This is a genomic window from Arthrobacter glacialis (assembly GCF_002909415.1).
GTDB lineage: Bacteria > Actinomycetota > Actinomycetes > Actinomycetales > Micrococcaceae > Specibacter > Specibacter glacialis.
Genome location: NZ_PPXB01000006.1, coordinates 169,651 through 227,321 on the forward strand (window position 1 = coordinate 169,651; position 57,671 = coordinate 227,321).

Consider the following 57,671-nt stretch of genomic DNA (forward strand, 5'->3'; position numbering starts at 1 on the left):
TTCTGGAGTATCCCGAATTGATCCGGCCGCTGATGGAGGAACTGGAAAGCGCCTTCGATGGAACAGCCAAGGAATTGATCCGCAGCGTCAACCGAACTAACGGCGGCGAAAGGATTGATTTCGACGCCGGCGGCTCTATCCGATTCCGACTCCCTCACCGAATCAATCGCAGCGATCGATTCGACCAAGTCTTTGTGCCGATTGGAACGCATGCCAATCTCATCGTTGAGCTTGCGCTAAGCCTCGACGGCAGCAGGGTTGGCCTGATCACCGGCTATTGATGTGGGAGGTGCTGCCGATGTATGACCGCCCAGCGCTCCGCTTGCTCCATGGTGAGGGTGAATCCATCCGGGGTATCGCTAGGGAGAAGAGCGCTTCTCGAAATGCTGTCCGCCGCGCGCTGCGCCCCGGCGCCCGGGACCACTACTACCGGCCGTCAGTGTCGGAGTCTGCCGAGCCAGCCGTTCGCGACGTCCTGGCCGACTACCCAGACATGGTGGTTGCTGATGTCGCCCTGCTGATTGATTGGCGGCACTCCCGCCGAACACTCTCCGACCTTGTGGCGCGCCTGCGGCCCATCTACCGGGATTCATCCCCCGGCCTTGACGCACGCCCTGACGTGACCATCCGAGCGGGCACGCTGGCCGTGTCCAGCATCGAATGCGGCACGCTGAAAGTTCAGGAGGTGCAGTGGTGAAGAAGAGCCCCACGAATACCAATGCTAGGAACACTGAGCCGCCTCCGGAGATGCCCGAAGCTGCCTCCACCGTATGGCGCGAGATCATGGCCAGCAACGATTTAGCCGGCACTGTGGACCGCTCCGCCCTCGAGGCGTTCTGCACCCTCATGGCCAGACTCCGCGAAGCCCGCCAAAGGGTCGAGGACGAAGGCATGGTGGTCAAAGACCCCCGCGGCCGCGTCATCCCCCACCCAGCGCTCGCCGTCGAACGTCAGACCGCCGAACAGATCCGCGCGTGGGGTGATCGCTTCGCCCCGCTGGTCAAGCCAGTCAGGAAACGCGGATACATGGCCGACGCCACGGCGACGTCCATTGCCAACGCCACACACCTCTCCGCAGCAAAATACGCCGGCCCCATTGCGGCCCTCAAAACTCTCGCCTGGATGATCGACGAAGCCCAGCGCGAAAGCATGGACGCCCTGCAGAAGGCCATGACTACCACCGTCCCCAACTACCTCAAGGCCTGCACTGAACTACAGATCACCCCCGCATCAATCCCCACGCTCGTTGGAGCCGAAACCCCCAAGGAAAAAAAGGGCTCAACGGTGACAAGCATGCGCGAGGCTGCAGAGAAGCGTCGTGCAAGCTAAGCGGGCCAAGCGTCCGGAACTCTTCGGGGTCGAAAAGCCCCGAATCTTCACTCCCCCACTCCAGCCACTCGAACCGCGCTCGCCGGAGACGGAAGCTCGGACGCTTGGTTATGACGTCATTGACTTCGCGGAGAACGCGCTTCACCTGAAGCTGTTCCCCTGGCAGAAGTGGTTACTGATTCACATGCTCGAGCTATTGCCCGAGGGTGGGCTACGGTTCCGCACCGTGGTGGTGCTGATTGCCCGTCAGAACGGCAAGAGCACGCTCTCACAGGTGCTGGCGCTGTGGTTCATGATGGTCTGGGGCTGGCCCCTGGTCATGGGCACGGCTCAGGACTTGGAGACCGCCGAGGAAGTCTGGCAGGGCGCTGTTGACCTCGTGGAGGAAGACGACGAGCTGGCCACGCTCCTCAAGCGTGTGGTCAAGGTCAACGGAAAGAAAGCACTCGAGCTTCATTCCGGCGCCCGGTACAAGGTCAAGGCGGCAAACCGTCGCGCTGGCCGTGGCTTCACTGGCAACCTGATCATGCTCGATGAGCTTCGCGAACATCAGAATTGGGAAGCCTGGGGCGCGATCACCAAGACCACCATGGCCCAGCTCGAAGCCTTGGTGTTGGCGCTTTCAAACGCTGGCGACCTCACATCAGTGGTTCTCTCCTACTTGCGGAAGATGGCCCATGAGGCGCTTGGTGACCCTGACGGGATCTGCGACGAGCTAGCCACGTCCGGACCTACCTTGCTTGACATTGAAGCTCTGGAAGAGGAAGACGGTGATGAGTTTGACGAAGACGACTTGGCCGACTTCGAGCAGGATGAAGACACGCTGGGCTTGTTTGAGTGGTCGGCTCCCCCGGGCTGTAGCAAGTGGGACCGGGCCGGTTGGGCGCAGGCTAACCCTTCGGTGGGCTGGAACCCCGGCTTCACGCAGCGCACCATTGCCGCGGCGTGTAAGACAGATCCCGAATGGGTGTTCCGTACCGAGGTTCTCTGTCAGTGGTCCGCTGGTACGCTCACGGGCCCGTTCCCTCCTGGTTCTTGGGACAAGGGCAAGAACGTTCCTGAATCGGGCCCAGACGGGAAGCCGCGGGTTGCTGAGGCAGACCGTCTTGTAGGCCCCGTCTACGCCGGCGTTGACCAATCCCCTGACCGTTCCATGACCTATGTGGCTGTGGCCGGCTTCAGGGCCGACGGCGTGGCCCAGGTTGAAATTTGGGCTGGCCGTTACGGCTCGGACTGGGTCAAGGGCTACCTGATGGACTACAAACGCCGTGACCGGATCATTTCCGTGGCTGGCCAGTCCAAGGGTGCACCAATTTCACCACTGATGGAGTCCCTGGCGGCGGATCCCGAGTTCACGATCCCGGTGGTCGAGTGGTCCGGTAGTGATCTGACCGCTGGTTGGGCCGATGTCTTTGACTCGGTCCGCGATGAGACAGTTCGACACAACCCTCAGCCGGTGCTGGACGTTGCCGCGGCTACCGCCGTGATCAAAACGTTCGGTGGTGGAGCGTCCATTCCAGACCACGGCAAATCTCCGGCTGATATTGCCCCGCTCATGGCGTTCACAGCTGCCAAATGGCTGCTGGGACGCCGAAAAGTAGCACCTCCTCCCCCGCCGCCTCCTCCGGAAGCGGTGCGCGTCTCGGAAGAGCGCACCACCGATGCAGACAATGTGGCCTTTATGGGCTTCTGATGAAAGGAGCCATGAATGACTGTTCCGACGTCAGAAAAGGGCTATGCGGATACGTCCGGGGGCTGGTGGGCATCACTGGACGACGAAGAGACACCGGAGCTGCAGTGGCCTAAGAGCATCGGGGTCTACGACAAGATGCGTCGTCAAGAGTCCCAGGTTATTTCTGTTCTGCGTGCGGTTACCTTGCCGATCCGGCGCACGGCATGGCGCATTGACCCGAACGGGGCCCGGCCCGAGGTCGCCCAGCAGGTGGCTGATGATCTTGGGCTGGCGCTGGTGGGCGATGATCCGACCCGCAAGATAATCCGAACACGGGACAGGTTCTCATGGGACGAGCACTTGCGCCTCTCCCTGCTGATGCTCCCCTTTGGACATTCTGTATTCGAGCAGGTGTACCGGATCGATGATTCTGGGTGGGCTCGACTTCGGAAGCTCGCCTGGCGCCCACCCAAGACCATAGCCCGCATTGACGTTGCTGGTGACGGCGGGCTGAAGGCGATACACCAACACGGTTCCCTAGGCAAGGGTTCGCCGCGTATGGGTGTGGAACAGCTCGTGGTCTACGTCAACGAACGTGAGGGAGGGAACTGGCTTGGCCAGTCTCTCCTGCGAACCTCGTACAAGTACTGGCTACTCAAAGATCGCTTGCTGCGTGTCCAGGCGCAGACGGTGGACCGTAATGGTCTGGGCATTCCTGTGTATGAGGGCTCCTCAGTCCCGGAATCCGTCACCGGTGAGGATCGGGTCACTCGGGAGAAGTCGGAGATCGATGCAGGCCTAAAGCTCGCACGCGGCCTCAGATCCGGCGACAATGCCGGCGCGGCGATTCCCAACTCAGCCAAACTCACCATGAAGGGCGTCGAGGGTGACCTGCCTGACGCCGACGTCCCGATCCGCTACTACGACGAGCAAATCGCCCGCTCTGTCCTTGCTCACTTCCTGAACCTAGGGACCGAGACAGGTTCCTGGGCGCTGGGCTCAACATTCGCGGACTTCTTCACGATGTCGCTGCAGACGGTGGCGATGCAGATCGCTGACACTGTCACACAGCACGTCATCGAAGACCTGGTGGACCTGAACTGGGGTCAGGACGAGCCAGCCCCGAAGCTGGTCTTTGACGAGATCGGCTCCAGACACCCCGCCACAGCCGAAGCCATCAAGGCATTGATTGATTGCGGGGCGCTGACGCCAGACCCGGCGCTTGAAACCCACCTCCGCACCATCTACGGGCTGCCAGCCCTCGACGAGCAGGACCGGGCCACGATCCGCGCCAAGGAACCGGTCAGAACCACACAAGCAGCCGCAGCCATGCTCATGAAAGGACAAGCAACATGACAACACCCCAAACTGTCCGGCCCGCAGCGGCCGAACTGGTGCAGTGGTACCGGATGGAAACCGCGACGACAGGCAGTTCCGCTGAGGTGTTCATCTACGGCGGCATCGGCAGCTGGTACGGCGTCGACGCAACCCAATTCGTTGCCGACCTCGCCGACCTCGACGTTCAAGAGATTCAGCTTCGAGTCAACTCACCTGGTGGCTCCGTGTACGACGGCGTGGCCATCATGAACGCGCTCAAGCGACACAAGGCCAAGGTCGTAGCCTCTGTTGACGGGCTTGCCGCTTCCGCGGCATCCTTCATCATCATGGCCGCCGATGAAATCCAAATGGGCCCGGGCGCCGAAGTCATGATCCATGACGCATGGTCATACGCTGGCGGCAACGCCGAGCAGCTCATCGATGAGGCCGCCCACCTTGACCGGATATCCAACTCCATCGCGGGCCTCTACGCCAGCAGGGCAGGAGGTACCTCCGAAGAGTGGCGCGACGCCATGAAAGCCGAGTCCTGGTATTCCGCCGAAGAAGCCGTCACTGCAGGCCTAGCCGATAGCATCACCGGCAGCAAATCCGAGGGAACCGTGGACGCCTTCACCGAAGTCGCCAGATTTCAGCATGCGGGCCGCACCAAAGCCCCGGCGCCGTGGATGCCACCGGGACCGCACCCGGCCAACAGGGCCGCACCCAGTCCCGTCAGCGCCGTCGTCCAAGAAGCCGCCGACTGGCTCAACACCACCAAATCTCGGGCAGGGCTACCGCCCGGCACGGAAAAGCTCGCCGCGACCCTCGCGAACGAGCCCCACACCCCGGATGCACCGCAGCCGGCATCAAACACCACCGAAGAGAAAGGACCTGACGACATGTCAGCAACAGTAATCAAGGGGCTCCGCGAGCAAATCGGCATCCCCGCCGAAGCGTCCCTCACCGATAGCGAAATTCTCGCCGCTCTGGCCGAGGCGCTCGCAGAGCAGGCAGAGCCCGTAGCTCCGGTTGTGGCAGCGCCGGCCGCTGGGACGGTTGTTCTGGACGAGGCCGCCTACCAGGATCTGCAGGCCAAGGCTGCTGAAGGCAGTGCAGCACGCAAGGAACAGCTCGCAGCTGCTCGCACCAACCTGGTTGAGGATGCCGTGAATGATGGCCGTATCCCACCGGCTCGGCGCGAACACTGGGTGAACGCGCTCGAATCTGACCCGGGCATGGAAGCAACCCTTGCCGGGATGGCTAAGGGCCTTGTTCCTCTCGCCCCTGCCGGTTACACCGGTGGCGTCGATGAGTCCTCCGCTGAGGACACCACATACAGCAAGATCTTCAATACCCCGAAGGAGTCCTAATCATGGGTCAGTACCTGCCCGCTTTCCGTCCCGGCGACACCGTCACGTTCGATGTCACCACCGCCGTAACCGGCGGCCACCCCGTCCAAGTCGGCACCGCTGACCGATCCGTCGCACCCGCTGCCGCAGCGTCCGTCACCTACGTGGGTGTTGCTGGCCACGACGCCGCCATCGGCGACAAAGTCACGGTCGAGGTCGGCAAGTCCATTCACCTGCTGGTTGCGCTCGGGGCCGTGGCCCGGGGCGCGAAGGTCGAAGCCGCTGGCGCCGGCAAGATCCGCACTGCAACGACCGGCACGGCCATTGGCCTTGCACTCACCTCGGCCGCCGACGGCGTTCCCGTCCAGGTCCTCGGGTTCTAAGAAGGGAACCATCATGAAGACTTACCCCTACACCCCGAGCCAGCTGGCGGCGGCAAGCGCCACCGACCTCCTGGCGTTCCTCAAGTCCCCCACCTTGCTGGCACGCCGCCTGGGAGAAATCCTTTCGGCTCAGCAGTTCATCGGCAACTCACTCCTGCAGGGCCGCTTTGCTCTGCAGGGCGGAGCGATCGCCATTCCCTCGAATGAGAAGATCCGCACCGACCGCAAGGCACAGTCGGTGGCACCCGGTGCAGAGTACCCGCTCACTCCCCTCAGTGCTGAGCAGTACGAAATCTACACCGGGTCCAAGGAAGGCCTCGCCACCGAGGTCGCAGACGAGGAGATCGGACGCAGCCTGCGCCAGCCCGTCGACGAAGCAATGCTGTTCCTGCAGACGGAGATGGTGTTCAACGCCAATGAACTGGCCTTGGGCGTCATCACGTCCTCGGTCACCCAGACACTGGCCGGCGGTGCCTGGACAAACGGCAAGCAGATCCTCAAGGACGCTCTTCGCGCCCAGGCAACGGTTCGCCGACTCAAGTTGGGATACTCCGTCGACACTGTAGTGCTCAATAGCATTCAGTACGCCGAAGTACTTCCGGAACTGACTGACCTTCTGCCCAGCTCGGATACCTCGGCTATCACTGGCAACTGGCCCACGATCAACGGTCTGACGTGGATCGCCAGCGATGACGACGAGATCAACGATCCGCTGTTCGTAGACAGCCGCCGTCTCGGTGGTATTGCCCGCGAGGCCATCCCCTCTCCGGAGTACCGCCCTGTGGGTGGAGACACCGGTGTGGAGATCGCGTCGTTCCGCGAGACAGCGGACAAGACCCGCCTCCAGGCCCGCAACCCGCATGTTCCGGTGGTCACCAACCCGCTCTCCGGAATCTTCCTCACTGGAACAGGAGCATAACCATGGGTGATATCTACGTCGCTAAGGCGAACGTCGTCAAGGTCGCTGTCGGCGCCGCCGACGGCAACCGCGTTGCCCGCATCATCCGTAAGGGAGGGACCATCCCCGAAGGCGTCGAACAGGAAGCCCTCGAAGCCCTCGCTGAGCGTGGCCTGATCGAGCTCGTCACACCAGCGGCCGCTCCGGAGGTCGCTGAGGCCGAGCAGGCCGCTGCCGTCACTGCTGCCAAGGCCGCTGCTGAGCAGGCGGCCGCCACCGCTGCTGCCAAGGCCGTCGCTGACGCTGCGGCTGCCACCGAAAAGAAAACAACCGGCAAGTAACAGGAAGGAGGGGACGCCATGAAAGAGCCGCTTGCTTCAGTGCAAGACCTAGAGGGCGCATGGCGTCCTCTCACGGTCCGCGAGAAAACCACCGCTGGGCATTACCTGGGCGCTGCCTCGAGGCAAATCCGGCGCCGCTGGAAAACCGTGGACCAACGCATCCTTGACGGAGAGCTGGGTGCTGAAGACGTCTCTGATGTCGTCGTCGAGCTTGTGCTCGACAAGCTCGGTGGTCCCCAGATCCGCAATGCCCGATCCTGGACAGCAGGAGCAGGACCATTCCAGCAGCAAGTAACACTCCAATCGGGCAAGAAGGACCTCTTTGATTTCGAAGATTGGATGCTCCTAGTCTTCGAAAGTAAATCCGCTGTCCTCCCCGACTTCCACGCACCACCGTCGGGCCAGTATGAAGGAATCTTCAACTGGCCCGAAGGAAGGAACTGACATGGAGATTGTGAGCATGTTCCCCAGCGATTGGCTCGTTGATGTCATCGTCCTTCGTGGCGAGGGCAAGGACGCCAAAGGCAATCCGCTGCCCGTTCAGGAGATCCCCGCAACGGACTGCATCATTGGTCCCCGAGCAACAGCTGACCCTGTCGATCGCTCGGACGTGGTGGCCTCAACCGCCGTGCTCTACCGGGATCCCGAAGACGGGTTCCGGTTCCTGCCCAAGGACCGCATTCGGGTGCCTGCTGGCGCTCGGATGGCTGGTGACTGGATGGTCGAGGGGCGCCCTGGTGAGTGGCCGCATGGTTGGGAAGTTGGGTTGGTGATGGGCTGATGGCGAAGAGCTACAAATCCATTGAGGCCGGGATGAAGGCTTTGGGTCAGGCGCCAGCACTTGGGCAGGTGGCTTTGTCGGCTGCTCGAGAGCTGGCGACCGCTGCCAACCGAGCTGACCCGGAGGGCAACTACGAGGCGACTCCCCGGACGGTGATTGTTGGCTGGAAGAACGAGCGCCGCGCTGGTGCTGCGGTCAGTGAGACTACTCCGTCGTGGCGTGGCAGCCGCGATCGGGTACTGGCCAGGATTGCTGGCCACATGAAAACGAGGGGCTCATGACTGACGGTCTCGTTTTCCCAAACCCGCGATCGTGTCTTTTCGACTTGATCGACGGCGATGAGCACTTGGGCGACGTTGTCCATGCGTTCTACCAGGAACCAGCAAATGAGCTTGGTGCCATGGAGGGCCCCTTCCCCATTGCCATCATCTATGCAGTCCCCGGAGGGTCAGAGGGGTTCGTGGATCGTGTCGATCGCATGGCCATCGATGTTTACGCACCTGGTGAGAAAGCCGTGGACACGCTGGAATCGATCAAGGCCAGCATCTGTGGCGATGACATTGAAACGCCCTCCGGGTACATCGACAACATCAAACCTGACCAGGTCCCGACTGACATCCCGTATCAGTCGGACATTCTCAACAAGGCAACGGCGACGTTCTTGATGACGTCACGGCCGATCTAAGCCCCGCTCGGGGAACAAACCATATTGAGCCCTTGAAAGGGGTTATTTGCTATGACTACATTTGACGAAATGCGGGTCGGCGCTGACAAGCGCGGTCTTGTACGGAAGGTCCAGAAGGCTGTTGCTTGCATCGCGCCGTTGACCGTCGTCTTACCCGATGCCTTGTTCCTCCCCACCGGTGCGCTGATCGATGTGAAGACACTGGGCTTCAAAATGATCGGCCTCGTTACTCCCGATGGTTACAAATTCACTCGAGAAGTCGAGTCCTCAGCAGTCGATGCCATGGGCTACGCCTCGAACATTCGTGAAGATACGACCAAGGTCCTCCGGTCCATCACGGTCACGCCCTTGCAGCACGGCCAGAAGCACATGTCCGAACTTCGCATGGGCGCCGACTTCAGCGGGGTCGAGCAGGACCCCGTCACCGGTGAAATCGTCCTGGACGAGCCGGACCTGCCCATCAACGGTGAATACCGGCTGCTGGTGATCGGTGTCGATGGACCAGCGGCCGCCCAGTGGGTCATGGGCCGCGGATACGGCGTCGTCAAGCTGACCACCACGGGCGAGGAAGCTTGGGGCTCCGAGGGCGCAATTTCGTCCGAGCTGAACCTTGCTGTCTCCACCGACGAGGAAATCGGCACACCCGTCCGCCACTACCTGGGCGGCACCGGCGCCCTGGCCGCGAACGTCGATCTGGGCTACACGCTCTCCACCCCGTAACAAGCCGCGGGCCGCGCCATTCTTCCGGGTGGTGGTGGCGCGGCCCGCTCAACATCTCACCGCCCGGAACCTGCAAGGAGGCCCATCGTGGCAACACTGAAGCACCGCAAGACCGGTCACACGGTGACGACCAGCTACGCGCCTGAGATCGTTTCTCTGCGCGCCCAAGGCTACGCCGTCGTGCCCGAAGCAACACCCATCGAAGATCCCGCAGCCGATGCGCCGGCAGTTGCGCCGGATACCGACGAGAGGGTCACATCGGACGCCCCGTCCATCGAAGCAAAGGCTGCCGGCGCCGTCAGCAAGACCAAAGCTTCCAAGTAGTTCCCTGCTTCCCTGTGCGCTGATGGCTGGCAATGGGACCGGTCACGGCGGCACGCCCGGGTAGCTTCGGGGAACGCCGGAGGGGTCGCACCCCTCAAGGCGGCAGGGCAGCAGCAGTATCAACTCACTCAACCAAAAACACTCACCATCCGGAGGCAACACCATGGCTGTAGACAAGCCAAACATCAGTCTGACTCTCGCAGCGCTTGAAGCGGAGGTCGGCAAGCCTGAACCCTTCGTGCTGGCGCTCAGGGGCGGGAAGCGCATCACGTTCCCGGACATCTTTGACTTGCCCGTGGACGAGGCCGAGACGTTCATTAAGGACATGGAAAGCGCCGGTACTGACCTGAACGCGCTGGAGCGCTGGTTGTCCGCGGACGACTTCGCCAAGTACAAAGAAGCCAAGCTCACTCTTCGCACGCACAGCGCCCTTATTGAGCGCGTTCAGAACTACTACGAGCAGACCGTTGGAAAGCCGGGGGAAGGCAACGCCTCCGCGAGCTAATCGGCCGGTTCCGGCCCCAGATCCGCGCTGACCTCTTACAGGTCTATGGCGTGGATCTGGCGGTCTGGTTCCGCGACAGGCGCTGGGTGGCCCTCCTCGAACTCATCGATGGGCTACCCAGCGCTTCCCGACTCAACGAGGCCATTTCCAATGATCCGGATCTGGCTGAAGCAATTGCTTCACAGCCGGAGCCCACTGAGCCGTGGAGCCCCCGCATCTCGGATTACAACCTGACGAACGTCATCCTGATCCAGATGCTGGATGGCATCAAGACCCTGCAGCAGACCCAGATTGCGGCCGCCGGCGGCAAGCCGGGTCATGTGAAACCGTTCCCGACTCCCCGCACCGCTATTGACCGCTTTAGAGAAGCACAAGAGCAAGAGTTCATCGCTGATATGGCCGGCCTCCTTGGCTTCGGCCCCGGCGACTATTGATAGCTAAATATTGGAGGTCCTCATGCCGGTAGTTGGTATCGCTGAGATTGAAGTGAAGCCGCTATTCAAGGGCACCCAGGCCGCCATCGGCCAGATGGTGGACGGGTCTGCAGAAGCTGCTGGTACGAGCGCTGGCAAATCCATGGGCACCAAGCTCGGCGGCGCCCTCGCTACGACGGTGAAGGCTACGGCCGGCGTTGCCTTTGCGGGGCTTGCTTTGGCAGTCACGAAGGGCTTTGGGCGTCTGCAGGCCATTGAGCAGGCGAAGGCCAAGCTCACGGGCCTTGGGCACACCGCTGAGAGCGTCACGGAAATTATGAAGAACGCGTCGGCGTCCGTGAAAGGGACCGCGTTCGGGATGGACGAGGCGGCAACCGTGGCCGCGGGTGCTGTGGCAGCTGGTGTTGTCCCAGGCAAGGAGCTGGAGCGGACGCTGAAACTCACCGGCGATGCAGCAACTATTGCTGGTGTTGGCATGTCGGACATGGGCGCGATCTTCAACAAGGTTGCCTCCTCGAACAAGATTCAAGGCGATGTGATCGCCCAGCTTTCTGATTCTGGTATCCCCATCGTGCAGCTGCTCGGCAAGGAGCTTGGAACCACAGCAGAGGAAACTCTGAAGCTGGCCAAAGAGGGCAAGATCAACTTCGAAACCTTCCAGGCAGCCATGGAAAAGGGCATGGGTGGGGCGGCGCTGGAGTCCGGTAAGACCCTGCAGGGCGCTTTCAAGAACACCATGGCCTCCGTTGGTCGCATCGGCGCGAATCTGCTCTCAGGCGTCTACCCGCTGTTCACGAAGTTCTTCCAGGGACTCATTGCCTGGATGGAACCGCTCGAGGCGAAAGCCAAAGTCGTCGGCGCCGCCATTGGCACCAGCATGGAGAAGGCCAGCACCGCTGTCATGGGGATCTACTCGATCATGGCCAAGGGCGACTTCACCGGCGGTTTGGGGGTCGAGGAAGACTCGAAGCTGGTCGACTTCCTGTTCCGGCTCCGCGAGGGCTTCATCAGCCTGTCTGAGGCCTTCAAGGGAACGGCGTCGATCCTCTTCAAGGGAGACTTCATCGGCGGACTCGGTGTCGAGGAAGACTCGAAGCTGGTGGATTTTCTTTTCCGAGTCCGCGAAGGATTCCTCAGCATCGGTGTCGGCTTGGGGTTGCTGAACTTCTCCTCCTGGGATGCTTTCAAGTCCTCGGCAGCGGAGGCGGGCGGCACTGTGGGTGGCGCTTTTGCCAGCATGGGCGAGTCTTTGCACACGCTGGGCCCGGCTTTTGCTGAGTTCGGCCGTCAACTGCCCAACATTACGGGTGCGTTCGTGAAGCTTGGCGGCGTCTCCCTGAACTTCCTCGTGGTTGGTCTGGGCTTCCTAGCGGACAACGTGGACACGATCATTGCGTGGATGCCAGCAATTGTTACCGGCTTCATTGCGTGGCGTGTGGCCACAAACATGCTGGCCTCGTCCCAGTTCTTCCTCCAGGCAGGGCAGGTGGCTGCGGCTCCAGTACTGCTGGCGAACAACATTCTCCGCTACGCGTCAGTCCGCGCCGAAACGGCTCTGTCCATTGCTACCGGCCAGAGCACTGCTGCCACGAATGTGAGCATCGCCGCCAAAATTCGAGACAGAGTCACTACTGTCGCAGGAACAGTGTCCACGTGGGCGGCCGCCGCTGCTCAAACCGCTTGGACCGTTGCGAAGCAAGCCGCAACGGTCGCTACCCGGCTACTCGGTGTGGCAATCAAGTTCGCCATGGGCCCGGTCGGCCTGATCATCGCCGCCATCGCTTTGCTCGTGGGTGGGCTGATCTGGTTCTTCACCCAGACAGACCTGGGCAAAGACATCGTGAAGAACGCTTTCGCGGTAATCCAGATTGCTGTTGCGGCAGTGGTCACCTGGTGGAACAACACACTGGTTCCGGCCCTGCAGGCTGTCGGCCAGTGGTTCAAGGACGTCTGGGATGGTGCAGCAAAGGCCGTCCAAGTCGCAGTTGGTTGGGTACAGGACGCGATTGCCAACGTGATCGACTGGATCCAGCAAAACTGGGGCCTTCTGTTGACGATCATCTTGGGTCCGTTGGGGTTCATCGTCCAGTGGGTGGTGAAGAACTTCTCTCAGATCTCCGCGACGGTGCAGGCTGTATTTGCAGCTGTGGCCGCGGCATTTGTGTGGGTTTACGAGTCCATCATCAAGCCTGTCTTCGATTCGATCATGGTCATCGCGAACGGCTTCTACCTGTTCTTCCGTGGCATCTTCCAGCTGGTGGTGGCGGTCTTCAAGGAGATCATTGCCCCGGCATTCATGGAATTTTGGCACGGCGTTGTGGAGCCCGTTTTCAACGGGATCATCATGGCGGCACAGCTGTGGTGGGCCATTGTTTCCGGGACCTTCAACAACGTGGTGAGTTTCATCCAGACAGTTCTGGGCGCCGTGTTTACGTGGTTCCGTGACTCGGTAGTCATGCCAGTGTTCAATTTCATTGTCGGCTACATCAGCTGGTGGTGGGGCATGGTGTCCGGAACCTTCAACAACGTGGTGAGTTTCATCCAGACAGTTCTGGGCGCCGTGTTTACGTGGTTCCGTGACTCGGTAGTCATGCCAGTGTTCAACTTCATCGCAGGCGTCATCACGACCTGGTGGTCAGGCACTCAGATCATCTTCAACGCTGTCGTTGGTTTCGTCCGCAATACTCTGGGCGCTGTCTTCACCTGGTTGCGTGACTCAATCATCAACCCTGTGTGGAATGGCATCAGGGACACTATCAGCGCTGTGTGGAACAACGGCATCAAGCCGGTCTTTGATTTCCTCGCGGGAGCGATCCAGAAGGACGTACCCAACGCCTTCCAGAAGGGTGTTGATGGGGTCAAGTCGATCTGGGACAAGTTGCTTGATATTGCTAAGGCGCCTGTCCGGTTCATCATCGACACGGTCATCAACGGGGGCCTGATTGACACGTTCAATAAGGTCGCCAAGATGCTGCCCGGCATCACGGAACTGGATCACGTAGCCAAGCCCGCCGGTTTTGCCGAGGGCGGCTGGACTGGCCCTGGTAGCAAGTATCAGCCGGCGGGCGTTGTGCATGCTGATGAGTTCGTTGTGAACAAGGCTTCGCGTCGCGGGATTGAGCGTCGTGCGCCTGGCTTGCTGGACTCATTGAACACATTCGGGGCAAGCGCGTTGTCCAAACTTGGCTATGCCAAGGGCGGCCGCGTAAACCCAGTCAAAAACATGACCCTGACGCAGGGCTTCACGGCATTCCACGACGGCATCGATATCGGCGTCGGCACCGGCACCCCAGTGTTTGCTGCAGGAGCTGGCCGCATTACCCATGCAGGGCCGGGCGCTACGGCGCCAGGTGTCAGCGGCGGAAACGAGGTGCACCTTCTCAGCGACGGTGTAGAGCAGTGGTACGCCCACCTTTCTCAGATCGGCGTCAAGCTGGGGCAGATGGTGGCGGCAGGGCAGCAGATTGCACTGTCCGGCAACACCGGAATCTCGAGCGGACCACACCTGCACTTTGGAGCCTACAACGGGCGCTGGCCCAACGCTATCAACCCGCTCGGCTACCTCTCAGGCGCTGAAACGCCCAAGGGCGGTGGAGGGTTCCTGGACCCACTGGGCGCCCTCACAGGACTCGCAGAAAAGATCGTGGGCCAAATCAAGGGAGCATTCCCGCTCGGCGGATTTATGATCGACGCCGTCACCGGCGTCGGTAAAAAGGCCTTCAGTTCCGTCATCGACTGGGCAAAGGACAAGCTCGGCTTCGGCGCCGTCACAGGCGCCCAGCAAGGTGCCCACCTCAACCCGATCCTGTACGACCAAGGCGGAATCCTCCGCCCGGGCCTGTCACAAATCATGAACGCGACCGGGAAGCCGGAAGCAATCTACACCAACGAGCAGGACAGGGCGCTGCAAGCACTGGCTGCTCGCGGTGCCCAGGGTAGCGGTTTGGACGCCGCAGCACTCGACCGCCTCACAAAAGCAGTCCAGGGCGCTCGCGGTATCACTGTCCAGGCCATGTCTAGTGAACAGGCGCAGTTGCTTGCACTTGCTCGAGCGATGAGAGGAATCGGATGAGGCTAGATCATGGCATCGGTTGGTCCCTGGATGGTTTCGACCTTTCAGGGACCGACCCGGCCGGCGTCCGCTGGTTGGTGGAGGACGTTGAAAACTGGGATAGCCCTCCTTCTTCAACGGGCGCGGTGAACCAAAATGAGTTCGCCGATGGAGGGCGGGTTGAGCCGACGTTCTTGGAGTCTCACCCAATGGTCATCAAGGGGTACTTGCTGGCGGCGGGGTTCCCTCTGCTGACAGGGCGTGCTTTGGCGAAGGCCGCGGCTGCTGCTTTCAAAGCTGCCATTCCTGTCCGTCAGACAGCGCCGCTAGTGCTGTCCGACGGCGGGGTGGTGTGCCATCGAATGGTGCAGCAGGAGGGCAAGCCAGACGTCCGCATGGTCTCCAACTATCAGTTTGATATTTCCGTACAGATTGTCGCCCCGGATCCCCGAAAGCTGGGCGGTGATGGCTCCACCCCCTACCAGCACCAGCAGTCAGCGTTCCTGCCGTCGACGACGGGCGGGCTACAACTGCCGGGCCCATCGGTAGTACGCACGAACCTGTGTACTAATCCGCAGGCTAAAAATCTGACTGGATATGATGCAGCCAACGGGGCGACGAACGGGTTGGTAGCAAACGACGGCGTAGTCGGGGTGGGAACCGGCCTAACCAGCATCAAGACAACACTGCCGACCTACGCTGGTGACACGGGCGCGAATATCCATTCCTCGTCCGTGGCGCCGGGAGTTCAGCGGACATTTTCGATCTGGGTCAAGACGTCCATCGCCGGTGTCAGGGTCAGCATTCAAGGCTCGGGAACCGTCGCGAACGTGGAATCCCCCGGCCATACTGGCGACGGTACGTGGCAGCGCCTGACCGTCACGGCCACGGGCGCCACCACTGGCTCCTATACCGCCTACATCCTCAAGACCGGGAGCACGGCTGGGCAGTTCTTCCAGTTCACCGGGTTGCTTGTTGAGGACGTCCCCGCGGCCGGCACCTACTTTGATGGGGATACTCCGGCCGTGTCGGGGGCTTCCTATTCGTGGTCTGGGGCGGCAGATCTTTCGCCCTCGCTGGCAACCCGGTCAGGTGGAGTGTCAGCCCCGTTCAGTATCGGCGCAACGGTGGTCAACGGATCGGTCACCATCGACACCATTGGTGATGCGCCACCTCCTGTCCTAGTGCGTATCGATGGGCCAGCCGTGCAACCGATCATCCGGGACAGTGACGGTGGCTCGATGCCGCTGGACATCACCCTTGACGCTGGCCAATGGCTCGACGTTGATATGGACGCACGAACGGTCAAGTTCAACTCGGCCGTGAACAGGCGCAACCTACTCCGTGGCCCGTGGATCACGCCCCACTCAGGCATGGTGTTGTCGCTGGACGCTGCCGTGTATGACCCGCTTACATCTATGACGGTCTTCTGGACCGACGCAAGCTACTAAGGAGGCCATCAATGGCTGCTGTGAAAGATGCCCTTGACCCGTCATGGATCAACGCCCCGGGCGGGGTGGGTCCGTCCTATGACGCGGAGGAACTGCGCCGCCTGCAGGGCTACCAGCTGGTGGGAGGAGCCACCGCGGGGAGCTCACGCACCGGCATTCTGAACGTGCGGGACTTGGACCTGTCCCTGTCCGGAAGCAACGTACTTGCGGGCCCGGGCGGGTGCGTGATCGGCACCGCGAAGGGCGCGTACGTGGCCGGGGTCGCCGCGGTGACCATCATCGGGGCATTGGTGGCTGCCGATGTCACCAATCCGCGCCGGGACCGTGTGGTGCTGGAAATCCTGGACCCGGACAATGGTGGTGGTGCTGGGCGTAAGGCGCAGCTGCGGATCATTGATGGGACACCCAACGCATCGGCGGCCACGGGTGGCGGATTCCCTGCCGCACCTACGTCACCGTTCATCGATCTGGGGTATGCGGACATGCCCAAGTCCGGTGCTGGTTCCCCATCCATCACGATTACGGCCCCACTTACCGCCGCAGCTGGCGCTCCTATCTTGGTACGAACGCTGGCTGAACGTGACGCCCTGCCGAAGTGGAACGGCCTAATGGCTTACCGCATGGATCGCGGTGGCGTGGACATCTGCGACGGCACCAAATGGTCCCCGGTCTCTACTGCTTTGCATGTGGAGTACACGGGGCCGGCGCAAGTTGCTGCGTCCAATGAGGTGTGGGGTATGGGGGCCCGGACCCGGACCGTGATCAAAGGTGGCGATCCGGCGTTCTCTGCCACGGTCGGCACCGGTGATGTGGTGAACGTGCGCGATGAGGGTTTGTACCTTGTTGCAGTCACAGCAGCCTTTACGACCGCTGTTTCCGGCCGGTCCTATGTTCAATTCTCCGCAGGGGATGTGACCGCCAGGGCGAGTATTGCTTCAGGCGAGGACCGAGGGACAGTCTCCCGTCAGGTGTGGCTTCAGGCTGGTACCGCCATTGTCTTCTCCATCCATCACGGCTCTGGTGGCAATAAGACTTTCACGGGCCATTTGGCTATCACTCGCATCGGATAGGGGCGCCCGTGTACCGCTTCCTGATATGTGAATTTTTCACCGGCAAGGTGCTGGACGAGCTGCCGATGATCATTGCATCGGATCTAACAAGGTATCTGAAAATGTACGGGGAAGGGACACTGTCTCTTCCCCTTTTCGATGGGCGCGGTCAGCTGGTCAGCGACACGTGGGAGCAGGCCATTCTTCCGATGCGCTCTTTGATCCTGGTGGTTGATGATGCTGACAGGATCGTGTGGAACGGGGTGCCACAGTCCCGTGGACGCAACACCTCATCCAAGGTGAGCTTCCCCTGCCGGACGACCGAGGCGGCACTGATTGGCCGGTATGTGCCGGATCTGGACTTTGCCAAGAAGGACCAGGCCCGCATTTTCCAATCCGTGGTGGAATCCATGACGGCCGGCGGGATTGGTCTCGACTACGACTGCCCGAACACCGGCATCCTCCGGGACCGGACATACGCGACGGCAGACAATGCCCGCGTGTACGACCGAGTCAATGAGCTCTCCGCCGTGTTGCAGGGCTTTGACTGGACCATTGACGTCGTGTGGGGCGACGACACACACAGCTGGGTGCGGAAAATCGTCCGCACCGGCTACCCACACTTGGGTAACCGGACCGAGCACCCCGCCCATGTTTTGGAGACCGGCCAGAACATTACCGACTTCGACTACCAGGAGCCGTGGGGTGAGGGCCAGTACGCGACCCATGTGGTTGCTGTCGGTGACGGTGAAGGAGTAGACCGGGTCATGTCCGACCCGGTTATTGACCATGCACGTGAGGCCGCTGGTTGGCCCAGGGTCGAATATCGCAAAGCGTTTTCCAGCGTGAAGGACAAAACCACCCTAAACAGCCATGCCAGGGCCTTGGCCGGCTACGTCTTTGGCGGCCAGCAAGTCCTGACCGCAACAGCCCGGAACCCCCTCGGAGCCGAGGACTTTACCAGCCTCGGGGACTTGACCCTCGGCGATGCGGCCCGGGTAATCGTTGACACCCCACAACTTCAGCTGAACGAGGCCTGGCCGGTCATTGGATGGTCACTGACTCCGAAGACGGGCATTTACAAGCCGACAATGGCAAGGATCGGAGAACCCGTTGAGTAGTTCCCTGGTACCGAAACCGTTTGACATTACCGACGGAATGCGAGGAGAAGAAGAGGCAGCCCGGCTAGCGGAGCGCCGCGACGGTGCAGCATGGGCCGGAACCACCGTGGTCGCCCAGGCAGTAAAAGATGAGTCTGCATCGCGGGAGGAACTAGCCGCGACTACCGAGGCAGAATTAGCCGCAAACCGTCAAGCAATCATCGACGAGGCTCAGGCCCGCGCCGAGGCACTGATCGACGTGGACGCAAAACTCGGTGACCTCGATACCAAGTACGACGGTGTGATCACCGACGCCGGCTTCCTCGGCAGCCGGCTGACCGCCGCCGAGCAAGACCTCGAAGCCGCTGCCGGCCGCCTAACCGACGCCGAAACCGACATCACGACCGCCTTCGGGCAGATCACCAACGTGGACGGGAAAGCCACCAACGCGGCCGCAGCCGCCAGCACAGCCCAAACCAAAGCAGACAGCGCAAAGACTGCGGCCGACCAAGCAGCAACAGACGCGCTCGCGGCTAGTGGCATCGCCAACTCCAAAGGCAAGACTCTCATCCAGTCCGCGCCGCCGGACGCGGCTGACCGGAATACTGTCACGCTGTGGATAGATACGACCGGTGGGGCTAACACGCCCAAACGCTGGAGTACTGGAACGACTTGGGTTGCTGTGACGGACAAGGCTGCGACTGATGCCGCTGCAGCAGCCGCTGGTGCGGCCTCTGCCGCGACAGCGGCTCAGTCCACTGCGACGGATGCCCAGACTGCGGCAGGTACCGCCCAGGCCACCGCCACCAGTGCACTGACAATGGCGGGGACTAAAGGGAAAGTTTTCTACGACACGGCAGCACCGTCCGGAACGGGCACGGCGCCCGGTGACCTGTGGCGCCGGATCGACGCGGCCAAGAACGTCATTAGTGAGTGGTACTGGACAGGTACGGCTTGGCAGTCCTCCCTGATCACCACTAGCGCTATCAGCAACCTTGACGTGGGTAAACTGACCGCGGGGGACGCTGTCATTGCTACGTTGGTCTCGCAGAAGATCGCGGCCGCTGCAGGTCAGTTCATAGAGCTGGACGTGAAGCAGCTCCGGGTCACCGGGTCGGGCGTCATGGACCAGGCTGTCATCAACAAGCTGTGGGCCGACGTCGTCAACGCCTACAAGATCACCACGCAGATGCTCGCAGTCGGCGCTTTCGACAACGTCATTCCTGACCCCACGTTTAGCAATGCCGGAACCGACTGGGGATCTGTAGCGGCCCCGTACTCGTTCCCCCCAACAGAGGGCTACAACGCTGGCCCGGCTTTCAAAGTCGCACCGAACGCCAGCGAATCCGGCCGCTATTCGCAGAACGTGCCCTTGACTGGTGGCGAGGCATACCGTGTCTCTGTGTGGGTGAAATCCAACGTGGCAATCCCCGCCGGGGCACTAGGAGTCTACGCCCGCTCCACCATGGCGGGCGGCGCCACCGTGTCCACCAACCAGCTCAAACAGAGCAGCGGATCCGCCGGCAACGATGGCATTGCCGCGAACACCTGGGCAAAGCTGACGCTCATGTCGGTGTTTGATCCAGCAGCTGTCTACGGGGCTTTTGGCTTCTTCAAACAGGCAACCTTCACCACGGGCACGGTGTGGTGGTCGCTGGCCTCAGCCACTCGTATGAACGCGGGTGAGTTGACGGTGGATGGGACAGTGACGGCCCAGGCGCTGGAGACAGAGCTTGTTCTGGCGACGAAGATTGTTGCTGGGGATCCTGCCAGTACGCACGCGGAGATGTCGCCGCTGGGATTCAAGGTGTTCGCCGCCAACCCTGGGGGCGGCGCACCCACCGAAGTGGTGCGCCTTGGTGTTGCTGCCACTGACGACTACTTTGCCGTCAGCCGCGCTGATGGGTCTCTGGCCGCAACTATCAGCCAGGACGGGGTTGTGGTGGGCGACCAAATAGACGCTACATCAGCGCTTTGGTACAGAGGCGAAGAGCTGCAAACCGTCCTCGACCGAATGCCACGAGGAATCATCGCTGCCGGATATCGGGCAACGTCGTCCACCGTCAATGCCACCTTCGGAAATATCATCCCGTATCTGAGGATCGAGGCGGTTCTTTACCCTGGTCGGATCTACAAGGTGTGGACGTCCGGCGTGAAGGTCGGGCTGGATGCAGGCACCAGAGTAACCGTTGGCATCAAATACACCAATAGCGGCTTTGCCACCATTGGCAGCCCGGGCTTGACGGAAACCGCGACCGGCACAGACCTTGAAGCGCCGATCGTGCAGGAACTCTTTGCCGTTGGCACCATGCAGACGGTGTCCTTCCTGATCTATTTGCAAGTTCTCAACAGTGGGCAGGCAGGCTTTCGCGGGTCGGGATCGGTACCTACCCGCCTTGTCGTTGAGGACGTCGGCCCGGCACGCAGCAATCTCGACAACGGGGTTCACATGAATGGCACGGTGGCCCCTTCGCCACCCAAGAACACCTACGTGCGGCAGTACGGGTCATGGAACTCCATGAACTACCAAGGGTCCAATGCCCAATACGCCTTCGACACCGGAAACATGTACCAAGGCCTGTCGCCGGCAGGGTACGGAAATCTAAAGTCCATCAGCCTGCACCCGGACATGACCACGGACCTTAGCGGCGCAACCGTCAACTACATCCGTGTCTATTTCAATTTCAGCCATTGGTACAACAACGCGGGTGGCACCGCCCGTATTGGGCTGCACGGGCACACAGCGATTCCTGGGTCATTCAGTGGCTCAGGAATCGCAACTACCTCGGGTGGCTGGCCCAAACCCGGCGCGCGCTGGGTAGATCTGCCTTCATCGGTATTTGCTGGCTTCAAGTCCGGAGCCTACCGGGGCGTCTATCTAGAAGGCGACGGCAGCTACAACACTTACGGGATCGCGGCACGACCGACAATCGAAATCTCGTACACCAAATAAGGAGGCAGCATGACTGACACGCAGCTACTCAAATTCGCCCGTGCCCGAGACCACCAAGACTTCATCTGGCGGGTCACAGCAGCACTCACAGTAAAGGCCCAGTACATGGCCGATGTCCCCGAAGGCGCGAGTGTGGAGGGGCTGTCCATGCGTGACTGGGTCCTCGACAACCCGATGGTCCCCATCGAGATGATGACGGCTTTCGCGGCCACCATGCCAGAGATCGCGGAGAAGGTCACCATCGACGGCGGAACCGTAGACACCGCCCAAGTCCTCGACACCGACATCAGCTACATTGTCGGGTCCAAATGGGATTCCGTTGCCAGGCATCGATTCGCGGACACACCATGACCGGAATATGGCCCACTACGCCGGCGGTGACGAATGCAAGGTGAAACGCACGCGCTGGCCTCGTGGCTACCAGTAGCGGTGCAAGTCGGTGTACCGATTGCGCTGGCATTGATTGCAGCACTCGGCACATGGGGGGTCTCCCAGCGCAAAGCCAAAAACGATGTTTCCGCACAAGCCGCCGCGCATGAGTTGGCAATTGCAGCGCAGCAAGAAGAGTTTGACGGGAAGAAGCGGGAGATGGCGATGGCCCGCGACCAGCAAATGTATGACACGCAGCAGCAGATCATCACGACTTTGCAGACTAGCAACCGGGATTCGGCACACCGCGAGGCGCGCATGGACGAGAAATTTAATGAGCTGTACGGCAATCTCGGCTACGAGCGGGACTACTCCACGGAGTGGGAGGAATGGCACCGAAACGGAATGCCAGACCCGCCCGGAAAACCCAAACGACGCCACCCCACACACCAACCAGCCACCCCACCGGGTGGTTGACCCATTTAAGGAGGTTTCATGGTCAACCTGACCATCCCGTATAGAAAGCCGGTCCCGGCCGCGTCGACGATGTGGCGTGAGGTGCAGGCCCGCTGGCCGGACTGCGCCGAGAACAAAGGCTTCGTTGCCGGGTCCGGACCGACGACTTGGAACATCAGCTCCCACAACGCCGACGCTGATGGCTACGCCCATGCCTTGGACATTGGTGTGGACATTGAGGGCGACGGGACCGGCATCCCTATCCAGGACGCCATCGACCTCTCTGAGCACCTGCGCCAGCTCGGCTACAAGGAATGGAAGTCAGGCCGGGCCGGCCGTCTGGCGTACATCATCCACCGTGGCCAGATCGCGGGCGACCACACCGGTTGGCAATGGGTCAAGTACACGGGAACGAGCCCGCACTACGACCACATCCACATCAGCTTCAGCTATGACTACTTCTGGGGCGATCCCATCTGGGAGACCACCTCGGACGTCTACTCCACCGCCCCGTGGGGCATCACCACCATCACGACCGGGCAAGGCTCCGGCATCACACCCATCACCAAGGAGGACACCTTGTCCGCAGCAGACGTTCACGCAATCAACACCTTCACTCAGGAGGCCATCCAGGCCGAGCGCGCCACCATCGTGCGGGAGGTCCGTGTGGGTATCGCCCAGCTGGGCGACACCGTTCGCGAGCAGGCCTACAGCGTCAAGGTGTTCGCCCAGGCCACGGCCAACGACAACGGGGACAGGATCATTACTGACGCCCGCGCTCAGGTGGCAGGCCTCATGGAGGTAGTCAAGCAGCTGTCTGTGGGCACGGATGTTGACCTTGAAGCCGTGCTTGAGGCTGCTCGACAGGGCGCGGAGAAGGCCCTTGCCGAGGGTGTGGTGAAGGTGGACATCTCCATCGAGAAGCCCGAAGAGATCGCCCCCGTACTGGACGGTCCGGCTGAGTACGAGGTCGCACAGTGACCGGCCGGCGCGTGGCGCAGGCGGACAAGGCTGATGCGATCCAGCGGGCCCTCCGCACACTGTGGCAGGGATTCGGTACTGATGCCCTCATTGCCATCGGCGCGGGCTTGATGCTGCTGCTGAACAGCGGAGACGTGTTGTCCCCGGTGTTCTGGGGAGCGGTCGGTGTGCTCGTCATCAAGTCCGTCCTGGTGGCACTTGCCAGCTATCTGCAGCGCCTCGGCAAAGCGCCCAAGCCGCTGCCCGACCCGCCGCTGACTGAACCCGACCCGCCGCTGACTACTGATTATCACGCCGCAGTGAGCCGGGACCGCCAAGTCATCTACAGCGACGACGGCAAAGAATAGCAACCGTAAGAAGCGCCCCACCCTTCACCAGGTGGGGCGCTTCTTTTGCGCCCAAAACACGGCCCGGCACCGAAACCCTGCCCAGGCAGCCCTTCACCACGGTGCCCAGGCAGCAGAAAGCCCCGCCCCCAGACTGGGGCGGGGCCGTTTTTTGTGGTTATCCGAGGTTTGCGATCGCGTAGTCAGCCTCTTCGGCCGTGTACTTGTCCCCAGCCTCGCTCGTGAGCTGTTCGCGGATACCCTCAGGAGACATAGCCATCATGTCCTGGTAGTTCTTCGCAGACTTGAGAGCGTTCGCATTCCAGTCAGCCTTGATGTTGTCAACGGCATACTGTGCGGCCTCCTTAGAGAACTTATCACCAGCATCGCTTGACAGCTGGGCGAAAAGGCCAGCCTTACTCATAGGAATGATCGTGTTGTAGTTCTCGGCACTCTTCAACGCCGACTTGTATTCACTCGGAACATCGTCAGCTTTCTTTTCTTCCGCAGCCGGGGCGGCGGCTTTAGATTCGGCGCTGGCAGCCTTGCCAGAATCGACGGCTTCTGTAGCTGCAGAGCAACCAGTAAGCGCGAGTGCCGCAGCAATAGCCAGAGCGGCAAGGATCTTCTTCATTTGTTTCCCCAATAATGTGGTGAGAGCGTGTGAAAGAGTAGTCTATGTGGCGCTGTGTTTTTCTTTGAATTGTTAAGTTTCGGCAGTGTGTGTCTCGATCCGGGATGCCGTGGGGCGGTTTCTCTCCGCGCAGGGGGTGCAGTCATCCTGCTAAGCTTGTTGGCGGTGCTTGCCCTCGTAGCTCAGGGGATAGAGCAGTGGCCTTCTAATCCACCGGTCGGGGGTTCGATTCCCTCCGGGGGCACCACATAAAAGAGCGGGGTCAGCCTAGTGCTGGCCCCGCTTTTGTGTGTCCTGGTTAGGCTGCGCGTTTGCGGCCGCTGCGTTGTGGCATGGTCACCGAGGGGAGGGTGGATATGCCGTCGCGGACTTGCTCGACGGTGAGGCCCAGGTAGCGGGTGGTGGTGTCCATGTTGGAGTGGCGCATGGCTTTTTGGATGGTGAACGCACTGACGCCGGCGGAGTGCATTTCGGTGGCGGTTGCGGCGCGGAGGTCATGAGGACGGTGGTCGAGGCCTGCCCTGCGGATGGCTTGGGCGAGGAGGTCACTGACTGAGTTGCCCAGGATGTGCCCCTCCCCCGCTGGCCAGAGCCTGTTGGCTGCCCGGTTCGGGAACCAGTAGCCTGTGCGTGGCATGGCCAGGAACAGTGGCCATGCGGCCTCGGGGACGGGGAGTCTGGCGAGCTTGGTGCCTTTACCGACGGTGGTCAGCATCTTGCGGTCCCAGTTCACGTCATTGCCGTGGACGCGGGAGATCTCCGAGACTCGCAGCCCCAGGTAATAGTGCAGGGCTACCATGGCCCGGGTCTTGGAGTAGATCCCGGAGTTCAGGAGTGTTTGGATCTCTTCGACGCTGAAGGGGTTGGGTTCTCTCTTGCGGGTCTTGACCTTCGGGAGACGCGCTGCAGGGTTGTCCAGGCGGATGTCCTCGTCTTGCATCCAGGTGAAGAAGACATAGAGAGCGGACCGGTTGTGGGCGCGGGTGGAATGGGACCATTCCTGGGCGCCTGTCCAATGGATGAGCTGCTGCCTGGTCACGACGGTGAGGGCCGAGGTTTCCCTGGCGAGCTTCTGGAAGAAGTACATCCGCTCGCTGACGGTGCGTGAGCTTCGTCCTTCTGATGCCATACACGCCGCCCAGTAGTCAAGTACCGCGTTTGTGTCCATGTTTTACCCCCATGCTTAGTGTGCTTCTACTGGTTAGTTGGTAAATTAATAGCCAAAAACCATCGAGTTTATTTAATGATGATCTGAAAGTTTTGCCCTCTCCTGGTGAGGGTTCAGTGTCCGCGAGGGTCACTGTTTTTCAAGCTCTTTTTCTTTGTACTGTGTGGCACTGTTTTGCTGCCACCGCAGAGGGAGTAGAGGGAGTTGGGAGGAGAGACTTCAGCCTGTTTCGCCCCGCTCCAGAACACAGGTGTGTTGTGAAGGGGACTAACAGAACTGAAGTCATAACTGGTGGCCACCGCGTCGGTCGCGTCGGTCATCGGTCGTGTCGTATCAGCACCAGGGTCATTACTCCCCGGCAGTGGCGGCATGCATACGGATCTGGTCCCAGCCCCTTAGAAAGGCTCGGACGGTCGGACTTGGCACTTCTTCGCATTCACGTCTTTACTGCACGCTTTATCGCCCCTGCCCGTACGCTCGATGAAGAGCTGGCTCTGACCCAGTAAGCAGCCCAAGGAACAGGCTTAGCGTGTTGAGTGGCCACAGGGACCAGGCGGGGTAGCCGTACCGCCTCGAAACGTATGTCGAGGAGGCAAACAGGCAGGGCTATGGCATGTGGCGGCGCGGCAGGATAGACTGAACGCGCAATCAGGAGCTTCGCATGACTGATTGCCTCACCCGGACAGTGTTGGTAGCGCTGGCCGGGTTTATGAGTTAAAGCAGGTGGGCTAGATAAACACCACATCATCAGGATGGGCCATCTCAATGCGACGGCCCTGCCTGTCGTCCGGGACCTCCCAGGAGACCTTGAACCCTGACGCCGTAACATCCTTGATCCAGCCCTTCGGCCCCACATAGTCATCCACGAAACGGCTGACACGCTGGACACGGCGCCCAACCAGGGGCGCTCGCAGGGCGGCGGCTGCGTCTACGGCGGCTCGCCAAGCTAGGAAGTCCGTGCAGGGCGTGGTGGTGTCAGTGGTGGCGCTCATTTGTCTCCCCAGACGTGGATGCGGACGGGCTCGTCCGGGTTGATGACCACGGGCCCATTGACGCGGTGGTGGTATTTGGTGCGCGGGAAGGCCCGACGCAGGCGTGCAAGTAGCCGGCGCACTATGCTGACCACCGGACCCAGTCGTTGGCGTTAGAGTCCATGCCCAGCACAGCGGCGTGGGCGCCGGCATGGGCGCGCGGCCGCTCGCAGTTCAGCAAGTTCGGTTCGCCGCTCCACCCACCACATGTTTCCGTCTCAGGGTCTGAGAGCCGACGTTCCCAATGGTCGTGGTACTCGGTGTCCAACGCGGCACTGTTCATTAGTTCGACGACAGTCGGCTCGACGTCTTCAATGTGGTCGCTAAGGCGGTCACCGTGGGAGCACCCCATCGCGTCCAGGTTCCAACGCTCAGGGCTAATGCCGGCGGCCAGCAACTCGCTGCGGCTCTGTTCCTTCATGGCGTTGCACTCAGACCGGGTGGGCACGAAGAACGGCGGGCATGTGTCGGCGCTCATGCTACTGCCGCCGCCCATTCGTAGTCCTCAAACGCTGGCTCTTCGGGCTGCTTGGACCAGAGGGGGACGACGTTGTCCACACCCTCCGAACCCTCGGCCATGTAATCTCTTGGTCGTGGGTTCAATTCCCGCCCGGGGCACAATGTGATGTCGCGGGACATAGTTCCCACTATGTCCCGCGACATCGTTCTCACTTCATGTGAGTACAAAATAGTTACACCTCGGTCTTCGGATCGGGGTGTTTCTTTTTGCCGTCTGGCAAGCCTGGAGGCAGCATGGTCTCTTGCCTGTCATCGCTGGTGATACGGCCATGGGGTCACACCATGCTTGCCCAGAAACATCCCCTTGCCATGGGGCGCTGGCACCGGTGAGGGCCCATGACGATTGTGCTTATTCTCCGATCGACATGGTCGGAAGTATGTCGCGAGACAGCGGGGAAGTATCACCTGGGAACTATGTCCTGAGATCACACACCGCCCGGGGCACAATGTGATGTGTCGCGGCATACTTGACAGAAGCTCTCTCCTTCGGGAGGGAGCTTCTGTTATTTTTTGGGTTGGTAGCTTTTGCTGGCGTCGATGGTGTGTTCTGCAAGGAGTTCGCCGGTGAGGGTGTCGGCGAGCATGACTTCGGTTCCGGCGATGAGAATAATGACGTGTTTACCCTTATGGGCTCGTCCAATGGCTAGATGGCGCATCGTGCTTTCGTAGCGCAGGCTGACCGTGCCAACGTCGTCAATTTTGTCGCAGCGAACCCGCCAGTGACGTTCACTTGATGCCATTGGTGCAGCTTTGGGCAGTGAAGTGTAACCCTCGGTCGGTGTCTTGCGGCCCAGGGCCCGGTGCGGTCGTTCTTGGTTGTAGATGTGTTGGAAACGTGCCAGTTGCTGATCAAGGTCGTAGCAACTGTCTGCTGGGGTTGCTGGGCGAGTCATTTCTTTAGTGTTTGGTGGAAGCGCTCAATTTTCCCTTGGGTGCGCGGATGATAAGGCGAGCCGTTCTTTTGGGTGTTCCCTAACTTTTTGACTAGGTATTCGAAGGCGTTCGGCCCGCCTTTACCGTTGGCGAAGCCGGTGGTGTAGACCATGCCGTTATCGATCAGAGTCGAGGCCGGATATCCGTATTCCTGGGCCGTGGCGGTGAGCGTGGTGGTCACTGTCACCCCGGAAACACGCGGATGGGTGCTGATGTGGAGCAGGTAGCGGGAGCAGTCATCAAGCCAGGAAATGACCTCAACGTCGATGCCCTCTGCCAGCGTCCAGTGGGTGACGTCGGACTGCCAGGTCTGGTTGGGTTGCGCCGCTTCAAAGCGGTGCCATGACGATCGCGGTCTTTTCTGGGGTTGCGGCACCACAAGGGCTGCGCTGCGCAGGATCCGCCAGATCGTGGAAACCGCTGGAGGATTGATGCCTTGGCGTTGGAGTCTGTCAGCGATGGATTCCGCACCAGCATCCAGTCCGGCTGTCTCCAACTCAGCTCTCAGGGTACGAATCCTGCCTCGGACGTCCTCAGAAACGGTGCCAGGATGATGGCTGGGGCGTCGCGACCCGGGTTCCAACCCTGCCTCACCACGTTCTCGGTAGCGGGCCAGCAATACGTACACCCACTGCCGGCTGACGTGGAAGCGACGGGCTGCTTCACTGGGCGTCAAGCCCATCTGAAGCACGGCGAGCACGATGACACGATTCTGATCCACGGATGACATTACCCATCATCGAAGCTGTCAACGATGTCCCGACACATAAGTCAACGATGTATTGAAACCACACACCGCCCGGGGCACAAAAGGGCCTCTGACCTGCGAGTTTAGCCCAAAGATCAGGACCTCTGAGGGGTAAAAAATTCCCCAACTCATCTAATTCAGCAGAATTTTCCTGAGTTTCTGGTCATCTTTTTCAGCCCGTGACACTCATCTTTTTACCATTCAGTCACAAAAAGTGTCTAGATGCCGCGGTTCTCACCCTCCCGAACACGGCCGGACAGTTTCGGGCAACAGTAGGGCCTTCGATCGTCCCAGTATCGGGCTCCGCAAGGTTCACTTTGACCTTGGCGCCATCCGTCTTAGCTTCGCATCCACTGCACTCGGCGGTCAGGTGTTCATTGGTATTGGGCCACGGGCTGCAATGGACAAGTACCTCCGGGGCGTCCACGCAAGCAAAATCAACGGTATCGAAACGTCAGCGTTCAAGGTGAGCTACGACGACGTACCAGGACCTGCAGTACCAAATCCACCAACAGAGCAAGGCTTTTGGGCTGAGTCTGCTTCCGGAGCCGGCACGCAGCAAATCACCATGGATTTGCGCAGTGGTGTCTGGGTCGTTGTAATCATGAACGCGAACGCCAATGCCAATGCCAATGTGAACACGCAGGCAGGTTTCCACTCAGAATTGTTTGGAGCCTTCACGGCTGCCTCTTTGATTGGCGGCATTGCATCCCTGATCCTTGGTGCGGGGTTGATTGTCATAAGAGCCATCGGTCTGGGCCGACGAGTCCCGTCGTCGAAGCTAGGACACGGGGGGGAGACAAGTTGCAGAACCCACTGAATTGAGCCTCATGCCCGCAGAGGAGCCCCCAACATCTTGGCAAGGACGACGGCGAGTCTCCCCACCAGGGTTGTGCCGAAGGGACACTATCCTGCAAGGCTCTCCTGACAATTGGACCCACAGTTGTCTCGCGGGCTGTGGTTCGCCGTCTTTATCACTACGACTATTGCTGGCTTCGCAATTCTCTTCACAAGCCGTTACCCGCGGTCTCTATTCAACTTCACCGTCGGCGTCCTGAGATGAAACTGGCGGGTGACGTTATACGCCTACTCGGCCCTAGCCACGAACTCGTTCTGGTCAAATGGTGGCTGCAGATCCCGCCTCACCTGCTGATATTTGCCATATTCGCCACTGCCGCACGGTCGCTGCCACCCTCGCCACCGCAGCAACACGGGATCCAGAGAGGCAACACCTACCCAGACACCCCTGGCGATAGCCGGAATTGAACCTCCAATCAGCCGATGTACAGCGCTATAGCCGTCAAGTAATCTCGCGGACTCATTCGCCTAGTGCCCACCATAAGACGATGTCCTGGAGCTCAGCTGCGAATGTTGCTGCCCTGGATCGCACCCAATAGCGCCGCACCCAACCTCAGCCTCCGGGCATCCGCACCCATCCAGAACTGCCGCGGCTCCGAATGCATTAGTAACGCGCTCTAGCAGTTCAACGCTCGCAGCGAGAGAAACATGACGACAACACCAGGAGATCAACTATGCACAAGTCAATTAAAAACTTTGGAACTCTTACCGTCACCGGTGGAATGATCATTGGCGCACTGACCGTCGGTGCTGTTCCTGCGAGCGCGGCGACAACCATCGCCGAACCCACCACCTCAGCGTCAGCCATTGACAGTCCTTCGTTCTCTTTCCTTAATGGCACTCTCATTTCGGGACCGCTGCTGACCGCTCCCCTCATCAACGGCCCGCTGGTCTCCATTCCGTTCGGCCCCTTCCAATTGGGCCAGTTCCAATAACGGCAAGGATCCACAGCATTCCCCGGCGCTTCGCCGGACCACCGCCATCGCGAGAAGGACTATGCCTCAGTATTCGAATTCCCAGTCTTCGTCCGCCACCGGCACCCGCCGTGCACTTAGCACGGCTCAGAGGGGGATTTGGTACGCCCAAAACCTCGACCCGGAAAACTCGATGTACCAGATTGCGCAGTTTGTAGACATCTGCGGTGAAGTTGACGCCCGCCTGCTGGGTCAAGCCGTCCTGATTGCCATTGCTGAAACGGATGCCTTGAATGTGCTGTTCGCCGAGGACGACGGCGGTCCCTATCAGGTGACCTCGCCGTCGCCGGCGCATCTGGTCGTGACTGATTTGCGCGGCTTGGAGGGTGATGCAGGAACCGCTGAGGCACATGCCCGGAGCGTAATGGACAAGGATCTCGCCACTGCGCGTGATGTGGCAGCAGACCCACTACTCCGGGTGGAATTGTTCCGACTCACGGACGACCGGTACTTCTTCTATCAACGCGTCCATCACCTGATGCTGGACGGATACTCTGCTGTCCTGGTGCTCAAACGCGTTGCTCTGATCTACAACGAAATGCTGGTGCACTCTTCCGGTCCAGACATTTCCACGCCCTTCCCACCACTTGATGCTCTCTTGGCGGAAGAGTCGGGCTATCCGGGTTCTCGTCAAGCCGTGGCCGACCAAGATTTTTGGGAACGGTCCGTGACGGAACCTCCGACTGGTCTGCATGGGCGGCCCAACCGAAATGCCTCGGCACTTCTCCGGGTTACTGGCGAACTCCCCCAGCAGGTTGTCAGTGGACTAGCCGATGGCGCCGCCAGCGCCCCGGCCGTCATTCTTGCCGCTGTAGCCCTCTACCTGCACAAGATGACAGCCGAACGGCACATCACTCTAGCTCTCCCGGTCACGGCCCGTCGCGGTGCCCTGGCGAAGTCAGTACCATCGATGCTCTCAAACATCGTCCCAGTCCGTATTCACCTCAAGCCCCATGACACCATCGAAGGCACAGTCATGAAAGCCGGCGGGGCACTACGCAATGCGCTGATCCACCAGCGCTTCCGCCAGGAAGACTTAGCCGGACGCCCCAGCTACATTGGACCGTCGGTAAACATCCTTCCCATCATTGATGACATCAACTTCGGCACGTCGGCCGGGACCATGCATGTACTTTCTACCGGCCCCATCGACGATCTGTCGATCATCATCCATGGTCTTCAGCACGGCCATAATGCTGAAAAGGAAAACCACGTAACCATCCAGTTCGAGGCCAATGCCGCCCTCTACACACCCGAGACCCTCCAAGACCACCTGCAGCGATTCATGCTACTGCTGGAACGCATAACCAGCGGCGAGGACTCCACTGCCGCGTCCCTCACCGTCACCACACCCGAGGAAGAGCAAGAGCTGCTGGCCATGGGCGGGTCCGAATCCCGAAGCCTGCCATCACACACAATCGTCGAAGAATTCCTGGTCCATGCGGCTGCGAGACCCCATGCCCATGCAATAGTCGCAGGCGACGGCCATCTCAGCTTCCTTGAACTTGATCAGCAGTCCAACCAATTGGCCCATTACCTGCGTGGCCGCGGTGCCGGGCCTGGCACCGCTGTGGCCGTTCGACTTGAGCGCAGCAAGCAGCTGGGCGTAGCCATCCTGGGCATCCTGAAGTCGGGTGCCGCCTATGTCCCGATCGATCCGGACTACCCCGCGGGACGTGTGCGCGGGATGCTCGAAGACGCCGAGCCTCTTCTGCTGCTGACCGTCGTCGAGCTTTCCGACTCTCAGTCACCTAGACACATCGAGAGCCCCTGCCCAGAGGTGGTGCTTGATGGAGAAGCCATGGCTGAAGTGCTGGTCCGGCTCCCCCATCACCCTCTGAGGAACACTGCCGCGGGCCAGCATGACCTCGCCTATGTCATCTTCACTTCCGGATCAACCGGGCGCCCCAAGGCCGTCGGCGTGGAACACCGCGCCCTGTTAAACTTGTTCACCTCTCACAATGAGGACATCTTTCGCCCCGCCGAGGCGAGGCTAGGGCGCACCCTGCGCGTAGCACATACAGCCGGACTTTCCTTCGATGCCTCATGGGACCCGATCTTATGGCTCATGGCCGGGCACGAACTTCACCTGGTTGACGACCTCACGCGCCGGGACCCGCAGGCACTGGCAAGTTATCTGAGCGAGCACCGGATCGACAGCATTGAGACCACACCGTCCTTCGCCAAGGTCCTCCTCGCCGAAGGGTTGTTCGACGCCGAGTTCCACCCTTCCGTGGTGGCTTTGGGCGGCGAAGCGGTGGACCCGACGTTGTGGGGGCTGCTGGCACAAGCCAAGGGTGTCACCGCCTACAATTTCTACGGCCCGACCGAGACCACCGTGGACAGCATGACGGCCATCATGGAACCCGGGTCCACCCCACATTTGGGCTCCTCAGTGGCCAACAGCCGCCACTACATCCTGGACTCTGGGCTGAACCCTGTGCCTAGCAATGCCATTGGCGAGCTTTACGTGGCAGGGCACAACGTGGCGAGGGGCTATCTTGACCAACCCCAGCTCAGCTCCGAACGGTTCATCGCCGATCCTTTTGCTGCGGACGGTTCCCGAATGTACCGCACCGGCGATGTTGTCCGACGCCTACCCAGCACCGCCGTAGAATTCCTCGGCCGGATCGATCAGCAGGTCAAGATCAGGGGATTCCGAATCGAGCCGGCCGAAATCGAAGAGGCCCTGCGCGCCACCGATGGCGTGAGACATGCCGCCGTCGTCGTGGCCAAGAACCGTGCCGGCTACGACCAACTGCTGGCCTACATCACCGGCACGGACAGACTGGACACGGCTGCTATCCGCGCTGACTTGCGCCACAACCTGCCCGACTACATGGTCCCCTCGGCAATCGTGCAGATCCCCCAGATCCCGCTGACCACCAACGGCAAGCTGGATACCAAGGCACTGCCGGAACCGGAAACAGCCGGCATGACTGAGGCCCCACGCAACCACGCGGAGCGGATCGTGGCCGCTGCCTTCTCGGAAGTGCTGGGGCTTGACGGGGTTGGCCGCGACGACGACTTCTTTGAACTTGGCGGCCATTCCCTACTGGCAACCCGTCTGGTGGCCGTGCTCCGGTCAAGCAACGGTTCCGCACCGGCGCTGCGCACCGTCTTCGAATCACCCACTGTGGCCGGAATCGCCCAGAGTCTGGACTCACCCGCGCCGGAACCGCATCCACTTGCCCGCCAGGACCGGCCCAACCCGCTGCCGCTCTCCTTCGCCCAGCGCCGCTTATGGTTCCTGAACCGCTACGACCCATCCTCTGGCGCATATAACATTCCCATTGCACTGAACTTATCTGGCCCGTTGGATGTGGCTGCGCTCGAACACGCCCTCAACGACGTCGTGGCCCGCCACGAAAGCTTGCGCACCATTTTCGCCTTATCCGACGGTGAACCGGAACAGCGCATCCTGGCTGTAGACGACGCCGTCGTGCCTCTCGCCGCAGTGCAGACCACCCGGGAGCACCTTGACCACGCGGTGCGCGCCGCATCGGCCCGTGGCTTTGAACTCACCACCGAGTTGCCCCTGCGCGCCGCGCTGTTCCAGCTCGGCGCCCGGGACCACGTGTTGCTGCTGACCCTGCACCACATCGCCGCCGACGGCTGGTCGCTTGCCCCGCTGGCGCGCGACCTGTCCACGGCCTACTCAGCCCGAGTCAGCAATACACTGCCGGTATTCACCCCACTGCCCGTGCAATATGCCGACTACGCCCTCTGGCAGCGCGATGAACTTGGCAGTGAAGACGATCCGCAAAGTCCGCTCGCCCGCCAGCTAGCCTTCTGGAAGGCTGAACTGGACGGATCACCCGAGGAACTACCCCTTCCCTTCGACCACGTCCGTGGCACCCGCACAGGCCAATGGGCCGCAGACGCTGTCCCAGTGGAGATCGACGGCACCACTCATGAGCGGCTCTCCGCCCTAGCCCGGGATCACAACGCCAGCCTCTTCATGGTGCTCCAGGCCGCGTTCGCAGCCCTGCTCACCAAGCTCGGCGCAGGGACCGACATTCCCCTCGGCACCCCGGTGGCCGGCCGGCCGGATACAGCACTGGATGAACTCGTTGGATTCTTCGTCAACACTCTTGTGCTGCGCACCAACACCGCCAACAACCCCACTCTCGGGGAACTCATCGACACGGTCAGGTTCACTAACCTACGCGCCTACGCTAATCAGGACGCCCCGTTTGAGCGGGTCGTGGAGGAACTCAACCCCGCCCGCTCCCAACAGCGCCACCCCCTCTTTCAGGTCATGCTGACCCTCACCAACACTGCCTCGGAACAGCTCTCCATGGCAGGCTTGGACGCCGTCGCGGACAGGACAACAGAGCCCGGAGGTGCCAAGTTTGATTTACTCCTCGACTTGGCAGAAACCGGTCCCGGTTTGGGGATGACTGGCTCTCTGGGCTTTGACCCGACCCTCTTTGAACCCGCAACGGCGGCCCTGATCGCCGCCAGGTTCAAGCACGTAGTGGAACAATTTGCTGCCAACCCCCACACACCCCTCGCCCGCCTTCACGTGTCCACCCCACTGGAGGCGGCACAGACACGTGAGCTGGGCAGCGGGCCCGTGGTGGACAACGGGGCAGTGACCGTGCCTGCCGAATTCGCGGCCACCGCGGCACGCCACCCCGGCCGCGCAGCTGTCAGCGACGGACACTCAACCTTGAGCTTTGCCGAACTGTCCGCCGCCGTGGAATTGCTGGCATCGGGTCTGGCCGCCTCCGGGGTGTCCCCCGGCGACCGCGTAGCCGTAGCTCTCCCCCGCGGCAACGACGTCGTGTGCGCAGCCCTTGCCGTACTGCGCGCCGGGGCCGTCTATGTGCCCGTCGACCTGAGCTACCCGTCGGAGCGGATCGGCCTGATTCTTGACGACAGCGCACCACGGCTGACCATTGCCGCCGGAAACTTGGATGAGTTGCGGGCCGCCGGGGCGCGGGGAAACCCTCCGGTACCCCTGACCGAAGTATCCCCTGCCGACCCGGCCTACGTCATCTACACCTCAGGCTCTACCGGCACTCCCAAGGGTGTGGAGGTAACTCACGGCGCGCTGGCCAACCTGTTTTTGCACCACAGGCACACGATCGTCGCCGAGGCCTTCGGCGACGGAGACGGGGAGGGCACGGCCGTCGCCCACATCTCCGGTCTGGGATTCGACGCCGCCTGGGACCCGATGCTGTGGCTTGTCGCCGGTGCCACCTTGCACATGGTGGCCGATCACATTCGTACCGACGCCCAGGCCCTCGTGGCCTTCTGTGCCGCCAAGGGCATCACCGTGCTGGAAAGCACCCCATCGTATATCAGCGCCCTGCTGCAATCCGGCCTTCTGGACAGCCCACGGAGCGCACCGCTGGTGCTGGTTCTGGGAGGTGAAAGCGTGCCGGCTGGGCTGTGGCAGGAACTCTGCGATAACGACCAAGCCGCCGCCTACAATTTCTACGGTCCCACCGAGTTCACTGTGGATTCGGTGCTCACCAGCATCAGTGGCACCGTTCCCCACATTGGCCGGGCGGTCCGCAACGTGGAAAGCTACGTCCTGGATGACTTTCTGGCACCAGTACCCCACGGTGTCACCGGGGAGCTCTATCTGGCCGGGGCGGGCCTGGCCACCGGCTACGTCAACCGTCCTGCCGAGACGGCCAGCCGCTTCATCGCCAATCCATACCGCGACGGCGCCAGGATGTACCGCACCGGCGATCTGGTCCGGCGGCTGCCAGGTGGAGAGCTGCAATTTGTGGCCCGGGCTGACGACCAACTCAAGATCCGCGGTTTCCGGGTGGAACCTGGCGAGGTTGAGGGCGTGCTGGCCAGCCACGACCGCGTTGAGCGTGCCGCGGTTGTGGTGGACTCCGGCGCCACCGGGCGCATCATTGGCTACTACGTCGGCACCGCGGACCCCGCAGAATTGCGCGAGTTTGCTGCCGCGCGCCTCCCCGAGTACATGATGCCCAAGGCCTTGATCCCCTTGGCGGAGATCCCGCTAACCTCACACGGAAAGTTGGACAAACGCGCCCTGCCAGCCCCGGCCACCGCCAGCACCGAATCCAGAATCCCCACCACAGCCCTGGAGGAAAAGATGTGCGCCATCTTCGGGACTGTGCTGGGCGTCAACGAGGTGGGGATGGACGACGACTTCTTTACCTTGGGTGGCCATTCCTTGTTGGCCGTTGCGTTGGTCGCCGCCATTCGCGAGGGATTCGGCGCTGAGCTGCCGCTGCGGGCCATCTTCGAGTCCTCCTCCCCCGCAGCCCTGCTGGGGAGCCTGGTCTCGCGCCCCGACGGCGGCCCGGTCCGCACTGGCCAGGTGCCCAGCCAAACTGTGGATGCCTGGACCCGCGCCACCAAGGATCGCCGCCCAAACAGAATTCCGCTCTCCTACGCCCAGTCCCGGCTGTGGTTCCTCAACCAGCTGGACCCGGGCGCAGCCGACTACAACATCGTCCTCGCCGTCCGGCTGACCGGGGACCTGAACGAGGAAGCACTTGCCCTAGCCCTCGATGATCTGGTGGCACGCCATGAAGTCCTGCGCACCAGCTACCCCGCGACCGATGGCACCCCCGAACAGTTGATCCATCCTGCTTCTGCGGCGTCAAAAGTGCTTGAGTTCCAGGAGGCCGGCGCCCTTGGCGAATTGCCGCGCCTGCTCGCCGACGGGGCATCTCGTGGCTTTGATCTGTTGCATGAGCTGCCCTTGCGCGCCACTCTGATTCGCCTTGACGACGACGAATGGGTGCTCCAGCTGGTGATCCACCACATTGCCAGCGACGGAGCATCCTTGGCACCCCTGGCCCGAGACATCTCCACCGCCTACACGGCGCGCTGCTGCGGGGCCAGCCCCCTGCAGCGCCCCTTGGGGCTGCAGTATGCAGACTTCGCCCTATGGCAACGGCATATGCAGGAAGGCGCTCCGGAAACCATTGCGGCTGTGCCGGACGAAGTTGTTGCTGGACTACGAGCCGATGCGCCGGCGCCTGCTCTGGAGGCCAAGTTGCGGGCCTGGCAGGATGCCTTGGCCGAGGCTCCCTCCGAGCTGATGCTCCCTGGCGCAGGCTCACGCGCACCCGGTGCCCGCCAGCCCGGCGGACAACAATCCTTCACCCTTGGCAGCGAAACCACGGCTGCACTGGCCGGTTTGGCAGGGGCACAGAACGCCAGCCTCTTCATGGCTCTGCACGCCATGCTGGGTGGTTTCCTCTCACGGCTGGGGGCAGGTAACGACCTGGTAATCGGTTCGCCGACGGCAGGACGCACGGATCCTGCCCTGACCGAATTGATTGGCTTTTTCGTCAATACCGTACCGATCCGCCTTGACGCCTCAGGAAACCCCACCCTCCGTGAACTGCTCTCCACCGCTCGGCGCAGTGTCTTAGACTCCTTTGACAAGGACGATGTGCCCTTTGAGCGGCTCGTGGAGGCGCTTAATCCGCCGCGCGAACTGGGCCGGCACCCGCTCTTCCAGACCATGCTGGCCGTGGAGACAATGGATCGTGCCGCCGTCGAACTTCCCGGCGTTCAGGTCTTGCCCGAACCCGAGACAGCCACCGGGGAAGCAAAGTTCGATTTGTCCTTTACCTTCCGCGAATTGGGCCCCGAGCAAGGCTTGGCCGCCACGTTGGCCTATAACGCGGCCATGTTTACCAGTGAAGCGATATCCACCCTGATCGCGCAGTTGGAGACCTTCGCTCGGCTGGCCGTGCAGTCCCCGGACCGCTCCCTGTCCCGGTTAGACATCCAGTCACCGGAGGAAACCACCGCCTTGGTCGCCACCACGGCCGGTGCCGTCACGCACCCGGCCCCGAGCGTACTGGAAGTCTTTGCCAAGACTGTTGCCAGGACACCGGACCTAACTGCCGTGACCTGCGGTACCCACTCGCTGTCCTTCGCCGCTCTCGACACCGCTACCGGCACGCTGGCTGGCATCCTCCGTGACCAAGGCATCGCGGCCGGAGACCTAGTCTCGGTGTACCTGCCTCGCTCGGTGGACACCGTGGTGGCAACTCTGGGAGTGCTGCGGGCCGGTGCGGTCTACAACCCCATCGACGCCGATTACCCAGCCGAGCGGGTGACGGCCATCTTAGAAGACGCCGGCCCCGGCGTCATTGTCACGACGGCTTCCTTGGAAAGGTCCCTGCGTTCAAGCCTGGCGGTGGCCGGACTGACCAATGCCGCCGTCCTTCTTATGGAGTCGCTCCCGGCCGGTGTCCCTGCGGACTTGTCGGAGCCGACGGCGTCGCAACTTGCCTACGTCATGTTCACCTCCGGCTCCACGGGACGTCCCAAGGGCGTGGAAATCAGCCACGGCGCCTTGGCGAATTTGCTGGCCTCGCACCAGGAGACCCTGTTTCCCGACGCCGCTGAGCGGACCGCCCGGGGGCAGGTGCGGGTGGCCCACACGACGGGCGTCGGCTTTGACGCCTCCTGGGATCCAATGCTGTGGATGATAGACGGCCATGAACTGCACCTCATCACCGATGAGGTGCGTCTGGATCCCCAGCGGCTCGCCGGGTACTTCGCCGACCATGGCATTGGTGCTTGGGAGACCACCCCCGGTTATCTGCGCCAGTTGTTGGCCGAGCCTTCCTTTTCCTCAATGCTCCGGGACCGGGACGCCTCCGGCAGCCCTATCCTGAGGCTTGCTCTGGGCGGGGAGGCTTTCGACGCAGCACTCTGGGAGGAGCTCTCCTTGCTCCGAACGGTTCGTGCCTGGAACCTGTACGGCCCCACCGAGGCGACTGTCGACTCATTGTTTGCCCCGTTGTCCGGCACAAGGCACCCTGTTCTTGGATCGCCCACCCGCAATTCACGCGCATACGTTTTGGATAATTCCCTGCAGCACGTGCCTGCCGGGGTTCGCGGCGAACTGTATTTGGCCGGCGCCCAGCTGGCCCGCGGTTACCGTGGCCGGACCGACCTGACGAGCGAACGATTTGTCGCCGACCCTTTCGGGGCACCGGGCGAGCGGATGTACCGTACTGGTGACTTGGTCACAAGAAGTGCTGCCGGTGAAGTCCGCTTCCAAGGCCGCAACGACCAGCAAGTCAAGATCCGTGGCTTCCGGGTGGAGCTCGGCGAGGTTGAACGTGCCCTGCGAGACGTGCCTGGCGTGGTCGCCGCTGTGGCCATAGTCCACAACGCAGAGGTAGATCCTGCTCTGCCCGGCACAGACCGGCTCGTGGCTTATGTGGTGGCCGAGACGGAAACCGAAAAGAAGTCCCCCAATGCAGCGCAGCTATCTGAGCGGGTCCGCTCCCAACTGCAGCAGGTGCTGCCCGGCTACATGGTTCCTGCCGCCGTCGTCGTCGTGGCTCGCATCCCTCTAACAACCAACGGGAAGATGGACTTTGCGGCGCTGCCGGACCCGGCCGGGCAGGAGCGCCGTGCGGGCCGGGCACCACGGACGCCCCGGGAGGCCACTGTTGCAGCGATCTTTGCGCAGGTGCTTGATCTTCCGCAGGTCGGGGTCGACGAGTCGTTCTTTGAATTGGGCGGGCATTCCTTCTTGGCGCAGCCGCTGGTCAGCCAGATCAACGACGCATTGGGTACTGAGCTGCCCGTCCAAGCATTGTTCCGCTCCCCAAGCGTGGAACAGTTGTTAGCCGAAGCATCCAAGGGTGCCACGGAAAACGTGGCCGACAGCCTGCGACAGCTGCTGCCGCTACGGAGCACCGGGAGCAAGGCCCCGCTCTTTGCAGTACATCCGGCCACCGGGGTGAGTTGGGGCTTCGCTGCCATGCTGCGACACCTGGACAAGGACCGGCCCCTGTACGGATTACAGATGCCAGGCATGCTCCCTGGCGGAGATGAGCAGTTACGGGCCACAACGCTCACGGAGCTTGCAGATGACTACATCGCCCAGATCCGCCACGTGCAGCCGGAAGGCCCCTACCACCTGATCGGTTGGTCGTTTGGTGGCAACCTGGTGCACCGGCTCGCCACGAGGCTCCAAGAATTGGGCCACGAGGTGGCGTTTCTGGCCATACTGGATGCTTTCCCGACACGGCAGGAAGGCAATGCCGAGGTTGGCACGGGCCCGGCACTGTGGCAAAACTACTTGCACGCGGCCGGGTTCCCTGTGCCGGAAGATGAAGCGGCAAGTTTGGACGGCGCCCGTGTTTTGGAGGTGCTGCGAGAGAACCACAACGCCCTAGGCAGTATTCCCCTGGTGTCCCTCAATGCCATGGTGGAAAACTTCTCGGTCCTGGCCCGCATGATCCGTGAAGCTCAGGTGCAACGCTTCGACGGGGATTTACACGTCTTCCGGGCTACAGAGGACGTCCCGAAAGGTTCACCGAACTCAGCGTCCTGGACGCCGTTCGTCAGCGGCCAGATTCACGACACCCCAGTGGCTGCCAGACACTCGGCGATGCTCAGCGAAGGTGCACTGGCTCACATCATGCCTGTTCTGGCAATCCGGTTGGGTGAGGGCACCGAATAGCTAATAGTGGTTGGGGGCACGGCAAGGTTGTTTCGGCAATCTTCCGTGCCCCTTTCCTGTCAGTCGAAATTTAGCAAGGAATCTGAGGGAATTTACGTGACGAACCCATTTGATGACACGAACGCAACCTTCCGTATTTTAGTCAATGACTTACAGCAACACTCACTGTGGCCCTCTTTCGCCGATATTCCCAAGGGCTGGATGGTCATGTTTGGCCCAGACGGTAGGCAAGAATGTCTTGATTTCGTCTCCCGGAGCTGGACAGACATGACACCGCGCACGGTTGCCGAACTTGCGGCCTCTCAGTGATCCGCGTCCGCGGACTGTGCAAGAATTTTGGTGCATTCCGGGCTCTTGATGAGCTGAACCTGGATGTCCTCCCTGGGCAGGTGCTTGGACTCTTGGGACCCAATGGGGCCGGCAAAACCACCACAGTGAGGGTTCTGACCACCCTATTGGCTCCGGACGCCGGCGAGGTGACCGTCGCCGGCCACAGCGTCATGGCAGACCCGGACAGCGTTCGACGCTCCATTGGCCTGTCTGGGCAGTATGCGGCCGTTGATGAAAAGTTAACCGGATACGAAAACCTCGTCATGGTTGCCAGGCTCTATGGCATGAACCGCAAAACCTCGGCTGCCCGGGCCACGGAACTGCTGGATGAATTCCGCCTTTCAGACGTTGCCGGTAAACGGTCCGGCGCATATTCAGGCGGTATGCGACGCCGCTTGGACCTGGCCGGTGCCATGGTGGCACGGCCGCCCGTTGTTGTGCTCGATGAGCCCACAACCGGGCTAGATCCCCGCGGGCGGCTGGACACCTGGGCCGTGATCTCCTCGCTGGTCGGTAACGGAACCACCGTATTGCTGACCACCCAGTATTTGGAGGAAGCTGATCAACTGGCCGACAACATAGCTGTCATTGACGCCGGGCGCGTCATCGCGGAGGGAACCGCCAGCGAACTGAAGTCCCGAGTTGGTTCGGAACGGATAGACGTTGTGCTGGCTCGACAAGACAGCGTTGACAGCGCCGCGGCAATTCTAGGCAGGATCGCCGGGGCGGCGCCGGAAATTGACCGGCAGACCAGCAAGGTCAGCGTTGCCGCCCCTGACGGCCACCACATGCTGGTTCGCGCCCTAGGAGATCTTGAAATAGCCCAGCTGCAGGTGGTCGAGGCAGCCCTGCGCCGACCAACCCTGGATGATGTCTTCCTCCAGTTGACCGGTCAGCGACCCAAGGCTGCGGCAGCCTCCAACACCACCGATGTAGCATCAAGCGGCGTAGGCCAGGACCAAGAGGTACTACTATCATGAGCAGCCTTAGCGCAGCCCTGCGCGACAGTTCGGTCATCGCCGGTCGCAATCTACGCAACGTCATCCGCACCCCTGGTGCCATGGTGACCAGCGTGGCACAACCCATTATGTTTGTCCTGTTACTGGCGTTTGTCTTTGGTGGCACTCTGGGAGGTGCAGAATACCGCACCTTTCTGATCGGCGGCATACTGGCCCAGACGCTGACGTTTAACGCCTCATTTACAGCCGTCTATCTTGCCAAAGACCTGCAGCTGGGATTGATTGACAGGTTCCGCTCGCTGCCCATGTCGCGTGGCGCCGTCATACTGGGCCGTTCCTCGGCTGACCTCGTGACTAGTTTGCTTTCCATCGCCGTGACGCTTTTGTGCGGATTGGCAATCGGCTGGCGCATGACGAACGGCCTCGGTCCTGCCTTGATAGCCATGGGACTGCTTCTGCTGTTCACCTTTGCTGTGTCGTGGGTGGGTGCCGTGATCGCCCTAACAGCACGAAGTGTGGAGGTGGCGCAAAGTCTGGGCCTGATCTGGCTGTTTCCGGTGACGTTTATCTCCGGGGCATTTGTCTCGGTCCAGTCAATGCCGGGCCCCTTGCGGAACTTCGCGGAGTGGAACCCGGTAACGGCCGTTGCTACATCCGTGCGCGAGTTGTTCGGCAACGCCGAACCTCAGGGGTTCGCACCTCCCAGCGGCTGGCCGGCGGACAACGCCTTGCTCTACGCAGTGCTTTGCTGCGTAGCCATCATCGCCATCTTCGCCCCCTTGGCCATCTCCCAATACGTAAGGATCAGCAAGCGGTGACCGAGGGCAGCAGCCCCTCCGGGATTGACTTTGTGATAACCAACGCGAAGCGGGTCCTCGACTATGCAGGGCGCTGGGGCGGTGCCACCGCCCTGCTGCCTCGCGCCGAGCTCGACACTGCCGATAGGTTTAGAAACCCAGCCGACGGCCGAGCATACATCGGAGCCCACATCCTGTTCCGTTCCATGGCCGTAAACGTACTTGGCATCCCCATGGCGAAATCTTCCGGGCTAGCTGTCCACAGGAATTGCCACAGCTGTGGCGGACCGCACGGCAAACCAATGATAGAGGGAACCAGCCTGAGCCTTTCGCGTTCCGGGGAGACAGTCTTGGTTGCTTCCGGCCCGCAGGGCATACCTCTTGGTGCCGATCTGGAATCAGTGCCAGCAAGTCTGCATGCGGGATTCGACGACTTCTCTCTATCAGCCACGGAGCAGGCCGGCTTGGCTAGTTCCGACATCGAATCTCGCATCCGGCTCTGGGTGGCCAAGGAAGCTGCCCTGAAAGTCCACGGACACGGTCTGACCGTGGAGCCCCGACGTCTGCATCTGAGATCAGCGGAGCAGGGCCTTTCGACGCCGAGTGGCTGGTCCGTCGACGTCGAGGCCCTCTCGCACGGGGATCTGGACGGGTTGCATATCGCTTGGCTACGGGCACCCGCCGGACTCACTGCTGCCGTAGCATCGACGCTCAGAGCCAGCATCCGTGAGCTTGACTTAGCACAATCACTGTTTGCCTCTAGGCTGCACTACTCGAGCCCGAGGACCAGCTAGTAGCATTTTTCGAATCGGATGCAACTTCGGGCCGCTACCTGTCGGTACGTCCATAACAACGTCATGCTAAAGGACCCACATCGCGTTACACAATGCCCGCGTTGAAAGTCTCTTCCAATCCCCACCGGTCGCGCTAGATCTGCTCACCTGGCAGGCACCGGAACGACTCCAACGCACCGGCGTCCCATAGCCGAACCCTCCTCAATAGGCGATCATCTTTCTATATTGGAATCGATAGGGTGAGCCATGAATTCTCCGCAACAACGGAAGCCCTCGCTTGTCCCAGAAATACTTATTTTGGTCATATCCGTGACGTTCTTCCTGATTCCTACATTGCTTTCAGCGGAGTTTCGCGACCAATGGCAGTCGATCATCATCATCCAAGTCCTACTTACGGTGGCGATGGTGGTCTACCTCGTGTGGTTCATGCGGAAAATGCGGGATGATTATTGGCGCGGACGAGGCAAAGACACCGGGCATCCCGAGCTATAGGGATCGCCCTCTATTCTGTTGAGAATCGAGCCGGCGTGTATTCCCAGTTGAGGTTCTCCATAATGGAACACAAAACAGCCATTTCCCAACTGTGAAATATCCCCATTCTGATCTAGCCGTCGCACTGGCCGAACTTCAAGGCTCCCCAGCGTTGACGGCGCCCCAATCTCGAGGCCACCCACCAGAGCCCAGGCCCAGGCGTCAGGCGTCAAATGGTAACCACGGACGGTAAACCTGTACTGCCCCGAGGAGGATCGCTGACGAACCTCCTTTCACTGAGGCCGCGGTCAGGCCGCAATAATGGCAAGGCTTCAGCGGTGCCACTCATCTTTTACCCATCTAATTCAACCGAAGACTACGGTGATTGCTGACATGCCGTAGTAGCAAAATGGGACGACAATTCGCGAAAATACAAGAATTTTGATAGACAACAGCACCCATGAGAATCGAGACGGTGAGATTCTCTTGGTCGTGGGTCCAATTCCCGCCCGTGGCACGTTTATGGCTCTGACCTGCGGTAATGTTCCGCAGGTCAGAGCCGCATAAGGTCAAAAAGTGCCCAAGTCAACTTTTAGTCATCTTTTTCAGCACGGGGCACTCATCTTTTTCAACATTCAGTCGCAAAAAATGGCTAGATTCCGTGGTTCTCACCTTCCCGAACGCGGTCGGGAAGTTACTGGCAACAATAGGACCTTCGATCGTCCCGGACCCAGGGAAGCGCTGGCCGCCTGCCGGGTAAACAACCCAAGCTTTTGCGAAACACAGGATGCCCACCTGGTCTCTGTTCACCGGGCCGGAACGCACCCCACGGGTGCACTTGCCGAACTCTTCGCGGTATCTCGCTCAACCGTCTACCGCACCATCAAACGCGCTGGCGACGCCGAATGACCATTTAGCGTGAATGTCCGTACCGATCCACCTCGGACACCGCCATGGACAAGTGGATCAGCGGCCTGGGAAAGATCTGACTCGAATTCAAGGGCATGGTGGAGGAGCGGGCGTTCTCGCAGCTCATCGCGTCTCACTCCCCCTATAGCTGAATTTGTTCCGCTTGGCGGCGGACCCAGTGCTATTCATGGCAAATACACAGCCCGTCGGCGGCATCGAATCGATCTGTTGTTCGTTGGAACAGAGTGAGCACCCACCGATTCAACAACCGGAGCCCTTTGTCTTCATGCCGTCCAGCCGCGTCCCCGACACTTTCCGACCGACCCGAGCCACAGCCTGCAGATGCCCATTCGGATGATTCCTCGCGCCGCCGGACCATCGTGCTGCTGGGAATCGACGGAGCTGGCAAGACCACGACTGCAACAGCCCTCGTGGCGTCCTTACGCGATTCCGGGGCCCGCGCCCAGCTGCTGCGCAACCCGGCCGGGCGCCGCTGGATGACTCGTGTGGCCGCCCGGTTCGGGACGGCGCTGACGCCGGCCTGGGCAAACCGACTCGAGTCGGTTGTGCGATGCACCAATGTCCTGCTCGCCCACACCCGGGCCGTCGGATTTCACGGAACCACCGTCATGGATCGTCATGTGGCGTGCCAGCTGGTCCTGCGGTCCGTCCGCGGTCTGCCCCAAGGAGCCGTTTTGCCGTGGCTGCTGGCTAGGCTTCCGCGCCCTGATGCGATCATCCTCATTGACGTCTCTGCCGACCTCGCCCATTCCCGGATCCTTTTGCGCGGGGAGGACAGCGAGACTCTTTCCTACTTGAAATCGTCGCGCGAGGCCTACTTGGAGATTGCGCGGGCAAGGGGCTGGCACATCATTGACGGATCCGGCACGACACGGCAGGTGGCGCTGGATGCCATGCGGGCCGCGTCCCGCACCGATTGAGGCGACCCACCTTCGCCCACTTAGCCTTGCCACGGCAGAGCCAACTGGTGTTGCACCCTATCGGGCCACCCAACCCTGCTGGCGAAGCAGGCCCATGCGCAAACAAGGCAGCATATTGCCACGGCATGGTGACGATCTGGGTCGTGACTGCCCCATGTTGCCGGGCCAGGACCTGGGCATGAGCCATCAATGTTCCCACACGCCTTGGCTTTCAGAGTGACCTTCGGCGCCGGCCAGACTCCCAACCCGTCCCCAATGAAGGAACCTTCACCGGACACCGAAAGTCCGCGACCGAATAAACCGCTCATGGAAGTCCGCCACACGGCGCTGACCATCCCTGCTACTCTTCCCCCAAGGGAATTGAGGCCATTTCATGGGCATTCTGATCCGCGACGCGGAGAGCGATTGGCATGAGCCCGCTGGCACGGGCTACGAGAATGAAAAAGCACTACAGCAGATATTGCACGACCACCCAAACCTGGTGCCCGGCGTCTCCGAGCAGGCCGTAGCGTGCCGCGAATTCCAGTCCGGTGCCGGTCCAGCGGACGTCGTCATCTTGGACACACAGGGGAAGCTGACCCTCGTAGAGTGCAAGCTGGCTGCGAATCCGCAGGTGCGCCGCGAGGTGATCGGGCAAGTCCTCGACTACGCATCCAAGATGTGGCGCATGGACATGGAGGAGTTCGAGCGGGTATGGCGGCACACCGACGGCGGCCGGATCTCCCCGTTCGAGGAGCTGGACGACCAAGATGGCCGGATTAGGACTGCGGTGAAGGAGAACCTCACATCCGGCCGGTTTAATCTTGTCCTCGCCGTCGACGATCTGAACGACGACGTCAAGCGGATCGTTGAGTTCCTCAACGCCGTAACCGTCCCCGCAACGGGGGTAATCGTCGTCGAATTCACGCATGCTCAGGATGGGGACGTCGAGATCCTCATCCCAACCGCGTACGGTACCGATCTCGTCGAGGCTAAAGCCGCAGCGCCCGCCGCGAGCGTGCGGACCTGGGGAGAGGCAGACTTCCTGGCCTGGTGCGATGTAAATGACCCGCCGGCGACGCCACTGATCCTCGAGTTTTTGGGCTCATTGCGGTCCGCCGGGTTCCATATTGTCGGCGGCAGAGAACAGACCCCGTCCTTGAACTGCTCGATCACCTCGCCTCGAGGCGTGAGGTGGCCGGTGGCCCTGTATGCTTTCGCTTCCTCGAAAGAGGTCTCGGCGAAGGTCGAGGTGAGGTTCCCCGACTATCGACGGCAGCCCGAAATACGGGAGGCACTCGCGCAAGGGGTGGAGGCGATCCCCGGAATCCCGATCCCCGTCGGCCTCGTACGGCAATCCGACTTCAGGAAGCGGCCGAACATCCCAGCCCGAGACTTTACTGCCGAACAGCTGCGGACATTGCCGACGGCGGTGGCGGCCGCGATCCGCGGCTAAAGCTTGACCACCTTCCACGGTCGTGCAAGCCCGGCGCGCCTAGGCCTCGCAGCGGTGAGCAGAGCCTCGAAGAGTAGATCCAGCCGAGACGCGCACGCTTCGCACATACTGGAATCTCCGCGACTCGCGTGTTAGACGCAATCACACGAGTGCTGTCAGCTTCCGAAGTCGCCTGAACAGCTGACCCAAGCCTTCCGAACACCCTTCACTCAGAGACTGAAGGGTACCCGATTGGGGAACGGCTAACGGGCACCCGCTGCACCATCGCATGGCAGGAAACAGTGACCGGACCTTTGCCGGGCAGAGTTTTCAGGGTCTGGCCGGGCTCGTCCTTCGGGTTCTACAATCGAGGTGGACGCAAACGGTTATGGCACTCCCGGGACACGCCCACGGGGGACCAGCCCATGTTGATGCGGTGCCGACAAAGGATGCTCACCATGCCCAATATCCCGGCATTCATCGACGCATTACAGCCCGAAGATCTGGCCATTCTGCGTCAGCGCGGCCCGAACCAGGTCCTTGACAGGGCCATGGTTCATGCATTCGACCGCGCCGCCGGCGGGCCCGGCGAGGGTCGCGGCTACTACGTAGTCCGCGACCGTCTGGAACCCTTGGCCCACCCGGATCACCGTCGCTACTATCTGCGCGAGGACGTCGCCGCTGCGGTCTTCGCGGCGCGGCTAGAAGGCGCGTCCGGGGCGGGTTCCTGAGCGCCATGGCATCCCCGGGGGGCGTCGAAACCGAACAGAAGTACGAGGCCGACGCCGCAAGCGCCCTGCCGGCCCTGCTGGATATTCCGGGAGTGGAACGGGTCGCGGAACCGATGCAGGACCGTCTCGAGGCCGTCTACTTCGATACCGCCACCTTGGCCTTGGCAGCCCGCCGGATCACCCTCCGGCGCCGCACGGGCGGTACCGACAACGGTTGGAACCTCAAGCTTCCTGTGGGACTTGACCGGCGGCAGGAGGTCCATGCCCCGCTGGGCCAGCCAGAGAGCGTACCGGAAAAGTTGCTTGACCGCGTACTGGTCTACACCCGCGGCGAAGACCTGGTGCCCGTCGCCCGGCTGAGCACCGGGCGCACCACCTACCGGCTCTACGGACCCGGCGGGAACCACCTGGCAGACTTCGCCGACGACCTGGTTCACGCCGAAGCACTGCACCCGCCCGGACCGGGGGTGGATTGGCGCGAATGGGAGATCGAACTAGTCCACGGCACCAGTGACTTCTTTGCCGCCGCAGCGGACGCGCTCACCGCCACGGGCGCGGATCGTTCCCGGTACGGCTCGAAACTTGCTAGGGCGCTAGGGGATGCATTCCCACCCGAGGTTGCCACCGGCACGGGCGTGTCGCACAAGAAAGGGCCGGTAATCGATGTCGTGACCGCCTACCTGGACGGGCAAATCAGCGAACTACTCGCTCAGGACCCCGGGGTCCGGTTGAGGAGCCCGGAGGCCCTCCACCGGATGAGATCCGCGACCCGTCGGTTCCGCTCCACCCTGACCACGTACCGCGGCCTCTTCAGCAGAACCGAGGTCAGGACGCTCGAAGATGGCCTGAAATGGCTGGCCCGGATTCTGGGCCGCCCCCGCGATGCCGAGGTCATGCGCGAAAGGCTCCGCCAGCACCTCCGGAACTTGCCCAAGGGGCTCCGGACCAGAACCGTGTCCGGGCCGGTCGAACACGCCCTCGGTTCCGCCTACAACGCCGGCTACAAGGAGGTGCTGAAGACCCTTGAGTCCGACCGCTACTACCGGCTGTTGGACGGCCTCGAACATTTCCGGGACCATCCTCCCACTAGGCCCCGGGCCTTCAGGCCCGCTCGCAAGGAGACAGCCAGGCTGGTTAACAAGGCGGCCAAAAGCCTAGACCGCTCACACCAGGCCGCTGCACACGCCAAAGCCGGTAGTGCCCGGGATGCTGCACTCCATCAGGTCCGCAAGGATGCCAAGCGGCTACGGCACGCCGCCGAATCCGTTGCCGGAATCCATGGAAAGCGCGCCCGCACATTGTTCAGGTCCGCCCATCGGCTCCAGAGGATTCTGGGCATCCACCAGGACAGTGTGGTAGCCCGTGTATTCCTGAACAGCCTGGGCGAGGATACAGCCCTGCCCGAAGGAACAACTCTTGTGTACCGCCGTATCCACGATGTGGAGGAACGCGTCGCTCGCGCTGCGGAGAAGAAATACATCAAAGCCCGGAAAAAGGCCTCCGGGCTCCGGATCGACCACCGGTCATGAGCGAAAGTGGGCCTTTGTTGCCCCCCGGGGCATACCACCGGTCCAGGTCATCACCGTGCCCGGAACCTGACGAACGCGCAAGCGAAAGGTACGCCGTCCGCCTGTGGTTGTCCGGATCTTGATGGTGCAGCCATGGCGGACCTCGGCCTGAATCCGGAGGATGCCAAAGGGCCAGGCCGTGTAATTTCCGTGGTCCGTGATGATGTCCCACCCGGTGGAGCAATCGGCGTCGATCAAAATGGTTTGCTGCGCTGCCCGGTTCCGTTTGGAGGCGCCGGGTGTGTCACCCTATCCCCAACAGGCCCAGATTTCTCGGTTCGCAAATACTTCGTCGTAAAAACGCGTTGGCTTGTGGAGCGCTGATTCCCCGGGAAGTAGAGTGCCACGCCGAGACGATGCATTGTCGCTTCAACCTGTCCGTTGCGGGAATCGGAAGCGGGATCATAGGCCCGTTTGCAGTCATGAATTGTTGATGCGGAATCGGATTGGCTATTCGCTCTCTGATTCCTCATCGTTCGCTATTAGCTCTATCCAGTCGGTTGCCTCATCTGAGAGGGAAAATCCTTCGCGCCCGTCGTCGCCAACCCAAGAAGTGTCTGCCGTTGGTTGTCCTGCCACAGCCATGATCTGATCCAGAATACTTGGCGGCACGATGTCACCGTTGTTGTTGATTAACCATTGCTGGGTTGAAGAGTTAAGTAGTGGCCACCAGTCCTGAATGCTCATGGCCCCATTCTGACACCGAACCGCCCGTAACTGGAAGGGTGAGCGGATGCGTTCTAGAACCCGACGACGGTGTCGATCTGAACCTTCGCACCCAAAGGGAGTGCCGCGACCTGGACCGTGGTGCGGACCGGGAACGGCTCACGCAAGGGCCTGGCAAGGCGGCGTTGATCGCTTCAAAATCTTTGTAGGCGGTCAGGTAGATCGTGGTGCGTAGGACATTCGAAAGGCTCAGGCTGAGTTCACCCAGCAGCGTTTTCAGGTTGTTCACCATCGCCTCACACTGCAAAGCAAAGTCGTCTGAGACAAGCGAACCATCATCGGTTCGCTGACCGATGATTCCGGCGGTGTAGCCAGTATCCCCGTGTCGCACGAAGTGTGAGAACGGTGCCGTGGACTGGTGGAGAAGGGGACTTAAGCGATGTTCAGGCATGGATAGTGAATTCTCCCGACTTTCGTATGGAAGAAGCGACCGGCACGATATTTGCAACGTTGCATTAATGCCGCGTGGCATCGCCTACGTGCCGCACTTGTCGTCGGCCGCCCGCGTCAGATCGGAGGGTCCACAAGAAGGTCCTTCACAAAACAAGCGGTGCCCTAACCTGCCTTTTGGATTAATCGGCTCGCGGAGTGTCCGTATGCCCCGTCCGGTTGCTTGTCGGGTGAGCGGGCGGTCATACGGCACGGTTCTTGACACCGACTGATTCGCGTTCCGGCCAACAGGGAGATTGACCGACTTTTCCATCCACTCCCCTGGGCAAAACGGCACCAGAAGGCCTACTTCGTGACACACCCCGGCAGCCTGGCCAACCCGAGCGAAACCTGCGAACAGTCCACCACCAGGAGCTTCGGCGAAGTTTGGCCGAAGCACGTCACGTTTTGCTCTCGTTATTCAACGAAAACCCATGCCAATCCTTGGCATGCGAAAAGGGGCCCCGATGTCACGACCACCCGTGGAAACTAGCAGTTTTTGGCGGCCAACGGAGGCTGTTGGCATGAGAGTCCTGCGTTTCTCTTGGTCGTGGGCTCAATTCCCGCCCGGGGCACCATGTGATGTGTCGCGACATCGTTGACTGATGTAGAACGACATCATTGACAGAGGCTCTCGCTCCTGCGGGAGGGAGCTCCTGTTTTATCTTGGGTTGGTAGCTTTTGTTGCGGTCTATGGCGTGCTCGACCAGCAATTTGCCGGTGCTGGGGATTACTACCGGATCACGGCTATGGGCACGCCATTGGCAAGGTGCCCCAAGATCCGGTCAACGGGCAGACTCCCCGTGCCGGAGCAGCCTGGGCCAGTCGGGTGTGTACCCCAGCCGGAGTCTTGCGATCTGGCCAGCCTCGGACACAGTGATGGAGAAGGCCGAGGCCCTTACCCGTGTCGTCCAGCTAACAGCTGAGGTCGAGCGCCGTGCGTGCGGCCCTCATCAGGGCCTCCCCGCCGAAGGGATTGACGGGATCAAAATCTGCAGGGTCCCATGACTCCGGCGGATGCGTGATGGCGATCGTCACTTGCCTTGCGCCGTCCGCACTGTTCAGTGCCATGGTGCGGTACCCGGCCCCTTCGCCCCCATGACCATAGTAAAAGCCTCCACAAACGTCCACCCACCGCATCAGCCCCATGCCAAAGAAGCCAAAGGGGGCCTGCTGCATCTCGCGGACCGTGGCGGGCTTTAGGAGCTGCCCACCCAATAGGGCCGCATAGAAGGTGTTTACGTCGGCGACGGTCGAGACCACACCGCCCGCCGCGTTGCCCATCATGCCCCCAAAGTAGGCCGAGTCCAACCGTTCACCGTCAACGACGACATGACCGTGAACCATCGTGGGAGGAACTGTACCGGTGCTCATCAAATGCGTGCTGACCATCCCCAGCGGTTCAAAAACTTCGTTCCGCAGAATCTCGGCCACCGGCTGGCCGCGAAGGCGCTCCAGAAGGAGGCCGAGCACAAGGTGGTTCGAGTTCGAGTAGTCTGAACCGCTGCCCGGAGCCAGCACCCAGGGCATTGTCGTTGCAAGTGCCAGCCCCTCCGCCGGCGATATCGACTGGGTTAACGCTTGACGCATGGGACGTGAGGTGTAGAGTGCCTGTTCGTAGCTGGGGAGCCCGGATTCATGCCGCAGGAGGTGCTCTACCGTGACGGGACCCGGGGGCTTCACCAGGCTGTCGAATTCCGGGAGGTGCTTGGCCACCGGGTCCTTGAATTGCACGAGGCCTTCCTCCACCAGTTTGAGCACAGAAACAGCCACCATGGACTTGGTGACACTGGCGATATGCGTAGGGTCCGTAACTTCGGCGGGGTCCGGGCTGCCCACGCTTCGGACCCCGACGGCGTGCGACCAGACGTCGCCGTTGATCCGTGCCTCGATCAAAACTGCCCCAGCCCCAAGGTCCAGCAGGTTTCTACTGAAATCCTCCAAATCGGTCTTGTACCTGACGACCGCCGCGCTGCTTTGCTCAGGCGCCGGCGGGGCCCCGGTGCAGCCGGTCAGGACCAAGGCCAGGATGGCAGTCAGGATCATTGGGCGCCGGGCTGCGGATGGGGATTCTGGGTACTCCGACATGACATCACGCCCCTGCTAGGTCGGGCGGCGCCGTCAACAAGCGCGCAGGCTGCACCGGTACCGCCCATGTTCCTCAGGTCTAGGGTCAGGGTCAAGAGTGCGACGAGCCTCTCTAATGGTTATTGGCAGGCCTGGTGCCCGCTGGCAGGATTGATGTTGATCCATCATGGGTGACTCAACGAGACTCTGGCTGCTGTGAACCCAGCGTGCTTTGTAGATGGCTTGTCCGCCAAGAAGGATCAGCATCAGCCTGGCCCCTTGCCGTCGCTTGATAAAAGGTTGGCCGAACGGTCATCAACGCTTTGAAATGGAGGATCACCGCCATGACTATCGTTGCAGAAAAGTACGCTCACGTCATCGGTGTCGACACACACACACACACACACACACACACACGGACCCACACCTGCGCCATTGTCAGTACTGGAACCGGTGCCCGCACTGCCTGCGAGGCTGAAACCCCAATCTCGAGAAACCCGGAGCCGGTGAAGTCGTCAGCGCGTTCACATGCGAACCCTGACGGACTCGTGGCTCCGATGGACATTTAGGTCTGGAGTTTCCGGCTGCACAGGAGACCGGAAGGCCATGACTCGGCCTTCCGGTCTCGATTGCAGCTTTTACTTCGCTTGAAGCCCGCGAATTCCGTCCTGGATGACGAAGGACGCCTTCGTGCTGACGGCAGCTCCGGGCGTCGTGACGTAGTCAAGTGTCCGGAAGTCCGCGGTCAGTGCGTCCTTGGTGATCTTGGTGTTCACGTAGCCGCGGTTGTCGTTGTAGAACTTCAGGTGCGGGTTCCACCCCATGGTCGAATCTGTGGTGGCACCCGAGCCATTGCCTGTGGAGGTAATGGAGGTGCACACCAGTTCCGAGCCAACCACAGGTGATGCTGGATCCTTGTAATCCACCTTGAGATCGTTGGCCCAGTTGCGGTGCACGTCACCGGTCAGAACGACGGCGTTGCGAACGTTCGCATCCACCCAGCCTTGGGTGATGCGGCGGCGGGAGGCGGCATAGCCGTCCCAGCCGTCCATGGAGACGTCGTCAATATCGAGAGCCTTGTTCCTGTCCCGCTCCGCGAAGAACACCTGCTGGCCCAGAATGTCCCAGCGCTGTGTGGAGTTCTTGAAGCCGTCCAGCAGCCACTTCTCCTGCTCGTCACCGGTGATGCTACGATCCTCGGCCAAACGCTCGGCCACATTCTTCTGCCAGCCATCGCCGGCCAGCTGGTCGTCGCGGTACTGCCGGGTATCCATCATGTGAAAATTGGCCAGCTGGCCCCACTGGATGGTGCGGTAGATCTTCATGTCGAACCCTGCCGGCACGGACGAGGGTCGCAGCGGCATGTTCTCGTAGTACGCCTGGAAGGCCGCTGTCCGGCGCTGCCGGAAACGCTCAGTGGTGTCGTTGAGCTGGTTGGCATCCCTATTCTCGGGAACCTCATCCGCCCAGTTGTTGTCGACTTCGTGGTCGTCCCAGACCACCAGCCACGGTGCGATTGCGTGCGCAGCCTGCAGATCGGCATCGGACTTGTACTGTGCGTGACGTTGCCGGTACCCCTGCAGTGTGGAAGTCTCCGGCCCCTGGTGGTCGCGCGGGTTACCGCCGCCGATCACGTAACTGCCCTTCTTGTATTCGTACATGTAGTCGCCCAAGTGCAGCACCAGGTCCGGGTGATCCTGGGCCAGCCTTGAGTAAGCCGTGAAATAGCCGTGCTCGTACTGCGAGCAGCTGGCGAATGCCATGGCCAACGACGACGGCGTTTCATGCCGGGCCGGACTGGTGAGGGTGCGGCCAATGGGACTGATGTGGCGGCCGGTGCGGAAGCGGTAGTAGTACTCGCGGCCCGGACGCAGCCCGCGCAGCTCCACATGGACGGAGTGAGCGGTTTCGATTCGCGCGTGCTCCACGCCGCGTGCAACCACGGTGCGCATGTTTGCGTCTTCCGCGACCTCCCAGGCCACGGCGACGTTCCGGGAGGGCATGCCGCCCAGGCCATCTTCGGCCAACGGATCCAACGCCAGTCGGGTCCAGATCACGAATCCATCCGGCCACGGCTCGCCGGAAGCGATGCCTAGGAGGAAGGGATCGCTACGAATGCCGGAGTTGTCCGCCACGGAAGTGGCAAAGGCGGCACCCGGCACTGCGACAACGAGACCGGCGCCAAGGCCGGCGGAAAGTATTGCTCTACGTGAAATGTTATCCATGCCTGCCAACTTAGTAAGGCCGATTTAACAAGTCCTGCGGATGTCATGAATATACGACTAACTGCGCATCAACATTCATATCGAGTCTCATTTCCCCGACGGAAGGACGTCGGTTGTGACGCAAGAGTCCCCTGATGAGACTTAAGAACGAAACGACAGCCCTCGAGCTAAAGAGAATCGTGCAATGAGTGAGACCGTCGCCAATTCCGCAACCCTCCGTTTTCTTGCCGCCCCCACCGACGTCGGGCACAGCGGCTCCGTGGATGCCGGCACCGTGCCCGTGTGGGTGGACAAGGCAGCCTACGCGGCCGCCGTCGGCTGGGCCAAGTCCTATTGTGTGACGGCCTACGTAGGTAACATCCACTTTGCGGACCCCGTCAACAGTGGCGACATGGTGGAAGTTGAGGCGACAGTTGTTTACACCGGACGGTCGTCGATGCATATTCGCACTGTGGTGTCCTCGGGCGATCCGAGGGGAGGCATCCCCACGATGCGCAGTCAGTGCATCGTTATTTTCGTGGCCGTGGATGCGGACGGCAAGCCCACCTCGGTGATATCTTTTGTGCCGACCACGGCTCTGGAGGTTCACAGCGCGATGATGCCCTGGCTCGAATTAGGGTCCGCGAAGAAATCGTGGACGCCATGAAGGCCCAGGAATATAGCGATGCCGGAACAGCCGAGCGCGTTGTCCTGAGGTTCCTTGCGGCACCCACTGACGTGAACTGGGGCGGGAAGGTACACGGCGGGATTGTCATGAAGTGGATCGACGAGGCCGCCTATGTGTGCGCGACCAGATACTGCGGAAATGCCACAGTGGCCGTGTTCTCAGGCGGTGTCCGCTTCTACCGGCCGTTGCTGATCGGCCACGTTGTCGAAGTCGAGGCACGGCTGGTTTACACCGGGACGAAGGGCATGCACGTCGCCGTGCATGCCCTTTCGGGAGATCCCAAAGGAGGCGAGATACACCTGACCACTTACTGCCTGACCGTCATGGTGACACGGGACGCCGCCGGAAACTCGGTTCCTGTCCCATCGTGGGCTCCCGTCACCAACGAGGACAAGCGCCTTCACGCCCACGCCCGGGATCTGCTCGAAATTCGTGGCCGGGTACCCGAGAACAGGCTCCCGAACCACTTGCTGCAAGGCTAAACGTCCGACGGCGCAGCGCACGGCAGCTGGAAACGGTGCAATGAGTGAATACACACCATGCGCCGCTTGCCTTACCTGCCGCCCGGAATTGGTGCGGCGTCCCGGCTTCAACCACCAGGATGTCGCCGACTACCGCGGGGTGAGCCCCGCCGTCGGCCGTCACTGTTGGCCAATCTGACAAATCCTGCCCGCTCGAACAAACCCTGAAGCGGTAGCTTTGACGGCATCGACAGACTAGCCAACCTGCACAAATGGCCGCGAAGGGCCATGGTGGTAGTCCCGTGGCCACGACTCCTATCCGGACGAAAGTCCCGTCCCAACGTTGACGACGTTCGGTTATCGGGGCGTCGCCCGATGTCACCGGTCCCTGATCCCGGGAATGTACTGGTGGGGACAGACAGTGGTCTTCAAAGCGCAATATGGGATCGCTGATGAACCTGCTTTAATGGATGCGCAGTCAAAAAGAAAGACATCGTAGGGCACGGAAGAGTTACTCCCCTTTTGCCGTTCACGGGCGCATGGGTTGCGAGATGCCACGGATTTAGAACGACATGACACTTGAGGGTTGGCGTGGATAAGTATTGAGCCTCCGATCGCCGTACTCCCGGCACGTGCAACGTCGGTGAGCAAGGAACTATCCGTAGAAACAAATGCTTTCCGACCTGTCTCATCGACCTTCCAGCTCACGGAATTCGGCGATCATGCCCCAAGAAGCTTTTGCCTCTTGAGGTCCAACTTGGTCGACTTGGTCAAGTCCCGCGGAGTGATGTAACCGTTTTCCTTCACCATCAATTCCGGTGAATCCGGGCCTTAGTTGGTGGGCATGCCGTAGTGGTCAGCAATCAGTTCCACGGTGCGCGCTTGCGCGCGGCGCGAATGCCCATTAACAACCAGCATCACCTCGTTGACACTGGTTTGGGCTTGGAGCTTCTCCAAGCCCTTTGCCACTTCGGCGGCGGTTCCGTGTATGTTTCGATCGGTGTATTCCTCAATAATCTGTCGCTCCTGGAAGGTGGCCTGATAAGCCTCTACTTCATCCGGAGGAAGCAGGGAGTAGGGTTTGCCCTGGAACATTCTCAACATGGCCATGGCCCCGGAGGCGGACTGACGACGCGCCTCGACCCGGTCCTCGTCGGCGACAACCCCAACGCTTACTAGACTGTACGGCTCTGCGAGGAAGCGCGATGGGCGGAAGTTCTCGCGGTAGATCCGCAGGGCGGTCAGGATGTCGGCACTGCCAAACTGCAGCGCGAAGGCATACGGTCGACCGAGCTGGGCGGCCAATTGTGCGGAGTAGGGTGATGATCCCAGAATCCAGATATCAGCGCTGGTCTCCGGTTGCGGGACCCGGTTTTGCTCGGCCTGCCAGGGACCCGGC

The 57,671-nt window shown here is 61.2% G+C and carries 50 protein-coding genes, 1 tRNA gene and 1 pseudogene (2 of these 52 only partly in view); 41 read left to right on the top strand and 11 right to left on the bottom strand.

Annotated features, from left to right (window positions below):
* The 26 genes from CVS28_RS09375 to CVS28_RS09500 all read left to right on the top strand — a co-directional run.
* Positions 1–281: the 3' portion of a hypothetical protein gene (locus tag CVS28_RS09375; RefSeq protein ID WP_103481328.1), read on the top strand. It extends 64 nt beyond the left edge of the window; the window shows 281 of its 345 coding nt (coding positions 65–345); the start codon falls outside the window, past its left edge; it ends in the stop codon at positions 279–281.
* 17 nt (positions 282–298) lie between these two features.
* Positions 299–697, top strand: a complete 399-nt coding sequence (locus tag CVS28_RS09380; RefSeq protein WP_133159090.1) for a hypothetical protein — start codon at positions 299–301, stop codon at positions 695–697.
* Positions 691–1,329 carry a P27 family phage terminase small subunit gene (locus CVS28_RS09385; RefSeq protein WP_165788115.1) on the top strand — a complete coding sequence of 213 codons (639 nt, stop codon included), beginning with the start codon at positions 691–693 and terminating at the stop codon, positions 1,327–1,329. Before CVS28_RS09380 ends, CVS28_RS09385 begins: the two co-directional genes overlap by 7 nt.
* The gene (locus CVS28_RS09390) at positions 1,319–3,022 is read left to right on the top strand and encodes a terminase (protein ID WP_103481331.1); all 1,704 of its coding nucleotides are present in this window, start codon (positions 1,319–1,321) and stop codon (positions 3,020–3,022) included. The genes CVS28_RS09385 and CVS28_RS09390 overlap by 11 nt, the downstream gene beginning before the upstream one ends.
* Positions 3,023–3,037: 15 nt before the next feature.
* Positions 3,038–4,357: a phage portal protein family protein gene (locus CVS28_RS09395; protein WP_133159091.1), complete on the top strand. Its 1,320-nt coding sequence runs from the start codon at positions 3,038–3,040 to the stop codon at positions 4,355–4,357.
* Positions 4,354–5,688 (top strand): head maturation protease, ClpP-related, encoded by a 1,335-nt coding sequence (locus tag CVS28_RS09400; RefSeq protein ID WP_103481332.1) that lies wholly within the window; start codon positions 4,354–4,356, stop codon positions 5,686–5,688. Before CVS28_RS09395 ends, CVS28_RS09400 begins: the two co-directional genes overlap by 4 nt.
* A 2-nt stretch (positions 5,689–5,690) precedes the next feature.
* A complete protein-coding gene (locus tag CVS28_RS09405; protein ID WP_103481333.1) occupies positions 5,691–6,050 on the top strand; it encodes a capsid cement protein in 360 nt (119 codons plus the stop codon).
* A 13-nt stretch (positions 6,051–6,063) separates the two neighbouring features.
* Entirely contained in the window at positions 6,064–6,969 is a 906-nt protein-coding gene (locus CVS28_RS09410) for a phage major capsid protein (protein ID WP_103481334.1), read from the top strand.
* Between the two features lie 2 nt (positions 6,970–6,971).
* Positions 6,972–7,289, top strand: a complete 318-nt coding sequence (locus tag CVS28_RS09415) for a hypothetical protein (RefSeq protein ID WP_103481335.1) — start codon at positions 6,972–6,974, stop codon at positions 7,287–7,289.
* Positions 7,290–7,307: 18 nt separating this feature from the next.
* Complete coding sequence (locus CVS28_RS09420) at positions 7,308–7,733, top strand: Gp19/Gp15/Gp42 family protein (protein WP_103481336.1); 426 nt, start codon at positions 7,308–7,310, stop codon at positions 7,731–7,733.
* 1 nt (position 7,734) lies between these two features.
* A complete protein-coding gene (locus tag CVS28_RS09425; RefSeq protein ID WP_103481337.1) occupies positions 7,735–8,070 on the top strand; it encodes a hypothetical protein in 336 nt (111 codons plus the stop codon).
* A complete protein-coding gene (locus CVS28_RS09430; RefSeq protein ID WP_103481338.1) occupies positions 8,070–8,351 on the top strand; it encodes a hypothetical protein in 282 nt (93 codons plus the stop codon). Before CVS28_RS09425 ends, CVS28_RS09430 begins: the two co-directional genes overlap by 1 nt.
* Entirely contained in the window at positions 8,348–8,755 is a 408-nt protein-coding gene (locus CVS28_RS09435; RefSeq protein WP_103481339.1) for a hypothetical protein, read from the top strand. Before CVS28_RS09430 ends, CVS28_RS09435 begins: the two co-directional genes overlap by 4 nt.
* Before the next feature lie 51 nt (positions 8,756–8,806).
* Positions 8,807–9,475 carry a hypothetical protein gene (locus CVS28_RS09440; RefSeq protein WP_103481340.1) on the top strand — a complete coding sequence of 223 codons (669 nt, stop codon included), beginning with the start codon at positions 8,807–8,809 and terminating at the stop codon, positions 9,473–9,475.
* Between the two features lie 87 nt (positions 9,476–9,562).
* On the top strand, positions 9,563–9,799 hold the full coding sequence (locus tag CVS28_RS09445; RefSeq protein ID WP_103481341.1) for a hypothetical protein: 237 nt from the start codon (positions 9,563–9,565) through the stop codon (positions 9,797–9,799).
* Between the two features lie 163 nt (positions 9,800–9,962).
* Entirely contained in the window at positions 9,963–10,304 is a 342-nt protein-coding gene (locus tag CVS28_RS09450; RefSeq protein WP_103481342.1) for a hypothetical protein, read from the top strand.
* 50 nt (positions 10,305–10,354) lie between these two features.
* A complete protein-coding gene (locus CVS28_RS09455; RefSeq protein WP_103481343.1) occupies positions 10,355–10,738 on the top strand; it encodes a hypothetical protein in 384 nt (127 codons plus the stop codon).
* Between the two features lie 22 nt (positions 10,739–10,760).
* The gene (locus tag CVS28_RS19680) at positions 10,761–14,810 is read left to right on the top strand and encodes a peptidoglycan DD-metalloendopeptidase family protein (protein ID WP_165788116.1); all 4,050 of its coding nucleotides are present in this window, start codon (positions 10,761–10,763) and stop codon (positions 14,808–14,810) included.
* Positions 14,807–16,240 carry a hypothetical protein gene (locus CVS28_RS09465; protein ID WP_103481344.1) on the top strand — a complete coding sequence of 478 codons (1,434 nt, stop codon included), beginning with the start codon at positions 14,807–14,809 and terminating at the stop codon, positions 16,238–16,240. The genes CVS28_RS19680 and CVS28_RS09465 overlap by 4 nt, the downstream gene beginning before the upstream one ends.
* A gap of 11 nt (positions 16,241–16,251) precedes the next feature.
* The gene (locus CVS28_RS09470; RefSeq protein ID WP_103481345.1) at positions 16,252–17,310 is read left to right on the top strand and encodes a hypothetical protein; all 1,059 of its coding nucleotides are present in this window, start codon (positions 16,252–16,254) and stop codon (positions 17,308–17,310) included.
* 8 nt (positions 17,311–17,318) lie between these two features.
* The gene (locus CVS28_RS09475; RefSeq protein WP_103481346.1) at positions 17,319–18,410 is read left to right on the top strand and encodes a hypothetical protein; all 1,092 of its coding nucleotides are present in this window, start codon (positions 17,319–17,321) and stop codon (positions 18,408–18,410) included.
* Positions 18,403–21,342 carry a hypothetical protein gene (locus CVS28_RS09480; protein ID WP_133159092.1) on the top strand — a complete coding sequence of 980 codons (2,940 nt, stop codon included), beginning with the start codon at positions 18,403–18,405 and terminating at the stop codon, positions 21,340–21,342. The genes CVS28_RS09475 and CVS28_RS09480 overlap by 8 nt, the downstream gene beginning before the upstream one ends.
* Positions 21,343–21,351: 9 nt before the next feature.
* Complete coding sequence (locus CVS28_RS09485; protein WP_103481348.1) at positions 21,352–21,693, top strand: hypothetical protein; 342 nt, start codon at positions 21,352–21,354, stop codon at positions 21,691–21,693.
* 33 nt (positions 21,694–21,726) lie between these two features.
* Positions 21,727–22,188 (top strand): hypothetical protein, encoded by a 462-nt coding sequence (locus CVS28_RS09490; protein ID WP_103481349.1) that lies wholly within the window; start codon positions 21,727–21,729, stop codon positions 22,186–22,188.
* A gap of 18 nt (positions 22,189–22,206) precedes the next feature.
* Positions 22,207–23,148, top strand: a complete 942-nt coding sequence (locus CVS28_RS09495; RefSeq protein ID WP_103481350.1) for a hypothetical protein — start codon at positions 22,207–22,209, stop codon at positions 23,146–23,148.
* Positions 23,145–23,495: a hypothetical protein gene (locus tag CVS28_RS09500; RefSeq protein ID WP_103481351.1), complete on the top strand. Its 351-nt coding sequence runs from the start codon at positions 23,145–23,147 to the stop codon at positions 23,493–23,495. The genes CVS28_RS09495 and CVS28_RS09500 overlap by 4 nt, the downstream gene beginning before the upstream one ends.
* Positions 23,496–23,652: 157 nt before the next feature.
* On the opposite strand, the gene CVS28_RS09505 is transcribed toward CVS28_RS09500, so the two are convergent.
* Entirely contained in the window at positions 23,653–24,108 is a 456-nt protein-coding gene (locus CVS28_RS09505; RefSeq protein ID WP_103481352.1) for an Ltp family lipoprotein, read from the bottom strand.
* A 171-nt stretch (positions 24,109–24,279) separates the two neighbouring features.
* Here CVS28_RS09505 and CVS28_RS09510 point away from each other — a divergent pair.
* A tRNA-Arg gene (locus tag CVS28_RS09510) sits at positions 24,280–24,355 on the top strand.
* 51 nt (positions 24,356–24,406) lie between these two features.
* On the opposite strand, the gene CVS28_RS09515 is transcribed toward CVS28_RS09510, so the two are convergent.
* From CVS28_RS09515 to CVS28_RS19920, 5 genes are all read right to left on the bottom strand, one after another.
* Entirely contained in the window at positions 24,407–25,237 is an 831-nt protein-coding gene (locus CVS28_RS09515; RefSeq protein ID WP_165788117.1) for a tyrosine-type recombinase/integrase, read from the bottom strand.
* Positions 25,238–26,004: 767 nt separating this feature from the next.
* Positions 26,005–26,268: a hypothetical protein gene (locus CVS28_RS09520; RefSeq protein WP_103481354.1), complete on the bottom strand. Its 264-nt coding sequence runs from the start codon at positions 26,266–26,268 to the stop codon at positions 26,005–26,007.
* A 121-nt stretch (positions 26,269–26,389) separates the two neighbouring features.
* On the bottom strand, positions 26,390–26,785 hold the full coding sequence (locus CVS28_RS09525) for a hypothetical protein (protein ID WP_103481355.1): 396 nt from the start codon (positions 26,783–26,785) through the stop codon (positions 26,390–26,392).
* 544 nt (positions 26,786–27,329) lie between these two features.
* Positions 27,330–27,719 (bottom strand): integrase core domain-containing protein, encoded by a 390-nt coding sequence (locus tag CVS28_RS19915; protein WP_207797185.1) that lies wholly within the window; start codon positions 27,717–27,719, stop codon positions 27,330–27,332.
* Complete coding sequence (locus CVS28_RS19920) at positions 27,716–28,480, bottom strand: helix-turn-helix domain-containing protein (protein ID WP_207767490.1); 765 nt, start codon at positions 28,478–28,480, stop codon at positions 27,716–27,718. Before CVS28_RS19920 ends, CVS28_RS19915 begins: the two co-directional genes overlap by 4 nt.
* Positions 28,481–28,907: 427 nt before the next feature.
* On the opposite strand from CVS28_RS19920, the gene CVS28_RS09535 reads away from it, so the two are divergent.
* From CVS28_RS09535 to CVS28_RS09590, 13 genes are all read left to right on the top strand, one after another.
* Positions 28,908–29,327, top strand: a complete 420-nt coding sequence (locus CVS28_RS09535; RefSeq protein ID WP_103481356.1) for a hypothetical protein — start codon at positions 28,908–28,910, stop codon at positions 29,325–29,327.
* A 712-nt stretch (positions 29,328–30,039) separates the two neighbouring features.
* Positions 30,040–30,300, top strand: a complete 261-nt coding sequence (locus tag CVS28_RS09540) for a hypothetical protein (RefSeq protein ID WP_103481357.1) — start codon at positions 30,040–30,042, stop codon at positions 30,298–30,300.
* 61 nt (positions 30,301–30,361) lie between these two features.
* Positions 30,362–40,783 carry a non-ribosomal peptide synthetase gene (locus tag CVS28_RS09545; protein WP_103481358.1) on the top strand — a complete coding sequence of 3,474 codons (10,422 nt, stop codon included), beginning with the start codon at positions 30,362–30,364 and terminating at the stop codon, positions 40,781–40,783.
* A 96-nt stretch (positions 40,784–40,879) separates the two neighbouring features.
* Positions 40,880–41,092, top strand: coding sequence for an MbtH family protein (locus CVS28_RS09550; protein ID WP_103481359.1), 213 nt, complete (start codon positions 40,880–40,882; stop codon positions 41,090–41,092).
* Entirely contained in the window at positions 41,089–42,093 is a 1,005-nt protein-coding gene (locus CVS28_RS09555; protein ID WP_103481360.1) for an ATP-binding cassette domain-containing protein, read from the top strand. Before CVS28_RS09550 ends, CVS28_RS09555 begins: the two co-directional genes overlap by 4 nt.
* Positions 42,090–42,890, top strand: coding sequence for an ABC transporter permease (locus CVS28_RS09560; protein ID WP_103465485.1), 801 nt, complete (start codon positions 42,090–42,092; stop codon positions 42,888–42,890). Before CVS28_RS09555 ends, CVS28_RS09560 begins: the two co-directional genes overlap by 4 nt.
* On the top strand, positions 42,887–43,663 hold the full coding sequence (locus CVS28_RS09565; RefSeq protein ID WP_103481361.1) for a 4'-phosphopantetheinyl transferase family protein: 777 nt from the start codon (positions 42,887–42,889) through the stop codon (positions 43,661–43,663). Before CVS28_RS09560 ends, CVS28_RS09565 begins: the two co-directional genes overlap by 4 nt.
* Before the next feature lie 246 nt (positions 43,664–43,909).
* Positions 43,910–44,155 carry a hypothetical protein gene (locus CVS28_RS09570; RefSeq protein WP_103481362.1) on the top strand — a complete coding sequence of 82 codons (246 nt, stop codon included), beginning with the start codon at positions 43,910–43,912 and terminating at the stop codon, positions 44,153–44,155.
* Between the two features lie 555 nt (positions 44,156–44,710).
* Positions 44,711–45,043: a helix-turn-helix domain-containing protein gene (locus tag CVS28_RS19405; protein ID WP_133159093.1), complete on the top strand. Its 333-nt coding sequence runs from the start codon at positions 44,711–44,713 to the stop codon at positions 45,041–45,043.
* Between the two features lie 380 nt (positions 45,044–45,423).
* The gene (locus CVS28_RS09575) at positions 45,424–45,984 is read left to right on the top strand and encodes a nucleoside/nucleotide kinase family protein (protein WP_103481363.1); all 561 of its coding nucleotides are present in this window, start codon (positions 45,424–45,426) and stop codon (positions 45,982–45,984) included.
* Between the two features lie 373 nt (positions 45,985–46,357).
* Positions 46,358–47,419 carry a PDDEXK family nuclease gene (locus CVS28_RS09580; RefSeq protein WP_103481364.1) on the top strand — a complete coding sequence of 354 codons (1,062 nt, stop codon included), beginning with the start codon at positions 46,358–46,360 and terminating at the stop codon, positions 47,417–47,419.
* Positions 47,420–47,856: 437 nt separating this feature from the next.
* Positions 47,857–48,129, top strand: coding sequence for a hypothetical protein (locus CVS28_RS09585; protein WP_133159094.1), 273 nt, complete (start codon positions 47,857–47,859; stop codon positions 48,127–48,129).
* Between the two features lie 5 nt (positions 48,130–48,134).
* The gene (locus CVS28_RS09590) at positions 48,135–49,658 is read left to right on the top strand and encodes a CYTH and CHAD domain-containing protein (protein ID WP_103481366.1); all 1,524 of its coding nucleotides are present in this window, start codon (positions 48,135–48,137) and stop codon (positions 49,656–49,658) included.
* A gap of 489 nt (positions 49,659–50,147) precedes the next feature.
* On the opposite strand, the gene CVS28_RS09600 is transcribed toward CVS28_RS09590, so the two are convergent.
* The 4 genes from CVS28_RS09600 to CVS28_RS09615 all read right to left on the bottom strand — a co-directional run bounded on the left by CVS28_RS09600 (position 50,148) and on the right by CVS28_RS09615 (position 55,144).
* Positions 50,148–50,384 (bottom strand): hypothetical protein, encoded by a 237-nt coding sequence (locus tag CVS28_RS09600; protein ID WP_103465477.1) that lies wholly within the window; start codon positions 50,382–50,384, stop codon positions 50,148–50,150.
* Positions 50,353–50,895, bottom strand: a complete 543-nt coding sequence (locus CVS28_RS20440) for a RidA family protein (protein WP_103481368.1) — start codon at positions 50,893–50,895, stop codon at positions 50,353–50,355. The genes CVS28_RS09600 and CVS28_RS20440 overlap by 32 nt, the downstream gene beginning before the upstream one ends.
* Positions 50,896–51,767: 872 nt before the next feature.
* The gene (locus CVS28_RS09610; RefSeq protein ID WP_103481369.1) at positions 51,768–52,940 is read right to left on the bottom strand and encodes a serine hydrolase domain-containing protein; all 1,173 of its coding nucleotides are present in this window, start codon (positions 52,938–52,940) and stop codon (positions 51,768–51,770) included.
* A 617-nt stretch (positions 52,941–53,557) separates the two neighbouring features.
* Positions 53,558–55,144, bottom strand: a complete 1,587-nt coding sequence (locus tag CVS28_RS09615) for an alkaline phosphatase D family protein (RefSeq protein WP_103481370.1) — start codon at positions 55,142–55,144, stop codon at positions 53,558–53,560.
* A 184-nt stretch (positions 55,145–55,328) separates the two neighbouring features.
* Here CVS28_RS09615 and CVS28_RS09620 point away from each other — a divergent pair.
* A pseudogene (locus CVS28_RS09620) lies at positions 55,329–56,293 on the top strand (acyl-CoA thioesterase).
* An 810-nt stretch (positions 56,294–57,103) separates the two neighbouring features.
* On the opposite strand, the gene CVS28_RS09625 reads toward CVS28_RS09620, so the two are convergent.
* Positions 57,104–57,671, bottom strand: the 3' portion of a protein-coding gene (locus tag CVS28_RS09625) for an LLM class flavin-dependent oxidoreductase (RefSeq protein WP_103465473.1). It continues 500 nt past the right edge of the window; the window shows 568 of its 1,068 coding nt (coding positions 501–1,068); its start codon lies off the right edge, out of view; its stop codon occupies positions 57,104–57,106.

Bases quoted from the DNA above. Each gene is read 5' to 3' on its own strand.
- CVS28_RS09425 (WP_103481337.1), top strand. From the start codon at position 7,735: ATGGAGATTGTGAGCATGTTCCCCAGCGATTGGCTCGTTGATGTCATC.
- CVS28_RS09450 (WP_103481342.1), top strand. From the start codon at position 9,963: ATGGCTGTAGACAAGCCAAACATCAGTCTGACTCTCGCAGCGCTTGAA.
- CVS28_RS20440 (WP_103481368.1), bottom strand. From the start codon at position 50,895: ATGCCACGCGGCATTAATGCAACGTTGCAAATATCGTGCCGGTCGCTT.
- CVS28_RS09380 (WP_133159090.1), top strand. From the start codon at position 299: ATGTATGACCGCCCAGCGCTCCGCTTGCTCCATGGTGAGGGTGAATCC.
- CVS28_RS09410 (WP_103481334.1), top strand. From the start codon at position 6,064: ATGAAGACTTACCCCTACACCCCGAGCCAGCTGGCGGCGGCAAGCGCC.
- CVS28_RS09570 (WP_103481362.1), top strand. From the start codon at position 43,910: ATGAATTCTCCGCAACAACGGAAGCCCTCGCTTGTCCCAGAAATACTT.
- CVS28_RS19915 (WP_207797185.1), bottom strand. From the start codon at position 27,719: ATGACTCGCCCAGCAACCCCAGCAGACAGTTGCTACGACCTTGATCAG.
- CVS28_RS09600 (WP_103465477.1), bottom strand. From the start codon at position 50,384: ATGAGCATTCAGGACTGGTGGCCACTACTTAACTCTTCAACCCAGCAA.
- CVS28_RS09540 (WP_103481357.1), top strand. From the start codon at position 30,040: ATGCACAAGTCAATTAAAAACTTTGGAACTCTTACCGTCACCGGTGGA.
- CVS28_RS09580 (WP_103481364.1), top strand. From the start codon at position 46,358: ATGGGCATTCTGATCCGCGACGCGGAGAGCGATTGGCATGAGCCCGCT.
- CVS28_RS09515 (WP_165788117.1), bottom strand. From the start codon at position 25,237: ATGGCATCAGAAGGACGAAGCTCACGCACCGTCAGCGAGCGGATGTAC.
- CVS28_RS09400 (WP_103481332.1), top strand. From the start codon at position 4,354: ATGACAACACCCCAAACTGTCCGGCCCGCAGCGGCCGAACTGGTGCAG.
- CVS28_RS09520 (WP_103481354.1), bottom strand. From the start codon at position 26,268: ATGAGCGCCACCACTGACACCACCACGCCCTGCACGGACTTCCTAGCT.
- CVS28_RS09585 (WP_133159094.1), top strand. From the start codon at position 47,857: ATGCCCAATATCCCGGCATTCATCGACGCATTACAGCCCGAAGATCTG.
- CVS28_RS09415 (WP_103481335.1), top strand. From the start codon at position 6,972: ATGGGTGATATCTACGTCGCTAAGGCGAACGTCGTCAAGGTCGCTGTC.
- CVS28_RS09535 (WP_103481356.1), top strand. From the start codon at position 28,908: ATGGACAAGTACCTCCGGGGCGTCCACGCAAGCAAAATCAACGGTATC.
- CVS28_RS09430 (WP_103481338.1), top strand. From the start codon at position 8,070: ATGGCGAAGAGCTACAAATCCATTGAGGCCGGGATGAAGGCTTTGGGT.
- CVS28_RS09490 (WP_103481349.1), top strand. From the start codon at position 21,727: ATGCAAGGTGAAACGCACGCGCTGGCCTCGTGGCTACCAGTAGCGGTG.
- CVS28_RS09435 (WP_103481339.1), top strand. From the start codon at position 8,348: ATGACTGACGGTCTCGTTTTCCCAAACCCGCGATCGTGTCTTTTCGAC.
- CVS28_RS09610 (WP_103481369.1), bottom strand. From the start codon at position 52,940: ATGTCGGAGTACCCAGAATCCCCATCCGCAGCCCGGCGCCCAATGATC.
- CVS28_RS09485 (WP_103481348.1), top strand. From the start codon at position 21,352: ATGACTGACACGCAGCTACTCAAATTCGCCCGTGCCCGAGACCACCAA.
- CVS28_RS09470 (WP_103481345.1), top strand. From the start codon at position 16,252: ATGGCTGCTGTGAAAGATGCCCTTGACCCGTCATGGATCAACGCCCCG.
- CVS28_RS09405 (WP_103481333.1), top strand. From the start codon at position 5,691: ATGGGTCAGTACCTGCCCGCTTTCCGTCCCGGCGACACCGTCACGTTC.
- CVS28_RS09525 (WP_103481355.1), bottom strand. From the start codon at position 26,785: ATGAGCGCCGACACATGCCCGCCGTTCTTCGTGCCCACCCGGTCTGAG.
- CVS28_RS19680 (WP_165788116.1), top strand. From the start codon at position 10,761: ATGCCGGTAGTTGGTATCGCTGAGATTGAAGTGAAGCCGCTATTCAAG.
- CVS28_RS09560 (WP_103465485.1), top strand. From the start codon at position 42,090: ATGAGCAGCCTTAGCGCAGCCCTGCGCGACAGTTCGGTCATCGCCGGT.
- CVS28_RS09495 (WP_103481350.1), top strand. From the start codon at position 22,207: ATGGTCAACCTGACCATCCCGTATAGAAAGCCGGTCCCGGCCGCGTCG.
- CVS28_RS09465 (WP_103481344.1), top strand. From the start codon at position 14,807: ATGAGGCTAGATCATGGCATCGGTTGGTCCCTGGATGGTTTCGACCTT.
- CVS28_RS09545 (WP_103481358.1), top strand. From the start codon at position 30,362: ATGCCTCAGTATTCGAATTCCCAGTCTTCGTCCGCCACCGGCACCCGC.
- CVS28_RS09395 (WP_133159091.1), top strand. From the start codon at position 3,038: ATGACTGTTCCGACGTCAGAAAAGGGCTATGCGGATACGTCCGGGGGC.
- CVS28_RS09615 (WP_103481370.1), bottom strand. From the start codon at position 55,144: ATGGATAACATTTCACGTAGAGCAATACTTTCCGCCGGCCTTGGCGCC.
- CVS28_RS09590 (WP_103481366.1), top strand. From the start codon at position 48,135: ATGGCATCCCCGGGGGGCGTCGAAACCGAACAGAAGTACGAGGCCGAC.
- CVS28_RS09505 (WP_103481352.1), bottom strand. From the start codon at position 24,108: ATGAAGAAGATCCTTGCCGCTCTGGCTATTGCTGCGGCACTCGCGCTT.
- CVS28_RS09440 (WP_103481340.1), top strand. From the start codon at position 8,807: ATGACTACATTTGACGAAATGCGGGTCGGCGCTGACAAGCGCGGTCTT.
- CVS28_RS09420 (WP_103481336.1), top strand. From the start codon at position 7,308: ATGAAAGAGCCGCTTGCTTCAGTGCAAGACCTAGAGGGCGCATGGCGT.